The 47,037-nt window shown below is 74.6% G+C and carries 45 protein-coding genes and 1 pseudogene; 37 read left to right on the top strand and 9 right to left on the bottom strand.

Annotated features, from left to right (window positions below):
* Positions 1-1,921, bottom strand: a pseudogene (locus ACFQ11_RS23695) (hypothetical protein); the annotation flags it as partial.
* Positions 1,922-2,185: 264 nt separating this feature from the next.
* Between ACFQ11_RS23695 and ACFQ11_RS23690 the strand changes: the two are divergent.
* From ACFQ11_RS23690 to ACFQ11_RS23680, 3 genes are all read left to right on the top strand, one after another.
* On the top strand, positions 2,186-3,841 hold the full coding sequence (locus ACFQ11_RS23690; protein WP_378302200.1) for an ABC-F family ATP-binding cassette domain-containing protein: 1,656 nt from the start codon (positions 2,186-2,188) through the stop codon (positions 3,839-3,841).
* A 129-nt stretch (positions 3,842-3,970) separates the two neighbouring features.
* Positions 3,971-5,053, top strand: coding sequence for a hypothetical protein (locus ACFQ11_RS23685; protein WP_378302198.1), 1,083 nt, complete (start codon positions 3,971-3,973; stop codon positions 5,051-5,053).
* Between the two features lie 288 nt (positions 5,054-5,341).
* Entirely contained in the window at positions 5,342-5,575 is a 234-nt protein-coding gene (locus tag ACFQ11_RS23680; RefSeq protein WP_378302196.1) for a hypothetical protein, read from the top strand.
* Here the strand turns inward: ACFQ11_RS23680 and ACFQ11_RS23675 are convergent.
* From ACFQ11_RS23675 to ACFQ11_RS23665, 3 genes are all read right to left on the bottom strand, one after another.
* A complete protein-coding gene (locus ACFQ11_RS23675; RefSeq protein WP_378302194.1) occupies positions 5,559-6,506 on the bottom strand; it encodes an MBL fold metallo-hydrolase in 948 nt (315 codons plus the stop codon). The genes ACFQ11_RS23680 and ACFQ11_RS23675 overlap by 17 nt on opposite strands.
* Before the next feature lie 87 nt (positions 6,507-6,593).
* Complete coding sequence (locus tag ACFQ11_RS23670; RefSeq protein WP_378302192.1) at positions 6,594-7,754, bottom strand: steroid 3-ketoacyl-CoA thiolase; 1,161 nt, start codon at positions 7,752-7,754, stop codon at positions 6,594-6,596.
* Between the two features lie 108 nt (positions 7,755-7,862).
* Positions 7,863-9,137 carry a cytochrome P450 gene (locus ACFQ11_RS23665; RefSeq protein ID WP_378302190.1) on the bottom strand — a complete coding sequence of 425 codons (1,275 nt, stop codon included), beginning with the start codon at positions 9,135-9,137 and terminating at the stop codon, positions 7,863-7,865.
* Positions 9,138-9,524: 387 nt separating this feature from the next.
* Between ACFQ11_RS23665 and ACFQ11_RS23660 the strand changes: the two genes are divergently transcribed.
* Complete coding sequence (locus ACFQ11_RS23660; RefSeq protein WP_378302188.1) at positions 9,525-9,920, top strand: SCO2583/SCO2584 N-terminal domain-containing protein; 396 nt, start codon at positions 9,525-9,527, stop codon at positions 9,918-9,920.
* 124 nt (positions 9,921-10,044) lie between these two features.
* Here the strand turns inward: ACFQ11_RS23660 and ACFQ11_RS23655 are convergent, their stop codons facing one another.
* Positions 10,045-11,256, bottom strand: a complete 1,212-nt coding sequence (locus ACFQ11_RS23655; RefSeq protein ID WP_378302186.1) for a cytochrome P450 — start codon at positions 11,254-11,256, stop codon at positions 10,045-10,047.
* A 203-nt stretch (positions 11,257-11,459) separates the two neighbouring features.
* Between ACFQ11_RS23655 and ACFQ11_RS23650 the strand changes: the two genes are divergently transcribed.
* The 11 genes from ACFQ11_RS23650 (at position 11,460) to ACFQ11_RS23600 (ending at position 21,720) form a co-directional block, all read left to right on the top strand.
* Positions 11,460-12,461 (top strand): 3-oxoacyl-ACP synthase III family protein, encoded by a 1,002-nt coding sequence (locus ACFQ11_RS23650; RefSeq protein ID WP_378302184.1) that lies wholly within the window; start codon positions 11,460-11,462, stop codon positions 12,459-12,461.
* Positions 12,462-12,463: 2 nt separating this feature from the next.
* Positions 12,464-13,216, top strand: a complete 753-nt coding sequence (locus ACFQ11_RS23645; protein WP_378302182.1) for a glycosyltransferase family 2 protein — start codon at positions 12,464-12,466, stop codon at positions 13,214-13,216.
* The gene (locus ACFQ11_RS23640; protein WP_378302180.1) at positions 13,213-14,385 is read left to right on the top strand and encodes a cytochrome P450; all 1,173 of its coding nucleotides are present in this window, start codon (positions 13,213-13,215) and stop codon (positions 14,383-14,385) included. The genes ACFQ11_RS23645 and ACFQ11_RS23640 overlap by 4 nt, the downstream gene beginning before the upstream one ends.
* Positions 14,382-15,887 carry a class I adenylate-forming enzyme family protein gene (locus tag ACFQ11_RS23635; protein WP_378302178.1) on the top strand — a complete coding sequence of 502 codons (1,506 nt, stop codon included), beginning with the start codon at positions 14,382-14,384 and terminating at the stop codon, positions 15,885-15,887. Before ACFQ11_RS23640 ends, ACFQ11_RS23635 begins: the two co-directional genes overlap by 4 nt.
* The gene (locus ACFQ11_RS23630; RefSeq protein WP_378302176.1) at positions 15,884-16,813 is read left to right on the top strand and encodes an NAD-dependent epimerase/dehydratase family protein; all 930 of its coding nucleotides are present in this window, start codon (positions 15,884-15,886) and stop codon (positions 16,811-16,813) included. The genes ACFQ11_RS23635 and ACFQ11_RS23630 overlap by 4 nt, the downstream gene beginning before the upstream one ends.
* Positions 16,814-16,871: 58 nt before the next feature.
* Entirely contained in the window at positions 16,872-17,732 is an 861-nt protein-coding gene (locus ACFQ11_RS23625; protein WP_378302174.1) for an alpha/beta fold hydrolase, read from the top strand.
* Between the two features lie 14 nt (positions 17,733-17,746).
* Positions 17,747-18,253, top strand: a complete 507-nt coding sequence (locus ACFQ11_RS23620) for a pyridoxamine 5'-phosphate oxidase family protein (RefSeq protein ID WP_378302172.1) — start codon at positions 17,747-17,749, stop codon at positions 18,251-18,253.
* A gap of 77 nt (positions 18,254-18,330) precedes the next feature.
* Positions 18,331-18,840 carry a C45 family autoproteolytic acyltransferase/hydolase gene (locus ACFQ11_RS23615; RefSeq protein ID WP_378302170.1) on the top strand — a complete coding sequence of 170 codons (510 nt, stop codon included), beginning with the start codon at positions 18,331-18,333 and terminating at the stop codon, positions 18,838-18,840.
* A 271-nt stretch (positions 18,841-19,111) separates the two neighbouring features.
* Positions 19,112-20,266, top strand: a complete 1,155-nt coding sequence (locus ACFQ11_RS23610; RefSeq protein WP_378302168.1) for an RNA-guided endonuclease InsQ/TnpB family protein — start codon at positions 19,112-19,114, stop codon at positions 20,264-20,266.
* Between the two features lie 104 nt (positions 20,267-20,370).
* Entirely contained in the window at positions 20,371-20,658 is a 288-nt protein-coding gene (locus tag ACFQ11_RS23605) for a hypothetical protein (RefSeq protein ID WP_378302166.1), read from the top strand.
* Between the two features lie 63 nt (positions 20,659-20,721).
* A complete protein-coding gene (locus ACFQ11_RS23600) occupies positions 20,722-21,720 on the top strand; it encodes a hypothetical protein (protein ID WP_378302164.1) in 999 nt (332 codons plus the stop codon).
* A gap of 597 nt (positions 21,721-22,317) precedes the next feature.
* Here ACFQ11_RS23600 and ACFQ11_RS23595 read toward each other — a convergent pair.
* Positions 22,318-23,820, bottom strand: a complete 1,503-nt coding sequence (locus tag ACFQ11_RS23595) for a PucR family transcriptional regulator (RefSeq protein WP_378302162.1) — start codon at positions 23,818-23,820, stop codon at positions 22,318-22,320.
* A 167-nt stretch (positions 23,821-23,987) separates the two neighbouring features.
* Here ACFQ11_RS23595 and uraD point away from each other — a divergent pair, with 167 nt between their 5' ends.
* From uraD to alc, 15 genes are all read left to right on the top strand, one after another.
* Positions 23,988-24,449 (top strand): 2-oxo-4-hydroxy-4-carboxy-5-ureidoimidazoline decarboxylase, encoded by a 462-nt coding sequence (uraD, locus tag ACFQ11_RS23590; protein ID WP_378302160.1) that lies wholly within the window; start codon positions 23,988-23,990, stop codon positions 24,447-24,449.
* Complete coding sequence (uraH, locus tag ACFQ11_RS23585) at positions 24,446-24,760, top strand: hydroxyisourate hydrolase (protein ID WP_378302158.1); 315 nt, start codon at positions 24,446-24,448, stop codon at positions 24,758-24,760. Before uraD ends, uraH begins: the two co-directional genes overlap by 4 nt.
* Before the next feature lie 5 nt (positions 24,761-24,765).
* Entirely contained in the window at positions 24,766-25,632 is an 867-nt protein-coding gene (pucL, locus tag ACFQ11_RS23580; RefSeq protein ID WP_378302156.1) for a factor-independent urate hydroxylase, read from the top strand.
* A 10-nt stretch (positions 25,633-25,642) separates the two neighbouring features.
* On the top strand, positions 25,643-26,521 hold the full coding sequence (locus tag ACFQ11_RS23575; RefSeq protein ID WP_378302154.1) for an FAD binding domain-containing protein: 879 nt from the start codon (positions 25,643-25,645) through the stop codon (positions 26,519-26,521).
* Entirely contained in the window at positions 26,521-27,006 is a 486-nt protein-coding gene (locus ACFQ11_RS23570; protein ID WP_378302152.1) for a (2Fe-2S)-binding protein, read from the top strand. The genes ACFQ11_RS23575 and ACFQ11_RS23570 overlap by 1 nt, the downstream gene beginning before the upstream one ends.
* Positions 27,003-28,400 (top strand): 8-oxoguanine deaminase, encoded by a 1,398-nt coding sequence (locus ACFQ11_RS23565; RefSeq protein WP_378302150.1) that lies wholly within the window; start codon positions 27,003-27,005, stop codon positions 28,398-28,400. Before ACFQ11_RS23570 ends, ACFQ11_RS23565 begins: the two co-directional genes overlap by 4 nt.
* Entirely contained in the window at positions 28,401-30,758 is a 2,358-nt protein-coding gene (gene pucD, locus ACFQ11_RS23560; RefSeq protein ID WP_378302148.1) for a xanthine dehydrogenase subunit D, read from the top strand. It abuts the gene before it with no gap.
* 178 nt (positions 30,759-30,936) lie between these two features.
* Entirely contained in the window at positions 30,937-32,403 is a 1,467-nt protein-coding gene (locus ACFQ11_RS23555) for an NCS2 family permease (RefSeq protein WP_378302146.1), read from the top strand.
* 16 nt (positions 32,404-32,419) lie between these two features.
* Positions 32,420-33,544 carry an XdhC family protein gene (locus ACFQ11_RS23550; protein ID WP_378302144.1) on the top strand — a complete coding sequence of 375 codons (1,125 nt, stop codon included), beginning with the start codon at positions 32,420-32,422 and terminating at the stop codon, positions 33,542-33,544.
* Positions 33,545-33,574: 30 nt separating this feature from the next.
* The gene (locus ACFQ11_RS23545) at positions 33,575-33,955 is read left to right on the top strand and encodes an allophanate hydrolase-related protein (RefSeq protein WP_378302142.1); all 381 of its coding nucleotides are present in this window, start codon (positions 33,575-33,577) and stop codon (positions 33,953-33,955) included.
* Positions 33,952-34,857, top strand: a complete 906-nt coding sequence (locus ACFQ11_RS23540) for a hydroxypyruvate isomerase family protein (protein ID WP_378302140.1) — start codon at positions 33,952-33,954, stop codon at positions 34,855-34,857. Before ACFQ11_RS23545 ends, ACFQ11_RS23540 begins: the two co-directional genes overlap by 4 nt.
* Complete coding sequence (locus tag ACFQ11_RS23535) at positions 34,854-35,738, top strand: NAD(P)-dependent oxidoreductase (RefSeq protein WP_378302138.1); 885 nt, start codon at positions 34,854-34,856, stop codon at positions 35,736-35,738. Before ACFQ11_RS23540 ends, ACFQ11_RS23535 begins: the two co-directional genes overlap by 4 nt.
* Before the next feature lie 89 nt (positions 35,739-35,827).
* Positions 35,828-37,543, top strand: a complete 1,716-nt coding sequence (gene gcl, locus ACFQ11_RS23530; protein WP_378302136.1) for a glyoxylate carboligase — start codon at positions 35,828-35,830, stop codon at positions 37,541-37,543.
* Between the two features lie 56 nt (positions 37,544-37,599).
* Positions 37,600-38,910: an allantoinase AllB gene (gene allB, locus ACFQ11_RS23525; RefSeq protein ID WP_378302134.1), complete on the top strand. Its 1,311-nt coding sequence runs from the start codon at positions 37,600-37,602 to the stop codon at positions 38,908-38,910.
* Positions 38,907-39,929, top strand: a complete 1,023-nt coding sequence (gene alc / locus ACFQ11_RS23520; RefSeq protein WP_378302132.1) for an allantoicase — start codon at positions 38,907-38,909, stop codon at positions 39,927-39,929. Before allB ends, alc begins: the two co-directional genes overlap by 4 nt.
* 18 nt (positions 39,930-39,947) lie before the next feature.
* Here the strand turns inward: alc and ACFQ11_RS23515 are convergent, their stop codons facing one another.
* The gene (locus ACFQ11_RS23515) at positions 39,948-40,382 is read right to left on the bottom strand and encodes a PaaI family thioesterase (RefSeq protein ID WP_378302130.1); all 435 of its coding nucleotides are present in this window, start codon (positions 40,380-40,382) and stop codon (positions 39,948-39,950) included.
* A gap of 104 nt (positions 40,383-40,486) precedes the next feature.
* Here ACFQ11_RS23515 and ACFQ11_RS23510 point away from each other — a divergent pair, with 104 nt between their 5' ends.
* The 6 genes from ACFQ11_RS23510 to pqqE all read left to right on the top strand — a co-directional run bounded on the left by ACFQ11_RS23510 (position 40,487) and on the right by pqqE (position 44,160).
* Positions 40,487-40,930, top strand: coding sequence for a MarR family winged helix-turn-helix transcriptional regulator (locus ACFQ11_RS23510; protein ID WP_378302128.1), 444 nt, complete (start codon positions 40,487-40,489; stop codon positions 40,928-40,930).
* 152 nt (positions 40,931-41,082) lie between these two features.
* Positions 41,083-41,205 (top strand): pyrroloquinoline quinone precursor peptide PqqA, encoded by a 123-nt coding sequence (pqqA, locus tag ACFQ11_RS23505; RefSeq protein ID WP_378302126.1) that lies wholly within the window; start codon positions 41,083-41,085, stop codon positions 41,203-41,205.
* A gap of 10 nt (positions 41,206-41,215) precedes the next feature.
* On the top strand, positions 41,216-42,106 hold the full coding sequence (gene pqqB, locus ACFQ11_RS23500; protein WP_378302124.1) for a pyrroloquinoline quinone biosynthesis protein PqqB: 891 nt from the start codon (positions 41,216-41,218) through the stop codon (positions 42,104-42,106).
* Entirely contained in the window at positions 42,103-42,834 is a 732-nt protein-coding gene (gene pqqC, locus ACFQ11_RS23495; protein WP_378302122.1) for a pyrroloquinoline-quinone synthase PqqC, read from the top strand. The genes pqqB and pqqC overlap by 4 nt, the downstream gene beginning before the upstream one ends.
* Positions 42,827-43,084: a pyrroloquinoline quinone biosynthesis peptide chaperone PqqD gene (gene pqqD, locus ACFQ11_RS23490; protein ID WP_378302120.1), complete on the top strand. Its 258-nt coding sequence runs from the start codon at positions 42,827-42,829 to the stop codon at positions 43,082-43,084. The genes pqqC and pqqD overlap by 8 nt, the downstream gene beginning before the upstream one ends.
* Positions 43,081-44,160: a pyrroloquinoline quinone biosynthesis protein PqqE gene (pqqE, locus tag ACFQ11_RS23485; protein ID WP_378302118.1), complete on the top strand. Its 1,080-nt coding sequence runs from the start codon at positions 43,081-43,083 to the stop codon at positions 44,158-44,160. The genes pqqD and pqqE overlap by 4 nt, the downstream gene beginning before the upstream one ends.
* Before the next feature lie 77 nt (positions 44,161-44,237).
* On the opposite strand, the gene ACFQ11_RS23480 is transcribed toward pqqE, so the two are convergent.
* Both ACFQ11_RS23480 and ACFQ11_RS23475 read right to left on the bottom strand, forming a co-directional pair.
* Positions 44,238-44,471: a DUF397 domain-containing protein gene (locus tag ACFQ11_RS23480; protein WP_378302116.1), complete on the bottom strand. Its 234-nt coding sequence runs from the start codon at positions 44,469-44,471 to the stop codon at positions 44,238-44,240.
* A gap of 115 nt (positions 44,472-44,586) precedes the next feature.
* Positions 44,587-46,041, bottom strand: coding sequence for a S1 family peptidase (locus ACFQ11_RS23475; protein ID WP_378302114.1), 1,455 nt, complete (start codon positions 46,039-46,041; stop codon positions 44,587-44,589).
* A gap of 295 nt (positions 46,042-46,336) precedes the next feature.
* Between ACFQ11_RS23475 and ACFQ11_RS23470 the strand changes: the two genes are divergently transcribed.
* Entirely contained in the window at positions 46,337-46,915 is a 579-nt protein-coding gene (locus ACFQ11_RS23470; RefSeq protein WP_378302112.1) for an RNA polymerase sigma factor, read from the top strand.
* Positions 46,916-47,037: the final 122 nt, after the last annotated feature.

Genomic DNA, 47,037 nt, shown 5'->3' with positions numbered 1-47,037 from the left:
CCCGCAGCCGCAGCGTGCGGCGCAGGTCGGCGGCGGCCCGGTCGGCGAGCGTCCGGACGGCGCCGCGGTGCCGGGCGACGTCGGCGTCGGGCAGGTCGCGGGCGAACTCGGCGTCCAGCTCCCGCGCGTTGACGAGCGCCGCGTCGACGAGCCGGGCGAAGCCGGCGCGGTCCAGCCGGCGCAGCGCGGCCGAGCCGTCCGGGTCGGCGGGCGGCAGGTGCGGCCAGAAGCCCGGCGGGGGCATGACGGCGCCGTCCTCGGCGCCGTGCGGGAACCGCCGCCGCGCGACCGTGCGGCCGTCCGCGAGCAGCCGCAGGACGCCCCGGTCGAGCATCGCCTGCACCGGCTCGGCGGCGCCGGGGAACGTCACCGCGACGGACGCCGGGCTCTGCGGCCAGCGCAGCCGTTCGCCCTCCGGGACCTCGAGGAGGCCGCCGTCCACGATCCGGTACGTCTCCGGGCGCCCGTCGTGCAGCCGCGACAGGTAGGCGTCCGTGCCGTCGAACCACGGGAACGTCCCGGTAGGCAGGGGAACGGCACGTTCGTGCACGATCCCGCCGGGGCCGTGCACGACGATGCGCTCGCCGCCCAGCCCGAGCGTGAGCAGGTCCCCGTGCAGGACGGCCGTCACCGGGCCCGTCCCGGCGTTCGGGAACCGCAGCTCCTCCGGGAGGCCCGCGCGCAGCGCCCGCCACGCGGAGTCCACCGGGTCGGCGACCTCGACGCCGGCGAGCACCGCGGCGTCCGGCACCGCCTCGGCCAGCGGGACGAGGCGGAGCAGCGCCGGCTCCAGCCCGTCGAGGTCGGCGGCGCACTCGGCGCGCCACTCGGCGAACTGCTCGGCGAGCACCCGCCGGATCGGGCCGTGCTCCAGCATCGCGCGCACCACGGCCCGGTAGTCGATGTTGCCGTAGTGCCCGAGGCCGCGGACGTACGCGTCCAGCCTCCGGCGCTCCTCCGGGGAGTCCTCGATCTTCTCGGCGATCGCCGAGAAATCGGTGTCGCGCCGCCAGCGCGGCGCCTCGTCGTCGAACCTGCTCTTCGGCTTCACCGGGGTCAGCGGGTGCGCGGCGGCCCGGCCGACGACCGGGTCGGCGGCGGGGTCGAACCGGCGGCCGGGCGGCGGGAACAACCGGTCGCCCGCGGCGGGCGCCAGCCGCAGCATCTCGCCGGCCGGGAGCGGGCCCGCGTTCCGGAACCACTCGCGCGACAGCCGCCGCCCCGCGCCGGCCAGGCCGAGCAGCCGCAGCCAGTGCCGGCGGTGCGCGGCCCGCGCCTCCGGGTCGTCGTACAGGGCGGGGTCGGGACGTGCCGCGATCAGCTCGTCGAGCCGCTCGTCGTCCGCGGCGAGCCCGCGCAGCGCCCCGTCCAGCGCCTCCCACACCGGCAGCGGCGCGCGCGGCAGCAGCCCGCCCCGCAGCAGCCGCTCCGCGACGAACCGCTCCTCGGCCGCCGGGTCGGCCGCCGCGGCCCGCGCGACGGGCAGCAGGTCGGCCACGAAGTTCGGGTAGGGGACGGTGCCCGCGTCGAAGAACGCGCCCACCGCCTCGCGCGCCCACCGGTGCGCAGTCTCCCGCTCCGGATGGGTCGCGAGCCGCCGCAGGCGGTCGTGCAGGAGGCTCGCCGTGACCGCCCCGGACGGGACGAGCGCCACGAACGTCCGCTGCGCCCGGGCCGCGTCCGCGGGCAGGCCGAGGAGCCGCGCGTGCGCGTCCTCGACGTCGCGGGCCGTGCCGAGGAGGAACGCCGCCTCGTCCGGCAGCCCCGCCGCCGCGAAGGCGCCCGCGGCGTGCTCCAGGAACTCCGGCACCGCGCCCGCGGCGAGCGCCCCCGCCGCCCGCAGCACGTCGGCCCGCGCGCCCCGCGGATCCTCCGCGGCCCGCGCCACCGCCACGTCCAGACCTGGCCATGTCTCCGACATCCGCACCCTCCTGATCGTCGCGTTCCCCAGTGCGACGATCATCGCGGCCCGGCGGATCCCCCGGCGGAAAAACCGGTTGCCGGGCACGAGGGCCCGGTTGGTACCGTCGATCCCGTGCCACGCTTGTTCTTCCTCTGATCCCCTTCCGGACGGCCCGTCCCTCGCGCAGCGCGAGCCACGGGCGGTCTGACGCTGCCATCAGCCAGCTCGAAGGCGCACCGTCCACGTGCCGTCCGCACGTGCGCGCCTCCGTCCGGAGGAAGAATGAACACCCTCTCCATCACCCTGCCCGCGCGCGCCCGCGCCCAGCTCGTCGCCGAACAGGTCCGCGTCGCCCGCGGCGGGCGCACCGTCCTCGACGGCGTCACCATGACCGTCTCGCCCGGCGCGCGCTGGGGGATCGTCGGCGAGAACGGCCGCGGCAAGACGACCCTGCTGCACGTCCTCGCGGGCGTCCTCGCACCCGACGAGGGCGACGTCCAGCGCGTCGGCACGCTCGGGCTCGCCGAGCAGGCCATGCCCGCCGGGGACGGCGCCACGGTCGGCGACGCGATCGACGCCGAGCTCGCGGACGCCCGCGCGGCGCTGCGCGCCCTCGACGACGCGACCGCCGCGCTCACCGCGGGGCGGCCCGGCGCCGACGACGCCTACACCGCCGCGCTCGACGCGGCCGAGGCCCTCGGCGCCTGGGACGCCGACCGCCGCGTCGACCTCGCCCTGGAGCACCTCGGCGCCGTCACCGACCGGGCTCGCCCGCTCGCCGAACTGTCCGTGGGGCAGCGCTACCGGGTGCGGCTCGCGTGCCTCCTCGGCGCCGAGCACGACTTCCTGCTGCTGGACGAGCCGACGAACCACCTGGACGCGTCCGGGCTCGACTTCCTCACCGCGCGGCTGCGCGCCCACGCCGGGGGCCTCGCGGTGGTGAGCCACGACCGGGCGCTGCTGTCGGACGTCGCCACGACGATCCTCGACCTCGACCCGAGCCGCGACGGGCGGCCCGCCGTGTACGGCGGCGGGTTCGCCGGATACCGGGAGGGACGCGAGGCGGAGCTGCGGCGCTGGGAGGACGAGTACGACCGGCAGCGGGCCGAGCACGCGCGGCTCACCCGCGACCTGTCGGAGGCGCGGAACCGGCTCGTCACCGGATGGCGCCCCGACAAGGGGACGGGCAGGCACCAGCGGGCGACGCGGGCGCCCGCGCTCGTCCGGTCCGTGCACCGCCGCCGCGACGACCTGGAGAAGCACGCGGTGACGGCGCCGGTGCCGCCGCTGCGGTTCCGGATGCCGGACCTCCCGGCCCGTCCGGGCGCCCGGCTGCTGACCGCGACGGACGTCCGGGTGGCGGGGCGGCTGCACCGGGAGGCGTCGGTCGCGCTGGAGTCGGGCTCGCGGCTGGTCGTGACCGGCCCGAACGGCGCGGGCAAGTCGACGCTCCTGGCGGTGCTGGCCGGGGCCCTCGAACCGACGTCCGGTTCGGTGCGGCGCGCGCGCAAGGCGCGGGTGGCGCTGCTCGAGCAGGAGTCGCCGAGCGCGAGCGGCCGCCGCGCCCGCGACGTCTTCGCCGCGCACGTCGGGCGCCTGGTGAGCAGGGGCGTCCTCGCCGAGGGCGAGGCGGTGTCGCTGGGCGACCTCGGCCTGCTGCCGGCGGCGGACGCGGGCCGGCCGATGCGCGAGCTGTCGATGGGGCAGCGGCGCCGTCTCGACCTCGCGATGGCGCTGGCCGCGCGCCCGCACGTCCTGCTGCTGGACGAGCCGTCGAACCATCTGTCGATCGCCCTCGTGGACGAGCTCACCGAGGCGCTCGACGCGACCCCGGCCGCGGTCGTCCTCGCCACCCACGACCGGCAGTTGCGGAAGGACACCGCCCCCTGGCCGCGGCTAGAGCTGACCGGGCCGGAGGAGCGGGGGCCGGGCGCGTGAGGACCGCGTAAGGACTTCGTAAGGAGCGGACGCCCCAAGCAAGATCGTCCGCGCGGTTACATTCGGGGCGCCGGGGCGGGCGGGCCCGCCCGCCCCGGCGCATCGTCCCCCGATGTTGGGAGCACTTCCATGCGCACTGCCGTCCGGATGGCCCTGGGCGCCGCCCTGCCGCTTTCATTGCTCGCGGTCGCGCCGCCGGCGTCCGCGGAGGAGACGGTCTGCGGCACCGTCACCGACGACTGGACCGTCACCACGGTCGGCATCAACGCCGCCAACGGGATCAACGACGCAGGGCAGATCGCCGGGGAGCGGACGACCGACAGTTCGACGCGGAGCGGCGTCGCGGTCGTCTGGGACGAGGGCGAGGTCACCGAGCTCGGATACCTGTGGGGCGGCTGGCTGCGGGGCCGCGACAGCCGGGCGCACGACGTCGACGACCAGGGACGCGTCGTGGGCGTGAGTTCCCAGCTCGACGGCAACGTCCACGCGTTCCTGTGGGAGAACGGCTGGATGAAGGACCTCGGCGCCTGGGGCGCGCAGTCGTGGGCGCAGGCGGTGGGCGGCGGCCACGTCGGCGGTTACCAGGAGGACCCCGCCTACGAGGGGAACTACTTCCAGAAGTGGCACGCCTCGACGTGGACGGGCGGCACCCGTAGCGAGCTGCCGGTCACGCCCGGTTCCCAGGTCATCGACGTGAACGAGCGCGGCGACGCCGTCGGCGTGCACAAGCTCGTGGATTTCCCGATCACCGGCCCGCAGGAGGAGATCGCGCACACCGCGTTCGCGCGGATCGGCGGCACCGTGCACGACCTGGGCACGGTCGGCGGCAAGTGGTCCATCGCGAACGGCGTCAACGACGACGGCCTGGTCGTCGGCCAGTCCGCCACCGACGCCGGCGGGGTGTACCGGACCGGGTTCGCCTGGACGGCGGGGAAGGGGATGCGCGAGCTCCCCGATTACGGCGTCACCGGCACCGACGCCGCCGCGGTCAACAACGCCGGGGAGATCGCGGGCTGGTTCGCCTGCCCGTCCGGGCGCAGCGGGGTCGGCGTGTGGCCGAGCCCGACGAGCGCCCCGCTGTTCCTGCCGCGGCCCGCGGGCGGCGAGCGCACGTGGGTGACCGACATCAACGACCGCGGCGACATCGTCGGGACTTCCATCTACCCGGAGGGGACCCGCGCGGTGCTGTGGCGGAAGAAGACCACCGGCTGAGCGGTGCCCGGACGCGCGTCTGCGGACGGTGCCGCGGCATCGATGCCCGGACGCGCGTCCGGCGGGCATGGTCGAGTACGGGTTCACCCTCGCCATTCGGGGCATCCCTTGGTAAAAGACGCCGTTGCGGGACGGCTCACGACGCGTCGCGTGCGGCAGTGTTCGATCTGGCCGGACTTCCGGTGAGCGGCCCGTGGTGCTCGTCTCGTGGGCGAGTGCGTGATGACCGCGGGTGCGCCTCACCGGCGCGCATGGGCGGGCCGGCCGCACCGAAGGGGAGGTCTCGCCGTGGTCATCGCAATCCTGGTGTGCGGGGTCCTCGCGTACGCGGTGTTCGACGTGGTGCGGACCCTCGTGCGGCGGCGGAAGGCGCGGGCCGCCGCGGCGGCGGCCCTCGAGGCGGCCGCCCTCGAGGCGGCGGCCGCCGCGTGGGCGGACGAGCTGGAGAGCCTCGAGCCGATGCTGTGGACCGAGGCCGACCAGGAGTGGCTGGAGAGCCGCCGGATCAGCCTGCCAAGGTGAAGCCGAGGACGCCGTCGACGTCCGCGCGGCGGACGAGCCCGCGGTTCTCCAGCGTGCGCAGGTGCGCGGCGGCCTCGCCCGTCGCCATCCGCCGGGCCTCCAGGGGCATCTCGGTCCACGGGTGCCGCCAGGTGAGGCCCGCCGCCACGTCCCACAGCGCGGTCGGGGTCGCCGACAGCAGCGCGGTCACCTCGCCGAGCCGCTCCTCGTGGTGCTCGACGATCTCGCGGACGCGGGCGGGGAGGTCGGCGAACCGGTACTGGTGGGCGGGCAGCACCTCCTCCACGGTCATCTCGCCGATGCGGGCGAGGGAGCCGAGGAACTCGCCGAGCGGGTCCACGCCGGGGATGTCGTAGGGGTACAGCCCGATGTGCGGGGTGATGCGCGGCAGGACGTGGTCGCCGGTGAAGATGCGGTCCGCGTCCTCAAGATGCAGGCAGATGTGGCCGGGGGAGTGGCCCGGGGTGTGGATCGCGCGGAGCTTGCGGCCCGGCAGGTCGACCAGGTCGCCGTCGCCCAGTTCCCGGTCGGGGATCGCGGGCGGGTCGACCCGCCCGCCGCCGCCCGCGAAGCCCTCCAGCTCCGCCGCGGACGCCCCGGCGCGCCGCATCGAGTCGTGCTCGATCCCGGTGCGCTGCGCGCGGTCGACGGAGTTGAACAGCCGCACGATGTCGGCGTCCGCGCGGTGCATGGCGATCCACGCGCCGGACGCCTCGCGCACCCGCCCGGCGAGGCCGGCGTGGTCGGGGTGGAAGTGCGTGACCACCACCCCGTGCACGTCGGCGACGTCGATCCCGAAGGTCGCGAGGCCGCCCGTCAGGGCCGCCCAGGCGTCCTCGTGCTGCCAGCCCGCGTCGATCAGGACGGGCCCGCGCGGGCTCTCCAGCGCGTACACCAGCGTGTACGCGAGCGGGTTGCCCGGGATGGGCACGGGAACGCTCCACAGGCCCCCGCCGAGATCCTCCGGTTCCGGCCGCAACGCAGACCGCCTTTCGCGCCTGGGGTAGTCCGCGCCGGGTCAGACGCGTTCGAGGATGGTCGCGGTGGACAGGGCCCCGCCGCAGCACATGGTGACGAGGGCGGTCCCCGCGTCGCGGCGCTCCAGCTCGTGCAGCGCGGTGGTGATCAGCCGGGCACCGGTGGCGCCGACGGGATGGCCGAGCGCGATCGCGCCGCCGTTGACGTTGACCTTGTCCATGTCCGGCTCGTGGACGGACGCCCACGACAGCGCGACGGACGCGAACGCCTCGTTGACCTCGGTGATGTCGATGTCGTTCATCGTCATCCCCGCGCGGGCCAGCACGCGCTCGGTGGACTGCACCGGGCCGTCCAGGTGGTAGTACGGCTCGCCGCCCACGAGCGCCTGGGCCTTGATGCGCGCGCGCGGGCGCAGGCCGAGCGCCTGGGCCTTCTCCTCGGACATGACGACGACGGCCGCGGCCCCGTCGGAGATCTGCGAGGACGTCCCGGCGGTGTGCAGGGCGTCCTCGCCGAGGACGGGCTTGAGCTTCGCGAGACCCTCGACGGTCGTCTCCCGCAGGCCCTGGTCGCGGGTCACGGTGCGGGTCTCGCCGGTCGGGGCGCCCTCGGCGTCCAGGACGGGCGCCTCGACGGGGACGATCTCGCGCTCGAACCGGCCGTCGGCCCACGCCTTGGCGGCGAGCTGCTGGGACCGGGCGCCGAACGCGTCGATGTCGGCGCGGGTGAACCCGCGGCGGGCCGCGATCCGCTCCGCGGCGCCGAACTGGTCGGGCATGTCGAGCGACCAGTCGTCCGGGCGCGGGTCGGCGGGGTAGACGTTGGCGCCGAGCGGCGTCCGGCTCATCACCTCGACGCCGCAGCCGATGGCGACGTCCACGACCCCGGCCGCCACCTGCGACGCGGCCAGGTGGACGGCCTGCTGCGCGGAGCCGCACTGGGCGTCGACGGTCGTGACGCCCGTCTGCCAGGGCAGCCCCGCGTACAGCCAGGCGTAGCGGCCCACGTGCCCGCCCTGCTCGCCCGCCTGCGTGACGCACCCGGCGAAAACCTGTTCCACCTGGTCCGGGTCGATGCCGGAGCGCTCGACGGCGGCGGTCAGCACGTGCGCCAGGACGGCCTGGGCCTTCAGGCCGGCGAGCACGCCGTTCCGCTTGCCGAGCGGCGTCCGCACGGCCTCGACGATCACCGGGTTCCCCATGCGATCTCCTTCTAGAACGAGATTCGCTTTCAAATGTAACGCGTTCTAGTTCGGGTCGGTAGGGCGGTCCCGGAGAGTGAGATCACCGGGACCCGGGGGACGCGCGCGTCAGGAGTACCGGACCGGGAGCTCCTTGATGCCGTTCAGCCAGGCCGAGCGCAGCCGCCGCGGCTCGCCGGCCGGGGCGATGTCCGGCATGCGGTCGGCGATCGCGTCGAAGATCAGCCCGATCTCCAGCCGGGCGAGGCTCGCGCCGATGCAGTAGTGCGCGCCGGTGCCGCCGAACCCCAGGTGCGGGTTGGGGGAGCGGGCGATGTCGAAGCGGCCGGGGGCGTCGAAGACGTCCTCGTCGAAGTTCGCCGAGCTGTAGTACATGGCGAGGCGCTGCCCGGCCGCGATCTCCACGCCGCCGATCTCGGTGTCGCGGACGGCCGTGCGCTGGAACGCCGTCACCGGCGTCGCCCACCGGACGATCTCGTCCGCCGCCGTCTCGGGCCGCTCCGCCCGGTACAGCTCCCACTGGTCGGGATTGTCGAAGAACGCCATCATCCCGTGCGTGATCGCGTTCCGCGTCGTCTCGTTGCCGGCGACCGCCAGCAGGATCATGAAGTAGCCGAACTCGTCGTCGGTGAGGCCGCGGCCGTCCACGTCGGCCTCGACCAGCTTCGTGACGAGGTCGTGCGCGGGGCAGCCGCGGCGCCGCTCGGCCAGCTCCATCGAGTAGCCGATGATCTCCGCGGCGGCGCACGCCGGGTCGCCGTCGTACTCGGGGTCGTCGTAGCCGAGCATCTGGTTCGACCAGGAGAACAGCCGCCCCCGGTCCTCCTGCGGGACGCCCATCAGCTCGGCGATCGCCTGCAGCGGCAGCTCGGCGGCGATCTCGGTGACGAAGTCGCCGGCGCCGCCGCGCCGCCGCGCGTCCGCCACGATCCGCTCCGCGCGGTCCCGCAGGGCGTCGTGCAGGCCGTTGATCACGCGCGGGGTGAAGCCGCGGGAGACGATCCGGCGCAGCTTGGCGTGCGTCGGCGGGTCCATGTGCAGCAGCAGGTGCTCGCGCTGGACGTCCAGTTCCTCGGGGGCGAACCGCTCGTTGAACCGGATCACCGAGCCGTTCGCGTTCGCCGAGAACAGCTCGTGGTCGCGCGAGATCTCCTTGATGTGCGCGTGCTTGCTGATCACCCAGAAGCCGTCGTCGGCGAAGCCCGTCGTGCCCCGGGGCTGCGGGTTCCACCACGGCCGGCCGGTGCGGCGCAGCGCCGCGAACTCGGCGAGCGGCACCCGGTCGGCCATCAGGTCGGGGCTGCTGAAGTCGAAGCCCGCCGGGACGGCGGGCCCCGGTACGGGGTGCTCGGATGCGGCGGTCTCGGGTGCGGTGGCGGTCATGGCGGCGCTCCTTGCCTGCGACATCGCTGCTGCTCGAGCTCACCGTAGAACGCGTTCCAGGGGCCGGACAAGAGAAAATGAGACTCAAGTCTAATCAAGGGTCTTGTTCAAGCGCTTGCTTGGTCACTGGCGCTTTCAGTAGGCGAAACGGAGTTCGGCAGCCCTGCCATGAGTGCTTGATCGATCTCAAGAGCGAGTGCCGGTGAGGTTCGTCACCACGTAGTGGAGGTTTAGATAGAACGCGTTCTATGTTTCGGTGCCGGGTCGTCCTGCCGGCCGGCGGGCGAGCATCGGTTCCCGCCCGGCGCTCCGGACACGCCGCCGTGTTCGGAAGGGGGCCGGCGTCAACTACCGTGGAGGCGTCCGCCCCCCGCGCCGGAGCGTCCGATGCCCGCAGATTTCGACGAGCCCGTGTTCGACGAAGACTTCGTCCGCGGTGCCGTGTTCACCGAACCCTCGGCACGGGAACGGGCCCGGCCGCCGAGCCGCCGGGAGCGGCGGGCGGCCCGCCGCGCCGCGCGCCGCCGGAGCCGGGCCGCGCGCCCGCCGCGCGCACGCCGGTTCCGCGACCCGAGCCACCGGATGGCGGTCGCGCAGCTCGTCGGCGGCATCCTCGTGCTGCTCGCGATCGCGATCGCGCTGTGGTGGTGGAACTCGCCGTCCCGCGAGCCGGCGGCGCCGGGACGGGGCGAGCCCGCCGCGCCGACGACCACGGTGTCGCCGCCCGCGCCGTCCCCGCCCGCCCCGCAGCCGCCCGGCGAGCCCGTCCCTCCGCGCGTCTGACCCCCCGCGAGTCGTTCCCCGCGCGAGCCGTTCCCCGCGCGAGCCGTTCCCCGCGCGAGCCGTTCCCCGCGCGAGCCGTTCCCCGCGCCCCTGCGGCCCCCGTGGTCGCCGGGGCGCGGGAACGTCAGCGGACGAGCGTCGCCCGCAGCTCCGCGTACGACGGGACGAGCACGCGGCGCGCCGCCCGCCGGTGCGTGATCGCGTACGGGCGCCCGTCCGCCAGCAGCGTCGCCAGCATCCGCGCCACCTGCACGCGCGCCACGGCGGCGCCCAGGCACAGGTGCCGGCCCCCGCCGAACCACAGCTGCCGCGTCTCCGGCACGTACTCGCGGCGCACGTCGAACGGGCCCGCGCCGTTCGTCGCCAGGTACGTCAGCACCAGCACCCGTTCCCCGGCGCGCAGCGTCCGCCCCGCGACGTCCGCGTCCCGCACGACGTGCCGTCCGATGACGGGCGCGGGCGCGGCGACCCGCAGGCCCTCCCGGACCGCGCCGTCGAGGAGGGACGGGTCCTCCAGCAGCGCGCGCCCGCCGCCGGTGTCGTGGACGAGCGCGACCGTGCGGACGGTCCCGGACGCCCCGGTCTCGGTGCCCGCGATCACCAGCAGGGTCGCGAGGCCGCGCGCCATCGCCGGCCCGAGGCCGATCTCCCGGCAGCGGCCGAGCAGGGTGTCCGGCCCGCCCGTCCGGTAGGCGCCGGGGACGTCCGCCGTGATGTCCTCGACGATCGCGCGGGCCCGCCGGACGGTCGCCGGGTCGAGTTCGGTGGAGGCCGTGGTGCCGAGCGCCAGGGCGGCGAGCCGCTCCCCGGCGCCGAACAGCGCCCGGTACGTCCCGTCCGGCCGGTCCGCGGGGAGGCCGAGGACGTCGGCGACCATCCGCCCGGCGAGGACGCGCGCGCTGTCGGCGACGTCGACGGTCTCCCCGGCGGCGAGCCGGCGGGCCAGGGCGGCGTGGTGGGCGCCCTGCGACCGGTCGATCAGCGCGCGGGCCGCGTCCTCGGTGAACAGGTCGCGGGCGGCGGTGCGGACCTCGGTGTGCCGGGCGCCGCCGAAGAACCGCCCCATCTCCTCGCCGAAAAGCTGGGTCCACAGGTGCCCGACGCCGCCCTCGCCGTTCATGCCGAAGTGCTCGTGGTCGTTGAGGACGCGGCGGGCCAGGACCGGGTCCGTCACCACCCAGCCGAGCCGCGGCACGCGCGTCACCGGACCGGCGTGCCGCGCCGCCTGCAGGAGCGCGAACAGCCCGCGGTTGCCGTGCCACAGCAGCCGCGCCTCGTGCCGCCCCGCCGCCGCGGTCGCCCGCCCCGCCGTCCTCGTGATCTTTGTGCTGGTCACCAGGTGATTGTCGCGGACGGCGGGACCGGACGGACCGGCTGTACCGCTCATACGGGATAAGTGGTAGTACTCACCTCGAACTGGGCTACTTCCCCGGTGGCCTTTACGTAAGGTCTCGCTGTCCGGAGAGCGCCCACGTCGGCGAACCTGGCCGTCCTGGCCGCCGTGGCCGCCGACCGAGCACGAGGAACCGGGGGACCCCCATGAGAGCCCGCATCACCGCCGTCGCCGCGCACCTGCCGGAGCGGACCGTCACCAGCGCCGAGGTCGAGGCGCGCGTCGGCGCGGAGAGCCCCGGCTACCGGCCGCACCCCACGATCGTCGAGCGGATGACCGGGATCCGCGCCCGGCACGTCATGCGCGACGACGAGCAGGCGTCCGACCTCGCCGTCGCCGCCGCCCGCCGGGTCCTCGCCGCCCGCGGCGCCCGCCCGGACGGCGTCGACCTGCTGATCTTCGGCTCGGCGTCGCAGGACCTCGTCGAGCCCGCCACCGCCCACATCGTCGCCGCGAAACTGGGCGCGACCTGCCCGGTCTTCGACGTCAAGAACGCGTGCAACAGCTTCCTCAACGGCCTGCAGACCGCGGACGCGCTGATCCGCACCGGCCAGCACGAGCGCGTGCTCGTCTGCACCGGCGAGAGCCCGTCCCGCGCGATCCGGTGGAACGTGCGCGACCGCGCCCAGTTCGTCGACGCGTTCGCCGGCTACACCCTCTCCGACGGCGGCGCCGCGATGCTCGTCGAGGCCGCGCCCGACGGCGGGATCTTCTACCGCGACTTCGCCGCGATCTCGGCGTCCTGGGAGATCGGGACGCTGCCCGGCGGCGGGTCCATGCACCCCCGCGACCCCGAGCGCTCCTACTTCAGCGGCGACGGCCGCCGCCTCAAGGACGCGTTCCTCGCGGGCGGCACCGAACTGTTCACGACCGCGCTCGAGAAGACCGGCCTGACCTGGGACGACTTCGCCGTCGTCGGCGTCCACCAGGTGACCGTCCCGTACCTGGAGGTGCTGCGCTCGGCCCTCGGGATCCCGCCCGGGAAGCTCGTCGTGACGCTGCCCGACCACGGCAACGTCGCGTCCGCGAGCCTCCCGCTGCAGCTCGCCACCGCCATCGCGGACGGACGGTGCGGGCCGGGCGACCGGGTCGCGCTCGTCGGGCTCGCGGGCGGCCTCAGCCTCGGCGTGCTGTTCGCGGAGCTGTGACCATGGACCTCTGGGTCGTCGTCCCCGCCTACAACGAGGAACGCTCGATCGGCGCCACGCTGCGCCGCCTCGCCGCGCAGACCGACACCGCGTTCACGCTCGCCGTCGTCGACAACGCGAGCACCGACGCCACCGTGAAGATCGTCGAGGAGTTCGCCGCGGACGGGCCGGGCTTCGGCGTGCGGATCGTCCGGGAGACCGAGAAGGGCACCGGCGCCGCCGCCGACACCGGATTCCGGCACGCCGTCGCCGCCGGGGCCACGCACATCGCCCGGACCGACGCCGACTGCCTGCCGCACCCCGGCTGGATCGCGGCCGTGAAGCGGGCGTTCGGCGACGGGCTCCAGCTGGTCAGCGGACCGCTGCGGCCCCGCACCGACGAGTTCCCGCTGAAGCTCTGGGAGCGCCGGCTGCTGCCCGCCGTCATCGAGGCCGCCGCCCTGTTCGGCCGGTTCCGCCCCGGGAACCAGGACCCGCTCTACCTCGGGCCCTACGTGATGATGCCGGGCTGCAACCTCGCCGTCACCGCCGACCTGTACGAGCGCGCGGGCGGCTTCCCGCGGTCGCGCATCGAGGACGTCCACGAGGACCGCGCCCTCGTCAACCGCGCCCGGTACCTCACCCCCGCCTACGGGCTGCGCGACGACGTGATCGTCTACGGATCGGTGCGGCGGCTGCGCGCGTTCGGCCTGGTCCGGACCCTCGGCTGGTACGCCGACCACCGGTACCGGCCCGAGCAGGTCGACATCCGGTGAACGGCCGCCCGGAGAACTGGGAGCGCCGCCTCCACCTCGCCGCGCACCCGTTCGCGTACCCGCTGCTGCGCGGCGTCGCCCGCCGCGGCCCCGTCGTCCGGGTGCCCGGCGTGGGGGTCGTCGTGAACGACGCGTCCCTCGCGCGCGGCGTCCTCATGGACGGCGAGACGTTCCGCAAGGACGGCCCCGGATCGCCCGGCGACCTGTGGACGCCCGTGCTCGGGCCGTCCGTCCTGCTCAACATGGAGGGCGACGCCCACCGGGCCCTCCGGCGCCGCCTCACCGACCTGTTCACCCCCGCCTACGCCGACGAGCTGTGCGCGCGCGTCCTCGCAGGGCCGCTGGACCGGCTGCGCGCCCGTCTCGCGGACGGTGCGCCCGTCGACCTCGTGGACGCCGCGCGGGTCATGGCCGGCGCCGTGATCAGCGAGGTCATCGGCCTGGACCTGAGCACCGAGCGCGAGTTCCGGCGGCTGTTCGAGCAGGGCGAGCGCGTCGTCTCCACGGTCTCGCTGCGGACCCGGCGGCTGTCGCCGTCCCAGATCCGGCGCGCCCGCGCGGTGCTGGACCCGCTCGGGGACGCCGCGGCGAAGGCGTACGCCGCCGGGGACGAGACGACCGTCATGGGACGCATGCGGACGCTCGGGCTCTCCGAGGGCGAGGCGCGCGGCGCCGCCGGCGCGTTCTTCCTCACCGGCACCGAGACCGTCGCGACGTTCACGCCGCGCCTCATCGCGCTCCTCGCCGACTCCGGGCTGCTCGCCGACGCCGCCGAGCCGGACGGCTTCCTGGACCGGGCGATCGACGAGGCGATGCGGTTCACCACCCCGACGCCCGTCATGCTGCGCAGCGTGCACCGCGCGGCGGCGATCGGCGGCGCGGCCGTCCGCCCGGGCGACCGGGTCCTGATCGCCACGCACAACTGCTGCCGCGACCTCGGGCCCTTCGACCCGGGCCGCCCGCACCCGCCCGAGCTGCGCCGCCTCTGGTTCGGCGCCGGCCCGCACTTCTGCATCGGCTACCCGCTCGCGGCCGCCCAGATCCGCCGCGTGGCCCGCACGGTCCTGGACGCCGCGCCGCTGCGGATCGCCGGGCGATCGGCCGCCCGGAACGTCCTGATCCCGACGTACCGCCGCCTGACCGTCCGCGCCGCGGGGGGTGCGCGGTGACGCTCGTCCGGAGGTTGCTGGACCAGGCGGCGCGGACGCCCGGCGGCGTCGCGCTCGTCGCGGGCGACGGGGCCGAGCTGACGTACGGGGAGCTGCGGCGGCGGGTCCTCGCCGTCCGGCACGGGCTGGTGTCGGCGGGCCTGGAACCCGGTGACGGGGTGCTGTTCTCCGTGCGGCCGTCGCCCGGCTCGCTCGTCCTCGCGCTCGGGATCGTCGCGGCCGGGGGAGTGGTGGTGTTCGCCGACCCCGGCGCCGGGCCCGAGATGTTCACCGCGCGGCTGCGGCTGGCGCGTCCCCGCTGGTCGGCGGCGGAGTCGATCCTGTACGCGGGCAGCCGGCTGCGGCCCGTCCGGGCCTACGCGCGGCGGCGGGGGCTGCTCCTGCCGAACCTCGCGGACCTGCGGGTTCCCGGCGAGGGCCCGATGCGGCACGTCCACGTCGGCCGGCGGCTCCCGGGCGTCCCGCGCGGCTCCCTCGCGTTCGAGCGCCTCGCGTCCGGCCCGGCGCCCGAACCGGACGCGGACGGCGATCCGGACGCGCCCGCCGCCGTGATCTTCACGTCGGGGACGACGGCGGACCCGCGCGCGGTCGTCCACACGCAGGGGTCGCTCGCGGCGGCCCTCGACCTGTTCCGGGCGCGGCTGCCGCTCGGGCCGGGCGACGTCGTCCACACCGACCAGCTCATGCTCGGGCTGCCCACGCTGATCTCCGGGGCCCGCTGGTCGATGCCGCCGCTCGGCGCCCCGCCCGCCGCGTTCGCGCGGCTGCTGCGCGAACGCCGGGCGACGCACACCTTCTGCGTCCCCGTGCACCTCGCGGAGATCCTGGACGCGGCGCCCGAACTGCCGGGGACGCTGCGGCACGTCCTGCTCGGCGCGGCCCCGGCGCCGCCCGCGCTCCTGCGGCGGGCCGTGGCGGCGGCGCCGTCGGCCGAGGTCCTCTCGGTGTACGCGATGACCGAGATCCTCCCGGTCGCGATCGCGTCGGCGGAGGAGAAGCTCGCGTTCGACGGCCCGGGCGACCTGCTCGGGGCGCCGCTGCCGGGCGTCGCGGCACGCGTCGCGGACGACGGCGAGCTGCTGCTGTCCGGGCCGAACCTGTGCCGCGGCCACCTCGGCGCCGAACCCCTGGACGAACTCCCGACCGGCGACCTCGCGCGCCTCGACGGCGACCGGCTCGTCCTCACCGGACGGAAGAAGGACATGCTCATCCGCGGCAAGTTCAACCTGTACCCGGGCCTGTACGAGCCGTCGATCGCCGCGCTGCCGGACGTCGCCGAGGCCGCGATCGTCGGCGTCCCCGACCCGTCCACCGGGGACGAGGAGGTGGTCCTGGCCGTCGTGGGGCCGCCCGACCTGCCCGGGCGGCTGCACCGCGCGCTCCCGGACGTCATCGACCACGACGCGCTGCCCGACCGCGTCGTCGTCCTCCCCGAGCTGCCCCGGTCGGGCCGCACGCGCAAGCTCGACCGCGACCGCCTCCGGGAGCTGGTGGCCCGATGAGGATCGCCGTGACCGGGGCGTCCGGGTTCGTCGGCGGCGCGGTGTGCCGCGCGCTCACCGCCGAGGGCGTCACGACCTTCGCGTTCGGACGCCGTCCCGCCGCGGCCCCGGGGCACCTGGGCGGCGCGCCCTACCGGCCGTGGGACCTCGCGCGCGGCCCGCTGCACGACCCGCCCCGCGTCGACGCGGTGATCCACTGCGCGGGGAGCGTCACCGACTGGGGACGTCCGGCCGACCTGTTCGCCGCGAACCTCACCGGCACCCGCAGCGCCCTCGCGACGTTCCCGGACGCGCGGTTCGTGCACGTCAGCACGGCGAGCGTGTACGACCCGTCCCGGCCGAGCGTCATGGCGACCGAGGACGAGGCGCCCGTCCGCCGCTACCTGAACGCCTACGGCGCCTCGAAGGCGGCGGCCGAACGGCTCGCGCTCGCCCGCGGCGCGATCGTCCTGCGGCCGCACGCCGTCTACGGGCCCGGCGACACGACCCTGCTCCCGCGTGTGCTCGCGGCGGTGCGGGGGCCGGTCCTGCCCGCGGTCGGGACGGGCGGGCAGCGGATCAGCCTCACCTCGATCGGCAACCTCGTGCAGGCGTGCACGCTCGCCGCGACCGTCCCGGACGCCGTCCCGCGCGCGTTCAACGTCGCCGACGCCGAACCGGTCACGATCGACGCCGCGTTCCGGGCGATCCTGCGCGAACGGGGCGTCCGGGCCCGGCCGGTGTACGTCCCGGCGGCCCTCGCCCGCCCGGTCGCCGCCGTCGCCGAAGGCGCGTTCCTGCTGGCCGGGCGCCCCGAGCCGCCCCGGATCACCCGGTACGCGATCAGCCATCTCGCGGTCGAGCGGACCCTCGACATCACCGCGGCCCGCACGGTCCTCGGGTACCGCCCGCACGAGACGTCCTTCGCCGGGGCCGCCGACTGGTGATCGCCGACGCGGCGCCGCCCGCCGATGAGTTCCGGGCGTCCCGCGAGTCCGAACGGGCATGGAGCAACTCATCAAGGCCAACGACGTCGAACTCTGCACGGAGACCTTCGGCGACCCCGCGGACCCGCCGATCCTGCTCATCGGCGGCACGATGCTCACCTGGCCCGACGACCTCTGCGGCCGCCTCGCGGCGTCGCGCCGCTTCGTCGTCCGCTACGACCTGCGCGACGTCGGCCGCTCCACCACCGTCGACCCGGACGCCCCCGGCTACACCCTCCGCGACCTCGTCACGGACGCCGCCGCCCTCCTCGACGCCCTGGACCTGCCCCGCGCGCACATCGTCGGCGCGGGGCCCGGCGGCTGGATCGCCCAGCTCCTCGCCCTCGACCACCCCGGCCGCGTCGCCACCCTCACCCTGATCGGCACCCGCCCCCTCGCCCCGGGCCCGGTCGACCCCGACCTCCCCGACCACGCGCCCGAGCTCATGGAGCACTTCACGAACCCGCCCGCCGTGGACTGGACCGACCGTTCGTCCGTCGTCGCCTTCCAGCTCGCGAACGCCCGCGCCACCGGCGGCCGCGACTTCGACGAGGACGAGGCCCGCGCGGACATCGAGGCCGTCCACGGCCGGACCCCGCTCGGCGCAGACCCCGGCAAGGCGCACCGCGCGAACCAGATGGGCACCGTGTTCGCCGCCCTCGACTGCGGCGACCGCTGGCGCGAGCGGCTCCCCGCGATCACCGTCCCGGCCCTGGTGGTCCACGGCGAGGACGACCCGTTCTTCCCGCTCGCCAACGCCGAGGCCCTCGCCGCCGAGATCCCGCGCGCCGAGCTGCTGGTCCTGCCCCGCACCGGCCAGGGCCTCCCGCGCCGCACCTGGGACACGGTCGTCCCCGCGCTCGTCCGCCACACCGCCTGAAAGCGAGGAATCCCATGGATCCCGTCACCGACCTCGACGCCCGGTTCGGCGACCCCTCGGCGCGGCCCACCCCGTGGCCCGAGACCCTCCGCGTCCTGGAGGAGGCCGAGCTGTACTGGCTCGCCACGGTCCGCAAGGACGGCCGCCCGCACGTGACCCCCCTCATCGGGGTGGTGCACGACGACGCCGTCCACTTCTGCACCGGCGTCGGCGAGCAGAAGGCCCGCAACCTCGACCGCAACCCCCAGGTGACCGTGACCACGGGCACCAACACGTGGGCGAGCGGCCTCGACGTCGTCGTCGAGGGCACCGCCGTGCGGGTGACCGACCGTCCGTCCCTCCAGACCCTCGCCGACGCGTACCTGGACAAGTACGGCGAAGCATGGCGGTTCGAGGTCGGCGACGGCGCCTTCGGCACGTCCGACGACCCCGCGGCCGTCTTCCGGATCGCCCCCGCCACGGCGTTCGCCTTCGCCAAGGAACCCCACGGCCAGACGAGGTACCGCTTCCCCGCGCGCTGACCGCTGGCACGTGCGCGAACGGCACGGCGTCCCCACAATGGGCGGGACGGCGCCGCCGCACAAAAAGCGAACCCCCGATGGCCTTTCCCGTCCACACATCCACCCGGACCGCCCCGGAGGCGCGCGGCGAGGAGTTCGGCACGCGCTGGAGCACCGAGACGCAAGCGACCTACCGGCGGTACGCGGACCTGTTCGCGTCCCTGGGCGCCACCGGCTCGGACGTCCGGGAGTGGGCCGCGCTCGCCCTCGACCGGACCGCCGAATGGGCGCCGCACCTCGCCGCGGAGATGGCCGGGCTGGCGTCCGGCGCGGGCCTGGAGACCTGGCAGGTCGCCGCGCTCAACGCCCGCACCGAGATCCTGGCCGCGCTCCGCGACGACGGCGCGGGGGAGTGCTCGACCGCCGTCGTCCTGCCCGGCGGCGGCCTGCCGCCCCGCACCCTGCAGACCTGGGACTGGCTGGACGCCATGCGCGGCGGAAGCGTGCTCTGGGAGTACGGCCGGGTGCGGACGTTCACCGAGTTCGGCGTGCTCGCCAAGATCGGGGTGAACCGCGCCGGGCTCGGCGTCCACTTCAACCCGCTCTAGCGAGGAATCCCGGTCGTTCACGGCCGGGAGGAGTCGCTTCCCCGGCCCCGCGGCGCGAAGCGCCGCAATCGATCCATCACCAGATCCGCCAGTAGCCGCCATAACCCCGCACATAGCGGTGAGCGGGCCCACCACCTGCGTCCCCCGCAACCGATCGGACAACACCCAACATCAACAAAATGGCACAGAATAGACACCGCCGCCTTTTAGGTTGTGCGAAGAATTGCCGAAACCGGCAACGGTGCCGCCGGTGTGGTGTCATGATTCCAGTGTGAAACTCACGGTGCAGGTGAAGCTGTGCCCGGACGAGACCGCCGCGGCGGCTCTGCGGGACACGTTGCACGCCTGCAACCGGGCCGCGAACCACGCCTCCCGCCGCGCGTTCGCCACCGGCATCACCAGCAAGACCGGCCTGCAGCGCCTCGTGTACGGCGAATTGAAAGGAATGGGCCTGTCGGCACAGCCGGCGATCCACGTCGCGCGCAAGACCGCCGGAGCGTACGCCGCGCTGAGGGAGAACCTCAGGGTCGGGAACTACGGCCCGGAGGGGTGCAGGCGGCGCCGGGCGGTGGAGGGCAGACCGGTCCGGTTCCGCAAGGACGCCGCCCAGCCGTTCGACGACCGGTCGCTGTCGTGGCAACTGGACGCCGGAACCGTCTCGATCTGGACGGTGCACGGTCGCACGCCCGGCATCGCCTTCCAGTGCTCACCCGCACAGCTGGAACTGGTCACCGGGTACCGGCGGGGCGAGTCCGATCTGGTGTTGCGGGGTGGGAACTGGTACTTGTACGCCACCTGCGACATCCCCGACCCCGGGGTCAACAACCCCAAGAACGGGTTCCTGGGTGTGGACCTGGGGATCGTCAACATCGCCACCACCAGCGACGGCACCGTCCACGCCGGGAAACAGCTGAACCAGGTGCGGCACCGCAACCGCCGCCTCCGCAAGAAACTCCAGGCCAAGGGCACCAAGTCCGCCAAGCGGCGGCTGCGGCACCTGGCCGGCCGTGAGGCCCGCTTCGCGGCCGATACGAACCACTGCGTCTCCAAGCAGATCGTGACCGAGGCTCAACGCACCTGCCGAGGCATCGCCCTGGAAGATCTGGGCGGCATCCGTGGCAGGGTCCGGCTCAGAAAGCCCCAGCGGGTCACCCTGCACACCTGGAGTTTCGCCCAGCTCGGTGCGTTCGTCGCTTACAAGGCGGTCCGGGCCGGGGTGGTCGTGGTGCACGTCGATCCCCGCAACACCTCCCGCGGGTGTTCGGCGTGCGGCCACATCGACAAGAACAACCGCCCCGACCAGGCGACATTCAGATGCATGTCGTGCGGCTTCGCTGAGCACGCCGACGTGAACGCAGCCCGCAACATCGCCGCGCGCGGTGCGGCGGGCTGGGCAGTGAGTCACGCTGTCGACGACGCGGCCTGAACCATCACATCCAGTGGTGCAAGGAGCTGCAAGCTCGGTCCTTCAGGGCCGAGAAGCTGACCATCCTCAAGCACACCGCCGACGGCGCGGACATCGGCGTCCCCGTGCACCTGCTGGCGCGGCGCGTCCTGGACGAGGCGGACACCATCGACGCCGCGCTGGAGATCGTCCGCGGCGCCCGCGTCTCCGCCTCCACCGTCCTCACGGTCGTCACCTACGACGGGACCCGCGCGGACGCCCGCGCGCTGGAGATCGGACGAGCGCTGGGAGACGCTCGCCACCATCGGCCTCGACGTCGCGTCCGCCCGGATGGACGTCCACCCGGGCGGCCCGTGCGGAGTGACGCCCGCGACCTGGCAGACCTTCTGAACGAGCCACGCCGAACCCGGTGAGGACGACGCGCGAGCGTCCGAAATCGGATCGCCGTGGGCTGCGCCGGCTGACAGCATGTGAGCGTGCAGCCGATCGTCCGAGCGTTCGCGGAACCCGACCAAGATGCGGTGACCGCCCTCTCGCTTCGCGCTTGGGCGCCGGTGTTCGCCTCACTCGAAGGCGTCCTGGGAGAATCCGGCCTCTACTCGCGGATGCACCCGGACTGGCGTGCGGACCAGCGGCGTGCCGTGGAGGAAGCCTGCCGCGCGGAGGGAATGCGCGTCTGGGTCGCCGAACTGGACACGGCCGTCGCCGGTTTCGTCGCGGCGCGTCTCGACCATGCCACCGCCTACCGCGCCGACAACGTCGTGGAGGTTTGCGAAGGGGGCTCTTCCAAACCGTCCATGGCCATCATCGCGGAGACCCAGCGCGAGGTGGACGACGGCAAGCGTTATAGCTGGCCCATCTACCTCGCCGCGCTTCACGGCAAGGCTCGTTGCCCGTGCTATCTGATCGTTCTCTGCCCCAAGCGCAGGGTGGCGGACTGGGCCCGCGAGTCGATCGCCATCGGCCACCCCGGCTTCGCTCTCACGCCGCTCGTGATCGGCCCGGGCACGGGTCCGCTCGTCACCACGACCGCGCAGGCCGCGCAAGCGCCCGAGCTGGCCATCCTCGCCACCCTGGCCAATGTCACGAGCCACGACAGGGAGGCGATGGAGATCGTGCACGCCGCCCTCGCCACGCTTGAGAACGCGGGCCACGAAAACGCCAACATGTACACTGACATGGTGCTCGCTGGGCTGGCGGGAGCCGCCCGAAGCATTCTGGAGGAACTCGTGACCACCGGTACCGCCGAATACAAGTTCAAGAGCGACTTCGTCCTCCGCAACCAGGCCATCGGTGAAGCGCGAGGCGAGGTGCGAGGCGAGGCGAAGTCGGTCCTGAAGATCCTCGCGGCGCGGGGTGTGCCGGTGTCGGACGAGATTCGCGAGCGGGTTCTGTCGTGCGAGGACGAGAGTCAGCTGGACGCCTGGCTGATAAAGGCGGGCACGGTCGAGGTCGCCGACGATCTGTTCCGCTGATCGGGGCCGGCTTCCCGCCGGACGTCGAGTGGTGCGGCGCGGCGCGGCGCTGTTTCGAGACGGCGATCCGCACGGCGGACGAGTCCGGCGATGGCGACCTCGTGACCTGGGTCCGTTCGTTCCACGCCGCACGCGCGGCATGGGAGGGACGTCCGTCCCCCACGGTGACCAGGCTGATCGACGACGCCGTCGCATGCGTGGGCGGGAAGCCCGGAGTCGGGCTGGCGACCGCATTGCAGACCCGCGCGGAGGCCCTCGCCGATCAGGGCGATGGCGCCGGGGGCAGAGGAGGCTCTGGACGAGTTGCGGCGCGTCTTCGCCGTGCTGCCGGATTCGGTGACCGGAGACCACATCTCGCCGTGGGGTCCGAGCCTCCTGCCGCCGGAGCGGGTGGGCACCCGGGTTCAAGCTCATGCGGGCATTGAGCCTCGTCCACGAGCGGGAGGTCGCGGACGGGCTGACGTACGCGGTCGAGAACGTGCGGTCCGTCCCGACCAGCACCGCTCGACGCGGGCGCTGACGTCCGGCGCCTGAACGAAGCGGAGCATGCCGGGCGACCGCCGTCCGGGACGGGCCGCCGGGTAGGGCTGGGGGCGGTCAGGCGAGGCGGAGGGCCAGGAAGAAGTCGACGCGGTCCTCCAGGCGGGACAGGTCGCGGCCGGTGAGGTCCTCGATGCGCTGGATCCGGTACCGGACGGAGTTCACGTGCAGGTGCAGTTGTTCGGCGCACCGGGTCCAGGAACCGGAGTTCTGCAGGAACGTCTCGAGGGTGCGGATCAGGTCGGCCTTGTGGACTTCGTCGTAGGTGCGCAGCGGGTCGAGGAGCCGCATCTCGAACATCTGGCGGACGTCGTCGGGGACGCTCGCGAGCAGCAGGACGTGCGTGGCGAGTTCGTCGTGCCGGACGACGCACACGGGGGCGGTGCGGCCGGTGGCGAGGCGGCGGGCGTAGCGGGCCTCCTCGACGGCGCCGCGCAGTTCGGCGGCCGGGGCGACGTCGCTGACGCCCACGGCGATGCCGGAGCCGGCGAGGCCGGGGGCGAGGGCCTGCAGGGTGGCGTGGACCTCGGCGGCGACGTCCGCGCCGGGGGCGGCCGGGACGAGCGCGACGGCCTCGTCGTCGAGCAGGCCCACGAGGGGGTGGGGGACCGGGGCGGCCTCCGCGAGCACCGTGCGGAGTTCGCCCGGCCGTAGGGGTCCGCGCCCCGTGGCGGCGACCGCGACGAACGACGACGCGGGGTCGAGGCCCGCGAGTTCGAGGCGGGGGACGATCTCGTCGGGGGGCGCGGCGGCGACGACGAGGCGGACGAGTTCCTGGGCGAGGCGGCCCTCCATGCTGAGGCGGTCGTCGAGGCGGGCGCGTTCGAGCGCGGCGATCGCGGCGAGCTCGGTGGCGAGGGCGCGGCGCTCGGGGGGCCAGTCGGCGGCGTCGCCCTCGCAGGCGAGGAACCAGTCGGCGACGCGGGAGGTGGTGTCCTCGGCGACGGGGAAGAGGGAGACGTCCGGGTCGGCGAGGTGGTGCGGGAGCCGGGGCGCGGTCAGGAACGCGCGGGCGAGGACGTCCGGGGCGGGGGCGGGCGGCCCGGCGACGACGCGCCCGGTGGGGGCGAGCACCCAGCAGCGCATGCCGAGGTCGCGGTCGAGGAGGTCGAGGACGGCGTCCAGGCCCGCGCCCTGGCTCGCGACGAGGCGGCGGTGCCGGTCGAGGACGGCGGTGAGGTCGGCGGCGCGGGCGCCCGAGAGCTGCCGGACGACCTCCTCGGTGACGGTCGCGAACGCGACGTCCTCGGGGACCTTGAACAGCGGGAGCCGGTGCCGTTCGCACGCCGCGACGAGGTCGTCGGGGACGGTGCCGGACGCCAGGTCCCAGGCGGCGAGGGCGGAGACGCCGGCCTCGGCGAGCGCCGACACGAAGGTCTCGGAGTCGGCGGGGCCGGTGCGCCAGACGAGACCGGTCAGCACGAGCTCGCGGCCGCGCAGGTAGCGGCCGGGGTCGAGCAGGTCGGTGGTGACGACCCACCGGATCGTCCGGTCCAGCTCGTCCTCCCCGGTGACGACCTCCAGCCGCAGGGGCATGGCGAGGAGGGAACGCAGTCTCATACCGCCATTGAACCCAGCGGGACCGGCCGGGGTGTAGGGGGCGCGGGGGTGCTGGAGCAACGCACGAAAACGGGGCCGTGATCGGGGTCACATCTCGGACGTCCTGTCCCTCGACCGGGGCGGGGGCCGGTGTGTCTACTGCTGTCAGGACGGACGAGGAGGTGCGGGTGCCGATCACCGAGGGGGATCTGCGGGCGTGCTGCGCGTCCCGGACGTGGATCGCGGCGATGCGCGGCCGGGACGTCGCGGAGCTGCGGGCCGCGTCGGCGGCGGCGCTGGACGGGCTGGACTGGGCGGACGTCGAGGAGGCGCTCGCGGCCCATCCGCGGATCGGCGACCGGGTGCGCGGCGACGATCGCGAGTCGGCGTGGTCGCGGGGCGAGCAGTCCGGGATGGACGCGGCCGCGGCCGGGCTCCGGGACGCGCTGATCGCCGGCAACCGCGCATACGAGGAGCGGTTCGGGCATGTGTTCCTCATCTGCGCGACCGGCCTGAGCGCGGCGGAGATGCTGGCCGCCCTCCGGGAGCGGCTCGGCAACGACCCGGAGACCGAACGCGCGGTCGTCCGGGCGGAACTGGCCCGGATCGTCGATCTGCGGCTGGCGAAGTTGACGAAGGAGGCGACGTGAGCCTTTCGACGCACGTGCTGGACGCGTCGCGCGGGCTGCCCGCGCGGGACGTCCGGGTGCGGCTGGAGCGCCGGGAACCGGACGGGGCGTGGACGACGCTGGCGGAGGCCCGGACGGACGGCGACGGCCGTGTCCGCGAATGGGGCGCGGTGCCGGGCGCGGGCGTGCACCGGCTGACGTTCGACACGGCCGGGCTGTCGGACTTCTACCCGGAGGTGACGGTCGCGTTCACGGTCGCCGACCCGGACGCGCACCTGCACGTCCCGCTGCTGCTCAGCCCGTTCGCGTACTCGACCTACCGAGGGAGCTAGACCGGATGACGATCGTGCTCGGCGACAACCGGTACGGGAAGGCGGAGACGCGGGTCGTCCGCGTCACCCGGGACGGCGACGTCCACCGGATCAAGGACGTCAACGTGAGCGTGCTGCTGTCGGGCGACATGGAGGACGTGCATCTGACCGGCGACAACGCGGCGGTGCTGCCCACGGACACGCAGAAGAACACCGTGTTCGCGTTCGCGAAGCGGTACGGGGTCGGGGAGATCGAGAACTTCGGGCTGCGGCTGGCGCGGCACTTCGTGGACGCCCAGCCGACGATCGCGCACGCCCGGGTGGAGATCGAGGAGTACGCCTGGAACCGGATCACCGAGCGGCACTCGTTCGTCCGGGACGGCACGGAGGTGCGGACGGCGCTGGTGCACAGCGACGGCACGGGCGGGCGGGAGTCGGTCGTGTCGGGCCTGAAGGACCTCGTGGTGCTGAACTCGACCGGCAGCGAGTTCCACGGGTTCATCGAGGACGAGTTCACGACGCTGCGGCCCACCGACGACCGGATCCTGGCGACGGCCGTCACGGCGTCCTGGCGGCACCGGGGCGTCGGGACGGACTGGGGCGACTCGTACCGGGCGGTGCGGGAACACCTGCTGCGGGGGTTCGCGGAGACGCACAGCCTGTCGTTGCAGCAGACGCTCTACGAGATGGGACGGCGCGTGCTGCGGGAGCGTCGGGAGGTCTGCGAGGTGCGGATGTCGATGCCGAACCGGCATCACTTCCTCGTGGATCTGCAGCCGTTCGGCATGAACAACGACAACGAGGTCTATTTCGCGGCCGACCGCCCGTACGGGCTCATCGAGGGCACGGTGCTCGACGATGACGCCCCGGACGCGCCGGCGGCGTGGAGCTGAAGGGGGCGCGATGGAGTTCCTGCGACCGGCGACCTGGGCGGACGCGCTCGCCGCGAAGGCCGAGCACCCGGGTGCGCTGCCGATCCAGGGCGGCACCGACGTCATGGTGGAGATCAACTTCGACGTGCGGCGGCCGGAGGCGCTGCTCGACCTGAACCGCGTCGGCGAACTGACCGGATGGGACGACCACGACGGCACGCTCCGCGTCGGCGCGGGCGTCCCGTACGCGCGGCTGATCCGGGAGCTGGGCGATCGGCTGCCGGGGCTCGCGCAGGCGTCCCGGACGGTCGGGTCGCCGCAGATCCGCAACCGCGGGACGGTCGGCGGCAACCTGGGCGCGGCGTCCCCGGCGGGCGACGCGCACCCGCCGCTGCTGGCCGGGGACGCGGTGATCGAGGTGGAGTCGGCCGCGCGCGGCGTCCGGCTGATCCCGGCGGCGGAGTTCTACCTGGGCGTGAAGCGGTCGGCGCTGGAGCCGGACGAGCTGATCCGCGCGTTCCGCACCCGTCCGGCGTCCGGCCCCCAGTACTTCTCCAAGATCGGCACTCGGAACGCGATGGTGATCGCGGTGTGCTCGTTCGCGGTGGCGCTGCACCCGGGCGAACGCCGCGTCGGCACCGGGTTCGGTTCGGCCGCCGTGACGCCGCGCCGGGCACGGGAGGCGGAGGAGTTCGCGTCGGCGGAACTCGACTGGGACGGCCGCGGCCCGCTGCGGGAGTCGGCGGCGCGGGAGTTCGGCGAGCTGGTGAAGCGGGCGGCGGCCCCGATCGACGACGTGCGGGGCACCGCCGACTACCGCAGGCACGCCCTCGCGGTGATGGCGCGGCGCACGCTCACCTGGGCCTGGGACGACCACCGGGCGGGCACGAAGGGAAAGGAGGCGTCCTGATGCGCGTGAACGTCACCGTCAACGGCTCGGCGGAGACCGTGGACGACGTGTGGGAGGGCGAGAGCCTGCTGTACATGCTGCGGGAGCGCATGGGGCTGCCGGGCTCGAAGAACGCCTGCGAGCAGGGCGAGTGCGGCTCGTGCACGGTGTACCTGGACGGCGTGCCGGCGTGCGCGTGCCTGGTCGCGGCCGGGCAGGCCGAGGGCCGCGAGGTCCGCACCGTCGAGGGGCTGGCCGAGGGGTCGCCGGGGGACGAGCGGCTCGATCCCGTGCAGGAGGCGTTCGTGGAGGCGGGCGCCGTCCAGTGCGGGTTCTGCACGCCGGGCCTGATCGTCCAGTCCCACGACCTGATCGAACGCAATCCCGCGCCGAGCGACGCGGAGATCCGCGAGGCGCTCGCCGGGAACCTGTGCCGCTGCACCGGCTACGAGAAGATCCTGGACGCGGTGCGCCTCGCCGCCGAGCGGAAGGCGGCCGCCGAATGACCAGCGACCGAATGACCGGCGACCGGGTGACGAGCGACCGAGTGATGACCGTCATCGAGAACGCGCACGTCGTGACGGTGTCGGGGGACGAGCATCCCGGCGGGCACATCGTGATCGACGGCGACCGCATCACCGCCGTCGGCTCCGGGCCGGCCCCCGAGGTCGAGGGCGCGGAGAAGATCGACGGCACCGGCTGCGTCGCCACCCCGGGCCTGGTCAACGCGCACCACCACCTGTACCAGTGGGCGAGCCAGGGCCTGGCGAGCGACAGCACGCTGTTCGAGTGGCTGACGACGCTCTACGAGCCGTGGTCGAAGATGGACGCCGAGGTGGTGGCGGGTGCGGCGAGCGCCGGGCTCGGCTGGCTCGCGAAGTCGGGCTGCACCACGGCGTCCGACCACCACTACCTGTTCCCGAAGGGACGCGGCGACCTGTTCGCCGCCGAGATCGACGCGGCGGCCGAGCTGGGACTGCGGTTCGACGCGGCGCGCGGCTCCATGGACAGGGGACGCTCCGACGGCGGCCTGCCGCCGGACGAGGTCGTGGAGGATCTCGACACGATCCTCGCCGAGACCGAGGCCGCGATCGACCGGTACCACGACCCGTCGCCGGGCTCCATGCTGCGCGTCGCCGTCGCGCCCTGCTCGCCGTTCTCGGTGACCCGCGACCTGCTCGTCCGGTCGGCGGAGCTGGCGCGCGCGAAGAACGTCCGGCTGCACACGCACCTCGCCGAGACCCTCGACGAGGAGGAGCACACCCTCGACCAGTTCGGGATGACGCCGGCCGAGTACATGGACTCGATCGGCTGGCTCGGTCCCGACGTGTGGCTCGCGCACTGCGTCCACCTGCACGACACCGACGTCAAGCGGCTGGCGGAGACCCGCACCGGCACCGCCCACTGCCCCAGCTCCAACGCCCGGCTCGGCGCCGGCATCGCCCGCGTGTCGCACCTGCTGCGGGAGGGCGCGATCGTCGGGCTCGGCGTGGACGGGTCGGCGTCGGCCGAGCTCGTCCCCCTCGCCGGGGAGATGCGGCAGGCGATCTACATGCAGCGCGCCCGGTACGGGCCGACGGCGCTGACCGCCCGGCAGGCGCTGGAGATGGCGACGCTCGGCGGCGCCCGCTGCCTCGGCCGCGACGACGAGCTGGGCACCCTCGAACCCGGGAAGCTCGCCGACGTCGCGCTGTGGCGGGTGGACGGCTTCCACGCGGCCGTCGACGACCCGGTGGTCGCGCTCGCGTTCGGCGGCACCCCGCCGCTGGAGCGGCTGCTCGTCGGCGGCCGCACGATCGTCGACGGCGACGCGCTCGTGAGCGTCCCGCAGGACGAGGTGGGGCGGCGCGGCGCCGACGCGCACCGCCGCCTCATGCGGCTCGCGGAGGAGGTGCTCTAGATGGCCGCCCCGGTGAAGAACGGCCCGGTGAAGAGCCCCGGACAGGTGATCGCGCCCGGCGTGGGCGGCGTCGGCGAGAGCCCGCTGCGCCCGGACGGCACCCTCAAGGTCACGGGCGAGTTCGCGTACGCGTCCGACCTGTGGATGGACGGGATGCTGTGGGGCGCCACGCTGCGCAGCCCGCACCCCCGCGCGCTCATCCGGTCGATCGACGTCGGCCCCGCGCTGGCGGTGCCCGGCGTGCACGCCGTCCTCACCCACGAGGACGTGCCCGGCAAGAAGGTGTACGGAGAGGACCACACCGAGGACCAGCCGGTCCTCGCGTTCGGGGAGGTCCGGCACCAGGGCGAGCCGGTCGCGATCGTCGCGGCCGACCACCCGGAGACGGCGCGCCGCGCCCTGGCGCGCATCGCCGTCGGCTACGAGGTGCTGGAACCGATCACCGACCCCCGCGCGGTGATCGCCGACCCGGACGGGCTGAAGGTGCAGCCGCTCGGCGGCATCGTCCGGCACCAGCCCGTCCGGGTCGGGGACGTCGACGCCGCGCGCGCCGCGGCCGAGGTCGTGGTGCGCGAGGAGTTCGAGGTCGGCATCCAGGACCAGGCGTTCCTCGGGCCGGAGGCGGGCCTCGCGGTCCCGGCCGACGACGGCGGCGTCGACCTGTACGTGTCCACGCAGTGGATGCACAACGACCTGGCGCAGATCGCGCCGTGCCTCGGCCTCCCCGAGGACAAGGTCCACATGACGCTCGCGGGCGTCGGCGGCGCGTTCGGCGGCCGCGAGGACCTGTCGGTGCAGATCCACGCGGCGATGCTGGCGCTGCGCACCGGCAAGCCGGTGAAAATGTCGTACAACCGGGAGGAGTCGTTCTTCGGGCACGTCCACCGGCATCCCGCGCAGATGCGGTACGAGTACGGCGCGACGGCGGACGGGCGGCTCGTGTACGCCGACGTGGAGATCGTCCTCGACGGCGGCGCGTACACGTCGTCCACGCGGAACGTCACCGGGAACGCCGCGTCGCTCGGCGTCGGCCCGTACGAGATCCCGAACATCAGGATCGACGCGTACGGGGTGTACACCAACAACCCGCCGTGCGGCGCGATGCGCGGGTTCGGCGCCGTGCAGGCGTGCTTCGCCTACGAGTCGATGATGGACCGGGTCGCCGCCGCCTGCGGTATCGGCCCGGTCGAGGTGCGGCGCCGCAACGCCGTCTCGCAGGGGTCGAGGCTCGCGACCGGCCAGGTCATCGAGTCGCCGGCGCCGCTCGCGGAGATGCTGACGCGGCTCGAGGCCATGCCGATGCCGGCGCCCGCCGACACGTCCGACATCCGGAACCTGCCGGGCGGGGCGTCCCAGACCACCCATGGCGAGGGCGTCGTGCGCGGTGTCGGCTACGGCGTCGGGATCAAGAACATCTGCTTCTCCGAGGGGGCCGACGACCTGTCCACCGCCCGCGTCCGGCTGGAGGTCATCGGCGGCGAGGCGACCGCGCTCGTCCACACCGCGGCGGCCGAGGTCGGGCAGGGCCTCGTGACGATCCAGGCGCAGATCGCCCGCACCGAACTCGGGATCGAGCGGGTCACGATCGCCCCGGCCGACAACAGGGTGGGCGACGCCGGCTCGTCCAGCGCGTCCCGCCAGTCGTACATGTCGGGTGGCGCGGTGAAGACGGCCTGCGAGGCGGTCCGCGCCGAACTGCTCGCGCTCGCCGCCGACCGGTTCGGACGCGCCGGGACCGGCGACCTGAACGTCGCCGGCGGCAAGATCGTCTCGCGGGCGGACGGCGTGCTCGGCACGATCGAGGACGCGCTGGGCGACGCCGTCATCGACGAGACCCGCGAGTACCACCACCGTCCCACCACCGGCATGGACCCCGTCACCGGGCAGGGCACCACCCACACCCAGCTCGCCCTGTGCGTGCACCGCGCCGTCGTGGACGTCGACGTCGAACTGGGCCTGGTCAAGGTCGTGGAGATGGCCGCCGTGCAGGACGTCGGCAAGATCCTCAACCGGTTGTCGCTGGAGGGCCAGATCCACGGCGGGTCCGCGCAGGGCCTCGGGCTCGCCGTCCTGGAGGAGATCCAGGTGTCCGGCGGCCTCGTCCGCAACCCGTCCTTCACCGACTACCTCATCCCGACCATCCTCGACATGCCGCCGATGCGGCTCGACATCCTCGAGAACCCCGACCCCGACGCCCCATACGGGCTGCGGGGCGCCGGAGAGCCGCCCACGCTCTCCTCCACGCCCGCCATCGTCGCCGCGATCCGGGACGCGACGGGCGACGCGCTCACCCGAGTGCCGGTTCGACCGGAGCACATCGCACCGGCGCCGTCCGGTGCGACTCCGCCCCGCAGTTGACCAACGGGGGCCGCCCGCGTCCGGCCTCGGGGGAGGACGCGGGCCGAGCCCCACAACCGCACCGATCGTCCCGACGGACGGCCCCCGCGCGCTCCGCGCGGCATGGGCCGCCCGGCGGCCGATGCGCCCACAGAGTCTTCCCGGGGGCGACCCCGGACTCCGACGAAGGGCTCGAACCGTGACCGAGACACGCCCCACCACCCCGGAGAACCCGCCCCCGCCCGGCCCGTCCGGCGCCGGGACCTCCCGCCCCGCCCTCGACCGCCTCTTCGACCTGACCGGGCGCGGCACCACCGTCGCCCGCGAGGTCCGCGGCGGCGTCACCACGTTCGTCGCGATGGCCTACCTGGTCGTCCTCATCCCGCTGATCATCGGCGACGCGAAGGACGTCACCGGCGCCACCCTCGACCCCGCGCAGCTCACGACGATGGTCGCGCTGTCGGCCGGGCTCACCACGATCATGATGGGCCTGGTCGGCAACGCGCCGATGGCGATGGCCGCCGGGCTCGGCGTCACCCCGATCGTCGTGTTCCAGGCCGCCCCGCACATGACCTGGCCGCAGGCGATGGGCCTGGTCGTGATCGAGGGCGTGGTGATCGTGGTGTTCGCCCTCACCGGCATCCGGCAGCTGATCATGGACGCGATCCCGCTCGCGCTCAAGCAGGCCATCGGCGTCGGCATCGGCGCGTTCATCGCGCTGATCGGGCTGGTGGACGCCGGGTTCGTCGGGCACCACGAGACCGCGTCCACCGCCCTCGGCCTCGGCACGTTCGGCAAGCTCGCGAGCTGGCCGGTGCTCGTGTTCTGCCTCGGGCTCGTGCTGATGCTCGTGCTGTTCGTCCGGCGGGTGCCCGGCGCGATGCTGATCGGCATCGTCGCCGCGACCGTCCTCGCCATCGTGATCAACGAGGTCGCGAAGGTCGCCCCGGCGAGCTGGGGGCCGGTCGTGCCGGAGGTGCCCGGCTCGATCTTCGCGACGCCGGACTTCGGGCTGCTGTTCGAGGTCGACCTGTTCGGCGGGTTCGCGCGCGCCGGGATCGTCACCGCGACGGTCGTGCTGTTCACGCTCGTCCTGTCCGGGTTCTTCGACGCGATGGGCACCATCCTCGGCGTCGGCGAGGAGGCCGGGATGACCGACGCCGAGGGCCGGCTGCCCGGCCTGAGCCGCATTCTGACCGTGGACGGCTTCGGCGCCATCGTCGGCGGCGGCGTCAACGGCTCCGCCAACACCGTCGTCGTCGAGTCCGCCGCCGGGGTCGCCGAGGGCGCCCGCACCGGCCTCGCGAGCCTGGTCACCGGCGGGCTGCTCACCGCGCTGATCTTCGTGACGCCGCTCGCCGGGGTCGTCCCCGTCGGCGCCGCCGCGCCCGCGCTCGTCCTGGTCGGCGCGCTGATGATGGCGCACGTCCGCAAGATCGACTGGACGGACTCCGACCTCGCCGCCCCCGCCTTCCTGACGATCGTGCTGATGCCGTTCACGTACTCGATCACCGTCGGCGTCGCCGCGGGCGTCCTCGCCTACACGATCGTCAAGCTCGCGAAGGGCAAGATCCGGGAGATCCACTGGCTGCTGTACGTGCTGTCGGCGGTCTTCGTCGCCTACTTCGCCCTGCACCCGCTCGAGCTGCTGCTCGGAATCGACTGAAGGGACGCCACCGTCCATGCGTGACATCGCCGACCGGCTCGCCGCCTGGAACGACGCCGGCACCCGGTACGCCGTCGCGACCGTCGTCGCGGTGCGGGGCAGCGCGCCCCGCCCGCCCGGCGCCGCGCTGGCCGTGTCCGCCGACGGCGAGGCCGCCGGGAGCGTCTCCGGCGGCTGCGTCGAGACCGCCGTGTACGACCTGTGCCGCGAGGCCCTCGCCACCGGCCGGGTGCTCCGGGAGACGTTCGGGTACTCCGACGACGACGCGTTCGCCGTCGGCCTGACCTGCGGCGGGACGATCGAGGTGTGGGTCCGTCCGGGCCCGGTGCCCGGACCGGCGCTCGCCCCGGACGGGCACGCCGCGGTCGTCTGGCTCCTCGACGGGTCGATCGTCGTCGTCCGCTCCGACGGGCACACCGGCACGACCGGCCGCGCCGACGTCGACCGGGCCGTCGTCGCGGAGGCGCGGGCGATGCTCGGGCTCGGCCGCACCGGGCAGGCGTCCGTCCACTGCCGCGACGGCGTGCGGACGGACGCCGCGGAGACGGACACCGCGGAGACGGACGCCGTCGAGATGTTCGTGCACTCGCACGCGCCGCCGCCGCGCCTGCTCGTCTACGGGGCGATCGACCACGCGGCGGCCCTCGCCCGGCAGGGCGCGCTCCTCGGGTACCGGGTGACGGTGTGCGACGCCCGTCCGGTGTTCGCGACCCGCGCCCGGTTCCCGGACGCCGACGAGGTGATCGTCGACTGGCCGCACCGGCACCTCGCCGCCGAGGCCGAACGGGGCGCGCTGGACGGGCGCACGGTCGTGTGCGTCCTCACGCACGACCCGAAGTTCGACGTCCCGCTGCTGCGGGCGGCGCTGCGGCTGCCCGTCGCCTACGTCGGGGCGCTCGGGTCGCGCCGCACGCACCGCGACCGGCTCGCGCGGCTCCGCGACGCCGGGCTGGCCGACCGGGACCTCGCGCGGCTGCGCGCCCCGATCGGGCTCGACCTCGGGGCCCGCACCCCGCAGGAGACGGCCGTGGCGATCGCGGCGGAGTTCACCGCCGCCCGCCACGGCGGCACCGCGCTGCCCCTCGGGCAGATCAACGGGCCGATCCACCACGACCGCCCGGCTCCCGCCGGCGCGGCCTGAACCGGAGGAGAGGACGTTCCGATGCCATTGATGTTCCTGAACGGAGGCGCGATGCGCGGCGGCCCGCTGCATCACCTCCTCGGCGGTGCGCCGCTGGTCGCCGCGACCGGGACCGCGCCCCGCTACCGCTTCTACTCGGTGGCCGACCGGTGCCCCGCCCTCGCGCCCGTCGCGCACGGCGGCACCCGGGTCACCGGCGAGGTGTACGACGTCGCGATGGACGTGCTGCGCGACCGGCTGCTGCCCGCCGAACCGCCCGAACTCGAACTCGGCGTGATCGAGCTGGCCGACGGCTCGTCCGCGTTCGCCATGCTGTTGCGCAGGCCGTACACGTCCTACGTCGGCCTGATCGACATCACCGAGCACGGTAGCTGGCAGAGCTACCGGAACGCGTTGGGAGAAGCCGCATGACCGATCGGAGCGAGCGCGGCGAGCGGGGGGAGGGCCCGCGGCGGCCGGTGCCGGAAGGCGCGGCGGGCCGCCGCCCGCGGGCGGCGCGCACGCGGCCGCGGTGGGCCGTCAACTGCTCGATCCTGTTCACCGAGCTGCCGCTGCTCGAACGCCCCGCCGCGGCGCGGGCGGCCGGGTTCGACGCGGTCGAGTTCTGGTGGCCGTGGCCGGGCGAGCCCGTCCCGTCCGCCGCGGACGTCAACGCGTTCTGCGCGGCGATCGAGGAGGCCCGGGTCCGGCTGATCGGGCTGAACTTCTACGCGGGCGACATGCCGGCGGGGGAGCGGGGCGTCCTGTCGGACCCGGCCCGCGCCACCGAGTTCCGCGAGAGCGTCGCCGTGCTGGTCCGGATCGCCGAGCGGACGGGCGTCCGGTCGTTCAACGCCCTGTACGGGCAGCGGCTCGACGGCGTCGCGGCGGCCGAGCAGGACCGGGTCGCGACCGCCAACCTCGTGTTCGCGGCGCACGCGGTCGCGGCGCTGGACGGGACGGTGCTGATCGAGCCGCTCGCCCGGGGGATGAACGGTGCGTACCCGCTCGAGACGGCCGCCGACGCGATGGCCGTCGTGCGGCGGGTGCGGGCGGCGGGCGCGGCGAACGCGAAGTTCCTGTTCGACGCCTTCCACCTGACCGTGAACGGCGACGACCTGGAGAAGGTCGCGCGGGAGCACGCCGCCGACATCGGGCACGTGCAGATCGCCGACGCCCCCGGCCGGGGCCGTCCCGGCACCGGGGAGATCGACTTCGCACGCCTGTTCCGCGTGCTCGACGCGATCGGCTACGACGGCCGCGTCGCCCTCGAGTACCGGCCGGACGGGCCGACCGAGAAGGAGTTCGGCTGGATGGAGGAGCAGCGGGCATGAGCAAGATCGGTTTCATCGGCCTCGGGATCATGGGCGCCCCGATGGCGCGGCACCTCGTCGCCGCCGGACACGACGTGACCGGCTTCGACGTCGCCCCGAAGGGCCTGGACGCCCTCGTCGAGGCGGGCGGCGCGGCGGCGGGCGACGTGGCGGGCGCGGTCGCCGGCGCGGAGATCGCCGTGCTGATGCTGCCGCAGGACGAGCACGTCGAGGACGTGTTCTTCGGCGCGGGCGGCGTCCTGGAGAGCGCCGCGCCCGGCACGCTCGTCATCGACTTCTCGACCGTCCGGCCGGAGACGTCGATCCGGGTCGCCGAGGCGGGCGCGCGGAAGGGCCTGCGGGTGCTGGACGCGCCCGTCAGCGGCGGCGAGCGGGGCGCCGTGGACGGCGTCCTGTCCATCATGGTCGGCGGGGCGGGGGCCGACGTCGCCGCCGCCGCGCCCGTGTTCGACGCCGTCGGCCGGACCGTCCAGAGGGTCGGCGGGCCCGGCGCCGGGCAGTACGTCAAGGCCGCGAACCAGCTCCTCGTGGGCGGCACGTTCGCGCTGGTCGCCGAGGCGATCGTGCTGATGGAGGCCGCCGGGGTGGACGCGCGCGCCGGCATCGACGTGATCGCGGGCGGGCTCGCCGCGTCCCGGATCCTCGACCTCAAGCGCGAGTCGATGCTCGCCCGCGAGTTCGCGCCCGGCTTCCGCATCGACCTGCACCACAAGGACATGGGCATCGCCACGGCCGCCGCCCGCTCCGCCGGGGTGGCGCTGCCGATGACCGGGATGGTCGCCCAGCTCATCGCGGCCGCCCGCGCCCGCGGCCTCGGCTCCCTCGACCACTCCGTGCTGCTCAAGGTCGTCGAGGACCTCTCCGGCCGCGGCGCCGCCTGACATCCGAGCCGGAACGGACGGCCGGTCGTCCCGCCGAGCGCCAACTCCGATAGGAGACCGGCCGTCCGCCCCAGAAAGGACATTGCACCATGCCGAAGACACCCGTCATGCAGGCGGTCGTCGACGTGCTGAGATCCGAGGGCGTCGACATCGCCTACGGCTGCCCCGGCGCCGCGATCCTCCCGCTCTACAAGGCGCTGGAGGAGGACGGCGGCATCCGCCACCTGATCGTCCGGCACGAGGAGGGCGCCGCGCACATGGCCGACGGCTGGGCGCGGACGACCGGCGGCGTCGGCGTCGCGATCGGCACCTCCGGGCCGGCCGGCACCAACATGATCACCGGGCTGTACACCGCGCACGCCGACTCGGTCCCGATCCTGTGCATCACCGGGCAGGCGGCGTCGTCGAAGCTGCACCAGGAGGCGTTCCAGGCCGTCGACATCGTGGAGATCGCCAAGCCGGTCACCAAGTGGGCGGTGCAGGTCAGGGAGGCCGCGCAGGCCCCCTGGATCTTCCGCGAGGCGTTCCGGACGGCGCGCAGCGGACGCCCCGGGCCCGTCCTGATCGACCTGCCGATCGACGTCCAGCAGGAGCTGATCGAGTGGGACGCCTCGATCGACGCGCCGCTGCCGATCGCGCCCGTCGAGCCCCACCTCCCGCGCGTCGAACGGGCCCTCGACCTGCTGCTGGCCGCCGAGCGCCCGCTCCTGCTGGCGGGCGGCGGCGTCATCCTCGCCGGCGCGCACGCCGAACTCACCGAGCTGGCCGAGCTGCTGCAGGTCCCGGTGCAGGCGACGCTGATGGGCAAGGGCGCGATGGACGAGGACCACCCGCTCTACGCGGGCATGACCGGCGTGCAGACGTCCCAGCGGTACGGCAACGCGTCGTTCCTCGAATCGGACCTCGTGCTGGCCCTCGGCGCCCGGTTCGGCGACCGGCACACCGGGCGGCTCGACGTCTACCGCGAGGGACGGACGTTCGTCCACGTCGACATCGAACCCACGCAGATCGGCAAGGTGTTCGGGCCCGACCTCGGGATCGTGTCCGACACCCGGCTGTTCCTCCGCGCGATCATCGACCTCGCGCGGGCGCGCGGCGCCGGACGTCCCGCCGGGACGTGGGTCGCGCGCGTGCGGGAGCTCAAGGCGACGCTGACCCGCCGCGAGGACTTCGACGACGTGCCGATCAAGGCGCCCCGCGTCTACAAGGAGATCAACGAGTTCTACTCGGCCGACACCTACTTCGTCACGGCGATCGGGCTGTACCAGATCTGGGGCGGCCAGCACCAGAAGGCGCCGAAGCCCCGGCACTACCAGGTGTGCGGGCAGGCGGGCCCGCTCGGCTGGGAGATCCCCGCGGCGATCGGCGTCAAGACGGCCCTGGCCGCGTCCGAACCCGACGCCGAGGTGGTCGGGATCGTCGGCGACTACTCGTTCCAGTTCCTCGTCGAGGAGCTCGCGGTGGCCGCGCAGTACGACGTCCCGTTCGTCCTGATCATGCTGAACAACGAGTACCTCGGGCTGATCCGGATGGCGCAGGACCACGGCGGATACGACATGAAGTACGAGGTCGACCTGCACTACGACGAGTACGGCACCGACAACGTCAAGATCATGGAGGCGTACGGCTGCGCGGGCACCCGCGTCGCCGAACCGGACGGCATCCGGCCCGCGCTCGAATGGGCCCGCAAGGAGGCCGCCCGCACGTCCCGTCCCGTCCTCGTCGAGATCATGATCGAGCGGGAGGCCGACACCGCCAACGGCGTCCGCATCGACCGGATCCGCGAGTACGAGCCCGTCCCGTGACCCGCCGCGGGGACGCCGCGGCCCGCGGCGTCCCCGCCCCCACCGGAAGGAGCCGCGTGCCCCGCGACCTGGTGATCAGATCCCGCCGGACGGTCCTGCCGGACGGCGAGCGCCCCGCGGCCGTCGTCGTCCGCGCCGGCCGGATCGCCGCGATCGAGCCCCACGGCACGCCGTCCGACGTCGACCTCGGCGACACCGCGCTGCTGCCCGGGCTCGTCGACACGCACGTCCACATCAACGAGCCCGGACGCACCGAATGGGAGGGGTTCGCGACCGCGACCCGCGCGGCGGCGGCCGGCGGCGTCACCACCCTGATCGACATGCCGCTCAACTCCCTGCCGCCCACCACCGGCCCCGCCGCCCTCGCCGTCAAGCGCGCCGCCGCCGACGGCGCCTGCCACGTGGACGTCGGGTTCTGGGGCGGCGCCGTCCCCGGCAACCTCGCCGAGCTGCGGCCGCTGCACGAACGCGGCGTGTTCGGGTTCAAGTGCTTCACCGCCGACTCGGGCGTCCCGGAGTTCCCGCCGCTGTCCCCGGACGAGATGCGGGACGCGTTCGCCGAGATCGCGTCGTTCGGCGGCCTCGTCATCGTGCACGCCGAGGACCCCGGCTCCCTGACGGCCCCCGCGGGCGGCCACTACGCCGCGTTCCTCGCGTCCCGCCCGCCCTCCGCGGAACGCCGCGCCGTCGAACGCGTCGTCCGGCTCGCCGAGGAGACGGGCGTCCGCGCGCACATCCTGCACCTCTCGGCCGCCGACTGCCTCGCCCCGCTCGCGCGGGCGCAGGCCGCCGGGCTGCCCGTCACCGCCGAGACCTGCCCGCACTACCTCACCCTCACCGCCGGCGACGTCGAGGACGGCGCGCCCGGCGGGACGGCGTTCAAGTGCTGCCCGCCCATCCGCGACCCCGGCAACCGCGACGAACTGTGGCGCGGCCTCGCCGACGGCGTGATCTCCTGCGTCGTCACCGACCACTCGCCCTGCACGCCCGAGCTGAAACGCGGCGACTTCGCGTCGGCGTGGGGCGGCGTGTCGTCCCTCCAGCTCGGCCTGCCCGCCGTCTGGACGGCCGCGCGCGCCCGCGGCCACGACCTCGCCGACGTCGTCCGCTGGATGTCCGCCGCGCCCGCCGCGCTAGCCCGCGTCCCCGGCAAGGGCGCCATCGAGGTCGGCCGGGACGCCGACCTCGTCGCCTTCGACCCCGACGCGGCGTTCACCGTCGACCCCGCCGCCCTGCACCACCGCCACCCCGTCACCCCGTACGCGGGCCGCGTCCTCACCGGCGCCGTCCGGACGACCTGGCTGCGCGGCGCGCCCGCCGGCGACGTCCCGTCCGGCCGCCCGCTGAACCGATCGGAGGGTTCATGACCGAGCAGACAGGAACCGGTTTCACCGCGCTCCCCGACCTGGCCGTCCGGACGCTCGGCGGCTCCGTGCCCGCCGCCAGCGACGAGTCGTTCGAGGAGAAGGAGAACCTGATCAACCCGTGGGCGCCCGCGTTCCACCCGGAGCGGTTCGGGCCGAAGGGGCAGGAGTACGACGGCTGGGAGACGGCCCGGCGCCGCGGCCCCGGCCACGACTGGGCGCTCGTCCGGCTCGGCCTTCCCGGCGTGATCCGCGGCGTCGTCGTCGACACCGCCTGGTTCAAGGGCAACTACCCGCCGCACGCGTCCGTCGAGGCGTGCCGTGCCGACGGGTACCCGGGCCCCGCCGAACTCGCGGCCGCCGACTGGGTCGAGATCGTCCCGAAGTCCCCGCTGAAGGGCGACGCCGCGCACGAGTTCCCCGTCGAGGCCGAACGGCTGTTCACGCACGTCCGGCTGAACATGTTCCCGGACGGGGGCATCGCACGGCTGCGCGTGCACGGCGAGGTCGTCCCGGATCCGCGGCTGCTCACCGGGCTCACGATCGACCTCGCCGCCCTCGAGAACGGCGCGCGGGTCGTCGAGTGCTCGGACATGTTCTACTCGTCGCCCGACAACATGCTGTTCCCCGGCCTCGCCCGCAACCAGGCCGAGGGCTGGGAGACGGCCCGCCGTCGCGGCCCCGGCCACGACTGGGCGCTCGTCCGCCTCGCCGCCCGGGGCCGGGTCACGCTGGTCGAGGTCGACACGACGAACCTGAAGTTCAACGCCCCCGCCGAGGTCGCCGTCCGGGCGGTCCGTCCCGGCGACGGCGACCGGGCGCCCCTTCACGACGTGCTGCCGCGGACCCGCGTCCAGCCCGACACCCGCCACCGCTTCCGCGTCCCGCCCGTGGAGGCGTCCATGGTGCGGGTGGACGTCCATCCCGACGGCGGCCTGGCCCGCCTCCGACTCCTCGGCGAGCTGACCCCCGAGGGGGAGCGGACCCTGACCACCCGCTGGGACGCCCTCACCGCCTCGTGACTCGAGGCGCGGCCGGCGTCAGGACGCGGCCGGTCGCGCCTCGGGCACGGCGATCGTGCCCTGGGCGACCGCGCACAGCAGTTCCGTCCCGTCGCCGGACACCGTCGACAGGTCGCAGCGGCACACGATCCGGGTGCGTCCGGCGCGGACGACCCGGGCGTGGGCCCGCAGCAGCGTCCCGCGGGCGGGGCGCAGGTAGTCGATGGTGAACCCGGCGGTGACCAGCCGGGCCCCCGCGACGGTCCCCGCGGCGAAGGTCAGCGTGTTGTCCGCCGCGTAGCCGAGCACCCCGCCGTGCACGTGGCCGTCCTGCTGCCGCAGGTCGTCGCGGACGTCCAGTTCCAGGGTCGCCTCGCCGTCGCCGAAGGCGACCAGCCGGGCGCCGAGCAGCCTGCTGAACGGCTGCGCCTCCAGGACCAGCCGTGCGGTCGCCAGATCCACGGTCACGCTCATCTCCCACCTCACTTCACTAGTGAAGTGAGCATCGCGGGCCGGTGCCCCGGCTGTCAAGACCGCGTCGTGCGGCGGCCGCCGCGCGGGTCTGCCAGGATCGCCCTATGCCCGAGCCCGAACCCGACCCGCGCCTGTACTTCCTGCTGCAGCGCGCGGCGCACCGGCTGCGCACGGTCGCGGACCGGCGCTGCCTGGCCGCCGCCGGGGTGACCACCGCCCAGCTCGGCGCGCTGCTCGCCGTCCAGGACGAGCCGGACGCCACCCAGCGCGCGCTCGCCCGCACCCTGGGCCTGCGCGAGTCGGCCGTGACCGCGCTCGTCGCCCGGCTCGTCAAGGCCGGGCTGGTCGCGCGGCGGCCGCACCCGCGCGAGCACCGCGCCGTGGTCCTGGAGCTGACCCCGGGCGGCCGCGCCGCGCTCCGCGCCGCCCGCCCGGAGATCGACCGGTTCAACCGCGAGCTGCGGGAACTGCTCGGGGACGACGGATTCCTGTGCGCCTCGTCGGCCATGCGCGACCTGGCCCACTGGGATCCCGACGCCTCCGGCTGACCGGCGGGACGCTCCCCGTTCCCGGGAAATTTCTCGGCCGCGGGTCTGGAAGCGCTTTCTGGAAGGACGTAGCATCCGGTTCGAGCCCGTCTGGAAAGCGCTTTCAGAACGCCGGCGCCGACCGGACGACGTCCAGAGGAAGGGGCATCGTGATGAACGAGCACACCGCCGACACCGACCGGACCGAGGACCGGGCGGCCCGCTGGGTCACGCCCGACTACCAGATCGTGGAGACCTCGATGGAGGTCACGGCCTACCTCACGGCCGAGGACTGACCACCCCGCGATGCGGCTGCTGATACTCGGCACCGCGGCGGGCGGCGGCGTTCCCCAGTGGAACTGCGCGTGCCCGGGGTGCGCCGCCGCCCGCACCGACCCGGCCCGGCGGCGACGGCACGCGTCCGTCGCCGTCGAGGCCGCGGACGGGCGGTGGTACATCGTGAACGCAACCCCCGACATCGGCGAGCAGATCGAGGAGCACGCCGTCCTGCACCCCGGGCCCGGACGGCGGGACTCCCCGGTCGCCGGCGTGATCCTCACCGACGCCGAACTCGACCACACGCTCGGCGTGCCCCGGCTGAGGGAGGCGTCCGGGCTGCGGATCGTCGCGACCGGCGCGGTGCGCGCGGCGCTCGCGGACGGCCTCCGCCTCGACCGGGTGCTCGCCCCCTACGCGGGCCCGACGTGGGCGCCGCTGCCGGTGCGGGAACCGGAGCCCCTCGACGGCGGGCCGCTCGAGATCCAGGGCATCCGGGTCTCGGGCAAACGCCCCCGTTACGCCGCCGCCCTCGACGCCGGGGACGACGCGTGGGTCGTCGCGCTGCGCGTCCGGGACCGGCGGGACGGCAAGGTCCTCGTGTACGCGCCGTGCCTCGCCGACTGGCCCGCCGAGCTGGACGAGGCGCTCCGCGACGCCGACTGCGTGCTCGCCGACGGCACGTTCTGGGACGACGACGAGCCGCGCCGCGCGGGCTTCACCGAGCGGACCGCCACGCAGATGGGCCACCTGCCGATCGCGCGCACCGCCGCCCGGCTCGCCGCGCTGCCCGCCGCGCGGCGCCTGTACACGCACCTGAACAACACCAACCCCCTCGTCGATCCGGACGACGCCGGGCACCGGCGGCTCGCGGCGGCGGGGATCGAGGTCGCCAGGGAGGGAGCGGTGATCGAACCGTGAGCACGCCGACGACGGACCGGGCGCCCGCGTGGCCGGCCGCCGAGCTGGAGGACCGGCTCCGCGCGCTGGGCGCCGAGCGCTACCACCACCGCCACCCGTTCAACCGGCGGATGCACGAGGGCGGGCTGACCCGCGCGGAGCTGCGCCGCTGGGTGCTCAACCGCTTCCACTACCAGCGGCACATCCCCGTCAAGGACGCGCTGATCCTCGCGAAGCTCGGCGACGGCGCGCTGCGGCGCTCCTGGGTCCGCCGCGTCCACGACCACGACGGCGCCCCGGACGGCGACGGCCGCGACGGCGGCATCGAGCGCTGGCTGCGGCTCGGCGAGGCCGTCGGCCTGGACCGGGCGGTGCTGCTGTCCGGCGCGGGCGTGCTGCCCGGCGTCCGGCTGGCCGTGGACGGCTACGTCAACTTCTGCCGGAACGCGACCCGCCTGGAGGCGGTCGCGTCGTCGCTGACCGAACTGTTCGCGCCCGACCTGATGGCGACCCGGATCGCCGCGTGGGAGCACCACTACCCGTGGGTCGAGCCGGAGGGGCTGCGCTACTTCCAGGTCCGCGTCGGGCAGGGACGGCGCGACTCCGAGGAGGCCCTGGCGCTCGTCCACGCGTGGGCGCGGACCCGGGACGACCAGGAGCGGGTGCTGGCCGCGTTCACGTTCAAGTGCGAGGTGCTGTGGTCCCTCCTCGACGCGGTCGAGCACGCCGGGGAGGCCGCCGATGGCTGAGTGGCGGCCCGTCCTGGATCGTTCCGTCGTCCTGCGCCACGACCGCGTCCGCGACGCCGACCTGCTGCTCATGCCCGAGCGCGCGGTCCGGCTGAGCGGCGCGGGCGGCGGCGTCCTCCGGCTGTGCGACGGCAGCCGGACGGTCGCCGCCATCATCGCCGAACTCGCCGCGACGTACCCCGGCGCGCCGCTCGACGACGAGGTGCCCGCGTTCCTCGAACGGGTCCGGGCGGAGGGATGGCTGCGATGATCCCCGCGCCCTGGGCACTGCTCGCCGAGGTCACCCACGCGTGCCCGCTGCACTGCCCGTACTGCTCCAACCCGCTCGAACTCGTCCGCCGCGGCGCCGAGCTGCCCGCCGCCGACTGGGCGCGGGTGTTCGCCGAGGCCGCCGGCCTCGGCATCGTCCAGGCGCACGTGTCCGGCGGCGAACCCCTCCTGCGTCCCGACCTCGCGGAGATCGTCGCGTCCGCCGACCGGGCCGGCGTGTACACCCAGCTCGTCACCAGCGGCGTCGGTCTCACCGCGGGCCGCCTGGACGTCCTCCTGGACGCGGGCCTGAACAGCGTGCAGCTCTCCCTGCAGGACGCGCGCCGCCCGGGCTCGGACCTCATCGCCGGGCGCGTCTCCTACGACGAGAAGGAACGCGCCGCCGAGGTGGTCCGCGCCGCGCGGGTGCCGTTCGGGCTGAACGTCGTCCTGCACCGCCGCAACCTCGACAACCTGCAGGAGATCATCGAGGTCGGGTCCCGCTGGGGAGCCGACCGGATCGAGCTGGCCAACGCGCAGTTCCACGGCTGGGCCCTGCACAACAGGACCGCCCTCATGCCGGCCCGCGCCCAGCTCGAACGCGCGAAGGCCGTCATCGCCGCGTGGCGGGCGCGGCACGACCGTCCCGAGCTCGTCTGGGTGATGCCCGACCACCACGAGGGCGTCCCGAAACCCTGCATGGGCGGCTGGGGCGCCCGCTCGATCACCGTGGGCCCGGACGGCACCGCGCTGCCCTGCCCGGCCGCCTACGGGATCACGGGCCTCGCGTTCCCGAACGTGCGGGACGAACCCCTCGCGCGGATCTGGTCGGACTCGCCGGCCTTCAACGCGTACCGGGGCACCGGCTGGATGACCGGGCCCTGCGTCGAGTGCCCCCGCCGCGAGACCGACTTCGGCGGCTGCCGCTGCCAGGCCCACGCCCTCACCGGCGACGCCGCCCGCACCGACCCGGCCTGCGCGCTCTCCCCGGACCACCACCTCGTCCGCGAGGCGGCCACCGCCGCCGACGCCCCCGGGCCCCCGTTCGTCTACCGCCGCCCCGGCGCCTTCCGCTAGCCGGTGCGGAGACCCGGGACGCACGACGGCCCCGCGACCATGGGACGGTGCGCGGGGCCGGGACGTGCGCCCGGGGGTCAGGAGCCCTCGGCGGGCTCCTCCAGGAGGTCGTCGAACTCGCCGTCCTTGACGCCCGCGATGAAGGCGTCCCACTCGGCCTCGGTGAAGTAGAGGATGGGGCCCTCGGCGTTCTTCGCGTCGCGCATGACGACGGCCCGCTCACCGAAGTCCTTGTGCCGGACGGGGACGTCCTTGCCGTCGACGAACTCGATGATGACCCCGTCGCTGAGGATCGGTTCCTGCTCGGTCACTGCACACCTTCTTCGTCCCGGGGCTGTCGGCGTTCCAGGGTAGTGCGGAACGGGCCGGTCACACAGCGGAACGCCCCGGCCGCCCATGGTGGGGAGCGGCGGCCGGGGCGGGCCCTCACGGACGGGAGAACCCGAGCGTGTACTCGCCGGAACCGCTGTAGGAGTGCACCCGGTACCGGTAGTACCCGGCGGTGCCGTTGTAGGAGACGTTCTCGTCGGGCGTCGGGCTGGTCGACTCCGCCACCGTCTGCCAGGAGCTTCCGCTCCACTTCTGCAGGTAGAGGTCGAAGTCGGTGCCGTCGGGCCCGTCGAGGCAGGCGGTGTGGGCGCCGGACGACGTGCTCCGGTAGTAGCTCCCGTCCGGCTGGTACGCGCTCGCGCCGGACGACAGCGAGCCGGTCGCGGTCGTCTGGTGGCCGGTGCAGGAGCCCGGGTCCGGGCCGGGGCCGCCGTCACCGGAGGTGACGAGCTCGCGGCCCTGCCGCGCGAGGATCTGCAGCACCTCGCCGACCGGCTGGAAGTACATCTCGTCGCCGGATCCGTGGCCGTCCCGGCAGGATCCCGAACCGCCGGACGTGATGCCCTGCGCCTGGCCGTCCTCGGTGAAGAGCGCGCCGCCGGAGTCGCCCGGGTCGGCGCAGATGTTGGTGCGGATCAGCCCGGTGACGGTGCCCTCCGCGTACCGGACGGTCGCGCCGCGCTGCAGGATCTGCCCGCACCAGATCTGGGTGTTGGTGGTCGAGCCGGACCGGCAGACGCGCGTGCCGACGGGGGCCTCGACGGCACCGTTGATCGTCTGGTAGGTGCCGTTCCACCGGTTGACCTTGGCGGTGGGCGTCCACTGGCTGTTCGTGTCGACCCACGCGTAGTCGTCGCCGGGGAACGACGAGCCGCCGAAACGCCCCTGCGCCACCTGGTTGGCGCCGCTCGTGGTCTCGCCGGTGCCGCCGCAGTGCCCGGCGGTGATGTAGCCGCCGTCCACGGAGAACGCGACGGAGCATCCGGCGGACGGCGTCCAGTAGCGTTCGCCGCCGACGATGTCGTACATCGGGCGGGGCTTCGCCGCCGAGTGGACGTACTCGACCGCGCCCGCCTCGGCGCCGCTCGCCTTCACGAACCGCTGCACGGCGGCCCGCGAGGACGCCTTGACGACCACCCGGTTGCTCTCCGGGTCGACGTACCAGGCGGTGACGCCGTCCGGCGCGGACTTCGCGTGCCGGTTCAGCCTCGCCTGAACGGAGGTGAGGTCGCGGGCGTCGTACTTCACGACCTTGGGCGTCGCGCCCGCCTTCACGATCGCGGCGGACTCCGCCGCGTCGGTGGTGGCGACGACGACCTCGGCGGAGCGGCCGGAGCCGCGCTCGATCCAGGCGCCGCCGAAGTCGGCGCCGAGCGTCATCTCGAGCTTCTTCTGGATGCGCGCCGCTTTCAGGTCGGGGTCCGGTGCGGGGGCGGCCGGCGCGGCCTGGGCGGCCTGCGGCGCACCGGCCTGTGCGGCCGCCGGGGTCACCGGCATGGCGAGGAGGCCGGAGGCGGCCATGATGCCCAGCACAACGCGTTTGCGGGCCATGTGGCTCTCCTGGGGGGTGGGGGACGGGAGAGGGGAACGGGCGCCCGATGCCCGGACTGTACGACCGCGCGTGATCGGCCACAATGAATCGCCTTCGAGGGCTTTTTCAGTGTGGATTCCGTTGTCGTCGAAGGCGCGGCCCGTCCCCCGGCGGAAAAGGCGCGAACGCGCGGCCGGGCATCGGCGAAGCGGGAGTGACCGACGCTCACAGCGGAAGGCACGACATGACCCCTGACCCCACGCGGGCGGCGCCCCCGAGCCGCCCCCAGCCCCCCGGTCCGGCGGGCGGCCGCGCATGACGGCGCCGACCGTCGACGGCGACGCCGAGATCGTCCGGCGCTCGGTGACGGAACCGGAGTGCTTCGCCGGCCTGTTCGACCGGCACTACGCCGCGATCCACGGGTACGCGTCGCGCCGCCTCGGGCCCACGCTCGCGGACGACGTGGCCGCCGAGACGTTCCTGATCGCGTTCGACCGGCGCGGGAGCTACGACGCGTCCCGCGCGGACGTCCGGCCGTGGCTGTACGGGATCGCGTCCAACCTCATCGCGCGGCAGCACCGCGCGGAGGCCCGCCAGTACCGGGCGCTGGCCCGCGCCGGGTCCCGCGACGTCGAGGCCGGGCACGCCGACCTCGTCGCCGGGCGGCTCGACGCGCAGGCCGCGCGCGGGCCGCTCGCCAAGGCGCTGCGGAAGCTGTCGCGCGGCGACCGGGACGTGCTGCTCCTCGTCGCCTGGGCCGATCTCGGCGTGGCGGAGGCGGCCGAGGCGCTCGGCATCCCCGCCGGAACGGCGCGGTCGCGGTTGCACCGGGCCCGCAAGAAGATCCGCGCCGTGCTGGGCGGCGGCTTCGACTCCCGAGAGGACACCTTCTGATGAACGACATCGACGCACTGCGCGAAGCGTGGGACGAGCCGGCGCCGCCGTCGTCCGCCGCCCGCGCCGGCGCCCGCGCCGCCCTCATGGACCGCACCGCCGGCCGCGCGCCCGCCGCGGCC

The organism is Actinomadura sediminis (assembly GCF_042675525.1).
Lineage (GTDB): Bacteria > Actinomycetota > Actinomycetes > Streptosporangiales > Streptosporangiaceae > Spirillospora > Spirillospora sediminis.
This window is presented reverse-complemented; position numbering and strand designations above follow the sequence as displayed.

What these genes read in the sequence shown, in the direction of transcription:
- ACFQ11_RS23550 (WP_378302144.1), top strand. Translation starts at nt 32,420, where the DNA reads ATGCGTGACATCGCCGACCGGCTCGCCGCCTGGAACGACGCCGGCACC.
- ACFQ11_RS23540 (WP_378302140.1), top strand. Translation starts at nt 33,952, where the DNA reads ATGACCGATCGGAGCGAGCGCGGCGAGCGGGGGGAGGGCCCGCGGCGG.
- ACFQ11_RS23615 (WP_378302170.1), top strand. Translation starts at nt 18,331, where the DNA reads ATGGCCTTTCCCGTCCACACATCCACCCGGACCGCCCCGGAGGCGCGC.
- ACFQ11_RS23620 (WP_378302172.1), top strand. Translation starts at nt 17,747, where the DNA reads ATGGATCCCGTCACCGACCTCGACGCCCGGTTCGGCGACCCCTCGGCG.
- ACFQ11_RS23475 (WP_378302114.1), bottom strand. Translation starts at nt 46,041, where the DNA reads ATGGCCCGCAAACGCGTTGTGCTGGGCATCATGGCCGCCTCCGGCCTC.
- ACFQ11_RS23630 (WP_378302176.1), top strand. Translation starts at nt 15,884, where the DNA reads ATGAGGATCGCCGTGACCGGGGCGTCCGGGTTCGTCGGCGGCGCGGTG.
- pucL (WP_378302156.1), top strand. Translation starts at nt 24,766, where the DNA reads ATGACGATCGTGCTCGGCGACAACCGGTACGGGAAGGCGGAGACGCGG.
- ACFQ11_RS23670 (WP_378302192.1), bottom strand. Translation starts at nt 7,754, where the DNA reads ATGGGGAACCCGGTGATCGTCGAGGCCGTGCGGACGCCGCTCGGCAAG.
- ACFQ11_RS23545 (WP_378302142.1), top strand. Translation starts at nt 33,575, where the DNA reads ATGTTCCTGAACGGAGGCGCGATGCGCGGCGGCCCGCTGCATCACCTC.
- pqqE (WP_378302118.1), top strand. Translation starts at nt 43,081, where the DNA reads ATGATCCCCGCGCCCTGGGCACTGCTCGCCGAGGTCACCCACGCGTGC.
- ACFQ11_RS23650 (WP_378302184.1), top strand. Translation starts at nt 11,460, where the DNA reads ATGAGAGCCCGCATCACCGCCGTCGCCGCGCACCTGCCGGAGCGGACC.
- ACFQ11_RS23625 (WP_378302174.1), top strand. Translation starts at nt 16,872, where the DNA reads ATGGAGCAACTCATCAAGGCCAACGACGTCGAACTCTGCACGGAGACC.
- pucD (WP_378302148.1), top strand. Translation starts at nt 28,401, where the DNA reads ATGGCCGCCCCGGTGAAGAACGGCCCGGTGAAGAGCCCCGGACAGGTG.
- ACFQ11_RS23685 (WP_378302198.1), top strand. Translation starts at nt 3,971, where the DNA reads ATGCGCACTGCCGTCCGGATGGCCCTGGGCGCCGCCCTGCCGCTTTCA.
- ACFQ11_RS23660 (WP_378302188.1), top strand. Translation starts at nt 9,525, where the DNA reads ATGCCCGCAGATTTCGACGAGCCCGTGTTCGACGAAGACTTCGTCCGC.
- ACFQ11_RS23515 (WP_378302130.1), bottom strand. Translation starts at nt 40,382, where the DNA reads ATGAGCGTGACCGTGGATCTGGCGACCGCACGGCTGGTCCTGGAGGCG.
- ACFQ11_RS23535 (WP_378302138.1), top strand. Translation starts at nt 34,854, where the DNA reads ATGAGCAAGATCGGTTTCATCGGCCTCGGGATCATGGGCGCCCCGATG.
- gcl (WP_378302136.1), top strand. Translation starts at nt 35,828, where the DNA reads ATGCCGAAGACACCCGTCATGCAGGCGGTCGTCGACGTGCTGAGATCC.
- pqqA (WP_378302126.1), top strand. Translation starts at nt 41,083, where the DNA reads ATGAACGAGCACACCGCCGACACCGACCGGACCGAGGACCGGGCGGCC.
- alc (WP_378302132.1), top strand. Translation starts at nt 38,907, where the DNA reads ATGACCGAGCAGACAGGAACCGGTTTCACCGCGCTCCCCGACCTGGCC.
- ACFQ11_RS23570 (WP_378302152.1), top strand. Translation starts at nt 26,521, where the DNA reads ATGCGCGTGAACGTCACCGTCAACGGCTCGGCGGAGACCGTGGACGAC.
- ACFQ11_RS23645 (WP_378302182.1), top strand. Translation starts at nt 12,464, where the DNA reads ATGGACCTCTGGGTCGTCGTCCCCGCCTACAACGAGGAACGCTCGATC.
- ACFQ11_RS23510 (WP_378302128.1), top strand. Translation starts at nt 40,487, where the DNA reads ATGCCCGAGCCCGAACCCGACCCGCGCCTGTACTTCCTGCTGCAGCGC.
- pqqD (WP_378302120.1), top strand. Translation starts at nt 42,827, where the DNA reads ATGGCTGAGTGGCGGCCCGTCCTGGATCGTTCCGTCGTCCTGCGCCAC.
- ACFQ11_RS23690 (WP_378302200.1), top strand. Translation starts at nt 2,186, where the DNA reads ATGAACACCCTCTCCATCACCCTGCCCGCGCGCGCCCGCGCCCAGCTC.
- ACFQ11_RS23565 (WP_378302150.1), top strand. Translation starts at nt 27,003, where the DNA reads ATGACCAGCGACCGAATGACCGGCGACCGGGTGACGAGCGACCGAGTG.
- ACFQ11_RS23595 (WP_378302162.1), bottom strand. Translation starts at nt 23,820, where the DNA reads ATGAGACTGCGTTCCCTCCTCGCCATGCCCCTGCGGCTGGAGGTCGTC.
- ACFQ11_RS23575 (WP_378302154.1), top strand. Translation starts at nt 25,643, where the DNA reads ATGGAGTTCCTGCGACCGGCGACCTGGGCGGACGCGCTCGCCGCGAAG.
- pqqB (WP_378302124.1), top strand. Translation starts at nt 41,216, where the DNA reads ATGCGGCTGCTGATACTCGGCACCGCGGCGGGCGGCGGCGTTCCCCAG.
- ACFQ11_RS23665 (WP_378302190.1), bottom strand. Translation starts at nt 9,137, where the DNA reads ATGACCGCCACCGCACCCGAGACCGCCGCATCCGAGCACCCCGTACCG.
- ACFQ11_RS23470 (WP_378302112.1), top strand. Translation starts at nt 46,337, where the DNA reads ATGACGGCGCCGACCGTCGACGGCGACGCCGAGATCGTCCGGCGCTCG.